The organism is Ahrensia marina, from assembly GCF_001293565.1.
Classification (GTDB): Bacteria; Pseudomonadota; Alphaproteobacteria; order Rhizobiales; family Rhizobiaceae; genus Ahrensia; species Ahrensia marina.
Window position 1 is genome coordinate 57,672 of the sequence record NZ_JXMU01000014.1, and the last position, 56,399, is coordinate 114,070.

61 protein-coding genes (2 of these 61 cut by a window edge) are annotated in these 56,399 nt (G+C 51.3%); 27 read left to right on the top strand and 34 right to left on the bottom strand.

Annotation, left to right across the window (positions count from 1 at the left end; genetic code table 11):
• Positions 1–854, bottom strand: the 5' portion of a protein-coding gene (locus SU32_RS10355) for a LysR family transcriptional regulator (protein WP_053999291.1). It extends 64 nt beyond the left edge of the window; the window shows 854 of its 918 coding nt (coding positions 1–854); the start codon lies at positions 852–854; the stop codon falls past the left edge of the window.
• Between the two features lie 126 nt (positions 855–980).
• Here SU32_RS10355 and SU32_RS10360 point away from each other — a divergent pair, with 126 nt between their 5' ends.
• A complete protein-coding gene (locus tag SU32_RS10360; RefSeq protein WP_053999292.1) occupies positions 981–1,388 on the top strand; it encodes a RidA family protein in 408 nt (135 codons plus the stop codon).
• Positions 1,389–1,593: 205 nt separating this feature from the next.
• Positions 1,594–2,502 (top strand): RNA polymerase sigma factor RpoH, encoded by a 909-nt coding sequence (gene rpoH / locus SU32_RS10365; RefSeq protein ID WP_082376635.1) that lies wholly within the window; start codon positions 1,594–1,596, stop codon positions 2,500–2,502.
• 81 nt (positions 2,503–2,583) lie between these two features.
• Here rpoH and SU32_RS10370 read toward each other — a convergent pair whose 3' ends face one another.
• Both SU32_RS10370 and SU32_RS10375 read right to left on the bottom strand, forming a co-directional pair.
• Positions 2,584–4,905 (bottom strand): hypothetical protein, encoded by a 2,322-nt coding sequence (locus SU32_RS10370; protein WP_053999293.1) that lies wholly within the window; start codon positions 4,903–4,905, stop codon positions 2,584–2,586.
• Between the two features lie 38 nt (positions 4,906–4,943).
• Complete coding sequence (locus SU32_RS10375) at positions 4,944–6,239, bottom strand: adenylosuccinate synthase (RefSeq protein WP_053999294.1); 1,296 nt, start codon at positions 6,237–6,239, stop codon at positions 4,944–4,946.
• Between the two features lie 179 nt (positions 6,240–6,418).
• Here SU32_RS10375 and SU32_RS10380 point away from each other — a divergent pair, with 179 nt between their 5' ends.
• Together SU32_RS10380 and SU32_RS10385 are read left to right on the top strand one after the other, a co-directional pair.
• Positions 6,419–7,336, top strand: coding sequence for a DMT family transporter (locus SU32_RS10380; protein WP_053999295.1), 918 nt, complete (start codon positions 6,419–6,421; stop codon positions 7,334–7,336).
• A gap of 64 nt (positions 7,337–7,400) precedes the next feature.
• Positions 7,401–7,778, top strand: a complete 378-nt coding sequence (locus SU32_RS10385) for a VOC family protein (protein ID WP_082376637.1) — start codon at positions 7,401–7,403, stop codon at positions 7,776–7,778.
• A gap of 200 nt (positions 7,779–7,978) precedes the next feature.
• On the opposite strand, the gene serA is transcribed toward SU32_RS10385, so the two are convergent.
• The 13 genes from serA to SU32_RS10450 all read right to left on the bottom strand — a co-directional run bounded on the left by serA (position 7,979) and on the right by SU32_RS10450 (position 22,893).
• Positions 7,979–9,574, bottom strand: coding sequence for a phosphoglycerate dehydrogenase (gene serA / locus SU32_RS10390; RefSeq protein WP_211097741.1), 1,596 nt, complete (start codon positions 9,572–9,574; stop codon positions 7,979–7,981).
• A 66-nt stretch (positions 9,575–9,640) separates the two neighbouring features.
• The gene (locus tag SU32_RS10395) at positions 9,641–10,816 is read right to left on the bottom strand and encodes a phosphoserine transaminase (RefSeq protein ID WP_053999298.1); all 1,176 of its coding nucleotides are present in this window, start codon (positions 10,814–10,816) and stop codon (positions 9,641–9,643) included.
• A 179-nt stretch (positions 10,817–10,995) separates the two neighbouring features.
• Positions 10,996–11,844, bottom strand: coding sequence for an outer membrane protein (locus SU32_RS10400; protein ID WP_053999299.1), 849 nt, complete (start codon positions 11,842–11,844; stop codon positions 10,996–10,998).
• A gap of 296 nt (positions 11,845–12,140) precedes the next feature.
• On the bottom strand, positions 12,141–13,493 hold the full coding sequence (gene glmM, locus SU32_RS10405) for a phosphoglucosamine mutase (protein ID WP_053999300.1): 1,353 nt from the start codon (positions 13,491–13,493) through the stop codon (positions 12,141–12,143).
• Positions 13,494–13,637: 144 nt separating this feature from the next.
• A complete protein-coding gene (gene ftsH / locus SU32_RS10410; RefSeq protein WP_053999301.1) occupies positions 13,638–15,566 on the bottom strand; it encodes an ATP-dependent zinc metalloprotease FtsH in 1,929 nt (642 codons plus the stop codon).
• Positions 15,567–15,708: 142 nt separating this feature from the next.
• The gene (gene tilS, locus SU32_RS10415; protein WP_053999302.1) at positions 15,709–16,779 is read right to left on the bottom strand and encodes a tRNA lysidine(34) synthetase TilS; all 1,071 of its coding nucleotides are present in this window, start codon (positions 16,777–16,779) and stop codon (positions 15,709–15,711) included.
• Positions 16,780–16,802: 23 nt separating this feature from the next.
• Complete coding sequence (ybgF, locus tag SU32_RS10420) at positions 16,803–17,678, bottom strand: tol-pal system protein YbgF (RefSeq protein WP_053999303.1); 876 nt, start codon at positions 17,676–17,678, stop codon at positions 16,803–16,805.
• A 138-nt stretch (positions 17,679–17,816) separates the two neighbouring features.
• Positions 17,817–18,302 (bottom strand): peptidoglycan-associated lipoprotein Pal, encoded by a 486-nt coding sequence (gene pal, locus SU32_RS10425; RefSeq protein WP_425394269.1) that lies wholly within the window; start codon positions 18,300–18,302, stop codon positions 17,817–17,819.
• 235 nt (positions 18,303–18,537) lie between these two features.
• A complete protein-coding gene (gene tolB / locus SU32_RS10430) occupies positions 18,538–19,818 on the bottom strand; it encodes a Tol-Pal system beta propeller repeat protein TolB (RefSeq protein ID WP_425394270.1) in 1,281 nt (426 codons plus the stop codon).
• 101 nt (positions 19,819–19,919) lie between these two features.
• Complete coding sequence (locus tag SU32_RS10435; protein ID WP_053999306.1) at positions 19,920–21,047, bottom strand: cell envelope integrity TolA family protein; 1,128 nt, start codon at positions 21,045–21,047, stop codon at positions 19,920–19,922.
• 5 nt (positions 21,048–21,052) lie between these two features.
• Positions 21,053–21,499: a protein TolR gene (tolR, locus tag SU32_RS10440; RefSeq protein WP_053999307.1), complete on the bottom strand. Its 447-nt coding sequence runs from the start codon at positions 21,497–21,499 to the stop codon at positions 21,053–21,055.
• A 5-nt stretch (positions 21,500–21,504) separates the two neighbouring features.
• A complete protein-coding gene (tolQ, locus tag SU32_RS10445) occupies positions 21,505–22,206 on the bottom strand; it encodes a protein TolQ (RefSeq protein WP_053999308.1) in 702 nt (233 codons plus the stop codon).
• Positions 22,207–22,410: 204 nt separating this feature from the next.
• Positions 22,411–22,893: a YbgC/FadM family acyl-CoA thioesterase gene (locus SU32_RS10450; RefSeq protein WP_053999309.1), complete on the bottom strand. Its 483-nt coding sequence runs from the start codon at positions 22,891–22,893 to the stop codon at positions 22,411–22,413.
• Between the two features lie 33 nt (positions 22,894–22,926).
• On the opposite strand from SU32_RS10450, the gene SU32_RS10455 reads away from it, so the two are divergent.
• Positions 22,927–24,198, top strand: coding sequence for a glycoside hydrolase family 5 protein (locus SU32_RS10455; protein ID WP_160316307.1), 1,272 nt, complete (start codon positions 22,927–22,929; stop codon positions 24,196–24,198).
• On the opposite strand, the gene SU32_RS10460 is transcribed toward SU32_RS10455, so the two are convergent.
• The 6 genes from SU32_RS10460 to ruvC form a co-directional block, all read right to left on the bottom strand.
• The gene (locus SU32_RS10460; RefSeq protein ID WP_053999311.1) at positions 24,195–24,749 is read right to left on the bottom strand and encodes a redoxin domain-containing protein; all 555 of its coding nucleotides are present in this window, start codon (positions 24,747–24,749) and stop codon (positions 24,195–24,197) included. The genes SU32_RS10455 and SU32_RS10460 overlap by 4 nt on opposite strands.
• Positions 24,750–24,841: 92 nt before the next feature.
• The gene (ruvB, locus tag SU32_RS10465) at positions 24,842–25,882 is read right to left on the bottom strand and encodes a Holliday junction branch migration DNA helicase RuvB (RefSeq protein WP_053999312.1); all 1,041 of its coding nucleotides are present in this window, start codon (positions 25,880–25,882) and stop codon (positions 24,842–24,844) included.
• Positions 25,882–26,274: a hypothetical protein gene (locus SU32_RS10470; protein ID WP_053999313.1), complete on the bottom strand. Its 393-nt coding sequence runs from the start codon at positions 26,272–26,274 to the stop codon at positions 25,882–25,884. The genes ruvB and SU32_RS10470 overlap by 1 nt, the downstream gene beginning before the upstream one ends.
• Positions 26,271–26,792, bottom strand: coding sequence for a hypothetical protein (locus SU32_RS10475; RefSeq protein WP_053999314.1), 522 nt, complete (start codon positions 26,790–26,792; stop codon positions 26,271–26,273). The genes SU32_RS10470 and SU32_RS10475 overlap by 4 nt, the downstream gene beginning before the upstream one ends.
• On the bottom strand, positions 26,789–27,403 hold the full coding sequence (ruvA, locus tag SU32_RS10480) for a Holliday junction branch migration protein RuvA (RefSeq protein ID WP_053999315.1): 615 nt from the start codon (positions 27,401–27,403) through the stop codon (positions 26,789–26,791). The genes SU32_RS10475 and ruvA overlap by 4 nt, the downstream gene beginning before the upstream one ends.
• A complete protein-coding gene (gene ruvC, locus SU32_RS10485; protein WP_053999316.1) occupies positions 27,400–27,912 on the bottom strand; it encodes a crossover junction endodeoxyribonuclease RuvC in 513 nt (170 codons plus the stop codon). Before ruvC ends, ruvA begins: the two co-directional genes overlap by 4 nt.
• 106 nt (positions 27,913–28,018) lie before the next feature.
• Between ruvC and SU32_RS10490 the strand changes: the two genes are divergently transcribed.
• Positions 28,019–28,933, top strand: coding sequence for an ornithine cyclodeaminase family protein (locus tag SU32_RS10490; RefSeq protein ID WP_053999317.1), 915 nt, complete (start codon positions 28,019–28,021; stop codon positions 28,931–28,933).
• Positions 28,930–29,694: a sulfite exporter TauE/SafE family protein gene (locus SU32_RS10495; protein ID WP_160316308.1), complete on the top strand. Its 765-nt coding sequence runs from the start codon at positions 28,930–28,932 to the stop codon at positions 29,692–29,694. Before SU32_RS10490 ends, SU32_RS10495 begins: the two co-directional genes overlap by 4 nt.
• Before the next feature lie 8 nt (positions 29,695–29,702).
• Here SU32_RS10495 and SU32_RS10500 read toward each other — a convergent pair whose 3' ends face one another.
• The gene (locus tag SU32_RS10500) at positions 29,703–31,208 is read right to left on the bottom strand and encodes a methyl-accepting chemotaxis protein (protein WP_053999319.1); all 1,506 of its coding nucleotides are present in this window, start codon (positions 31,206–31,208) and stop codon (positions 29,703–29,705) included.
• A 136-nt stretch (positions 31,209–31,344) separates the two neighbouring features.
• Positions 31,345–32,097 (bottom strand): YebC/PmpR family DNA-binding transcriptional regulator, encoded by a 753-nt coding sequence (locus tag SU32_RS10505; RefSeq protein WP_053999320.1) that lies wholly within the window; start codon positions 32,095–32,097, stop codon positions 31,345–31,347.
• An 88-nt stretch (positions 32,098–32,185) separates the two neighbouring features.
• On the opposite strand from SU32_RS10505, the gene SU32_RS10510 reads away from it, so the two are divergent.
• From SU32_RS10510 to SU32_RS10530, 5 genes are all read left to right on the top strand, one after another.
• Complete coding sequence (locus SU32_RS10510) at positions 32,186–32,632, top strand: GFA family protein (RefSeq protein ID WP_053999321.1); 447 nt, start codon at positions 32,186–32,188, stop codon at positions 32,630–32,632.
• A gap of 3 nt (positions 32,633–32,635) precedes the next feature.
• Positions 32,636–32,920 carry a hypothetical protein gene (locus SU32_RS10515; protein WP_053999322.1) on the top strand — a complete coding sequence of 95 codons (285 nt, stop codon included), beginning with the start codon at positions 32,636–32,638 and terminating at the stop codon, positions 32,918–32,920.
• A 115-nt stretch (positions 32,921–33,035) separates the two neighbouring features.
• Positions 33,036–33,872, top strand: coding sequence for an MBL fold metallo-hydrolase (locus tag SU32_RS10520; RefSeq protein WP_053999323.1), 837 nt, complete (start codon positions 33,036–33,038; stop codon positions 33,870–33,872).
• 2 nt (positions 33,873–33,874) lie between these two features.
• Entirely contained in the window at positions 33,875–34,201 is a 327-nt protein-coding gene (locus SU32_RS10525) for a hypothetical protein (RefSeq protein ID WP_201454925.1), read from the top strand.
• Between the two features lie 95 nt (positions 34,202–34,296).
• The gene (locus SU32_RS10530) at positions 34,297–35,091 is read left to right on the top strand and encodes a GGDEF domain-containing protein (protein ID WP_053999324.1); all 795 of its coding nucleotides are present in this window, start codon (positions 34,297–34,299) and stop codon (positions 35,089–35,091) included.
• A gap of 8 nt (positions 35,092–35,099) precedes the next feature.
• Here the strand turns inward: SU32_RS10530 and SU32_RS17230 are convergent, their stop codons facing one another.
• Entirely contained in the window at positions 35,100–35,921 is an 822-nt protein-coding gene (locus tag SU32_RS17230) for a TIGR00282 family metallophosphoesterase (RefSeq protein WP_053999325.1), read from the bottom strand.
• A 9-nt stretch (positions 35,922–35,930) separates the two neighbouring features.
• Entirely contained in the window at positions 35,931–36,521 is a 591-nt protein-coding gene (locus tag SU32_RS17235; RefSeq protein ID WP_053999362.1) for a 5-formyltetrahydrofolate cyclo-ligase, read from the bottom strand.
• A gap of 401 nt (positions 36,522–36,922) precedes the next feature.
• Between SU32_RS17235 and SU32_RS10550 the strand changes: the two genes are divergently transcribed.
• Complete coding sequence (locus SU32_RS10550; protein WP_053999327.1) at positions 36,923–37,561, top strand: Pr6Pr family membrane protein; 639 nt, start codon at positions 36,923–36,925, stop codon at positions 37,559–37,561.
• Here the strand turns inward: SU32_RS10550 and blaOXA are convergent.
• Together blaOXA and SU32_RS10560 are read right to left on the bottom strand one after the other, a co-directional pair.
• A complete protein-coding gene (gene blaOXA / locus SU32_RS10555) occupies positions 37,551–38,351 on the bottom strand; it encodes a class D beta-lactamase (protein ID WP_053999328.1) in 801 nt (266 codons plus the stop codon). The genes SU32_RS10550 and blaOXA overlap by 11 nt on opposite strands.
• Positions 38,348–38,734: a hypothetical protein gene (locus SU32_RS10560; protein WP_053999329.1), complete on the bottom strand. Its 387-nt coding sequence runs from the start codon at positions 38,732–38,734 to the stop codon at positions 38,348–38,350. The genes blaOXA and SU32_RS10560 overlap by 4 nt, the downstream gene beginning before the upstream one ends.
• Before the next feature lie 171 nt (positions 38,735–38,905).
• Here SU32_RS10560 and SU32_RS10565 point away from each other — a divergent pair, with 171 nt between their 5' ends.
• On the top strand, positions 38,906–40,879 hold the full coding sequence (locus SU32_RS10565; protein ID WP_053999330.1) for a bifunctional 2',3'-cyclic-nucleotide 2'-phosphodiesterase/3'-nucleotidase: 1,974 nt from the start codon (positions 38,906–38,908) through the stop codon (positions 40,877–40,879).
• Between the two features lie 59 nt (positions 40,880–40,938).
• On the opposite strand, the gene SU32_RS10570 is transcribed toward SU32_RS10565, so the two are convergent.
• Positions 40,939–41,334 (bottom strand): RidA family protein, encoded by a 396-nt coding sequence (locus SU32_RS10570; protein ID WP_053999331.1) that lies wholly within the window; start codon positions 41,332–41,334, stop codon positions 40,939–40,941.
• 86 nt (positions 41,335–41,420) lie between these two features.
• On the opposite strand from SU32_RS10570, the gene SU32_RS10575 reads away from it, so the two are divergent.
• Complete coding sequence (locus tag SU32_RS10575) at positions 41,421–42,140, top strand: helix-turn-helix transcriptional regulator (RefSeq protein WP_053999332.1); 720 nt, start codon at positions 41,421–41,423, stop codon at positions 42,138–42,140.
• 153 nt (positions 42,141–42,293) lie between these two features.
• Here the strand turns inward: SU32_RS10575 and SU32_RS10580 are convergent, their stop codons facing one another.
• Positions 42,294–43,187, bottom strand: a complete 894-nt coding sequence (locus tag SU32_RS10580; RefSeq protein WP_211097745.1) for an NAD-dependent epimerase/dehydratase family protein — start codon at positions 43,185–43,187, stop codon at positions 42,294–42,296.
• Between the two features lie 171 nt (positions 43,188–43,358).
• On the opposite strand from SU32_RS10580, the gene SU32_RS10585 reads away from it, so the two are divergent.
• Together SU32_RS10585 and SU32_RS10590 are read left to right on the top strand one after the other, a co-directional pair.
• Positions 43,359–43,940, top strand: coding sequence for a hemerythrin domain-containing protein (locus SU32_RS10585; RefSeq protein ID WP_082376640.1), 582 nt, complete (start codon positions 43,359–43,361; stop codon positions 43,938–43,940).
• Positions 43,941–44,373: 433 nt separating this feature from the next.
• The gene (locus SU32_RS10590; protein WP_053999335.1) at positions 44,374–45,270 is read left to right on the top strand and encodes a hypothetical protein; all 897 of its coding nucleotides are present in this window, start codon (positions 44,374–44,376) and stop codon (positions 45,268–45,270) included.
• 112 nt (positions 45,271–45,382) lie between these two features.
• On the opposite strand, the gene SU32_RS10595 is transcribed toward SU32_RS10590, so the two are convergent.
• Positions 45,383–45,736 carry a cell division protein ZapA gene (locus tag SU32_RS10595; protein ID WP_053999336.1) on the bottom strand — a complete coding sequence of 118 codons (354 nt, stop codon included), beginning with the start codon at positions 45,734–45,736 and terminating at the stop codon, positions 45,383–45,385.
• On the bottom strand, positions 45,736–46,008 hold the full coding sequence (locus SU32_RS10600; RefSeq protein ID WP_053999337.1) for a DUF4164 domain-containing protein: 273 nt from the start codon (positions 46,006–46,008) through the stop codon (positions 45,736–45,738). The genes SU32_RS10595 and SU32_RS10600 overlap by 1 nt, the downstream gene beginning before the upstream one ends.
• A gap of 322 nt (positions 46,009–46,330) precedes the next feature.
• Between SU32_RS10600 and tkt the strand changes: the two genes are divergently transcribed.
• The 8 genes from tkt to SU32_RS10640 all read left to right on the top strand — a co-directional run bounded on the left by tkt (position 46,331) and on the right by SU32_RS10640 (position 53,633).
• Positions 46,331–48,319: a transketolase gene (gene tkt / locus SU32_RS10605; RefSeq protein WP_053999338.1), complete on the top strand. Its 1,989-nt coding sequence runs from the start codon at positions 46,331–46,333 to the stop codon at positions 48,317–48,319.
• Positions 48,320–48,507: 188 nt separating this feature from the next.
• Complete coding sequence (gap, locus tag SU32_RS10610; RefSeq protein ID WP_053999339.1) at positions 48,508–49,521, top strand: type I glyceraldehyde-3-phosphate dehydrogenase; 1,014 nt, start codon at positions 48,508–48,510, stop codon at positions 49,519–49,521.
• A 189-nt stretch (positions 49,522–49,710) separates the two neighbouring features.
• A complete protein-coding gene (locus tag SU32_RS10615; RefSeq protein ID WP_053999340.1) occupies positions 49,711–50,370 on the top strand; it encodes a transglycosylase domain-containing protein in 660 nt (219 codons plus the stop codon).
• Positions 50,371–50,590: 220 nt separating this feature from the next.
• Complete coding sequence (locus tag SU32_RS10620; protein WP_053999363.1) at positions 50,591–50,986, top strand: GFA family protein; 396 nt, start codon at positions 50,591–50,593, stop codon at positions 50,984–50,986.
• A 119-nt stretch (positions 50,987–51,105) separates the two neighbouring features.
• Positions 51,106–51,597, top strand: a complete 492-nt coding sequence (locus SU32_RS10625; protein ID WP_053999341.1) for a hypothetical protein — start codon at positions 51,106–51,108, stop codon at positions 51,595–51,597.
• Positions 51,598–51,615: 18 nt separating this feature from the next.
• On the top strand, positions 51,616–51,798 hold the full coding sequence (locus tag SU32_RS10630) for a hypothetical protein (RefSeq protein WP_053999342.1): 183 nt from the start codon (positions 51,616–51,618) through the stop codon (positions 51,796–51,798).
• Complete coding sequence (locus tag SU32_RS10635; RefSeq protein ID WP_053999343.1) at positions 51,795–52,361, top strand: DUF924 family protein; 567 nt, start codon at positions 51,795–51,797, stop codon at positions 52,359–52,361. The genes SU32_RS10630 and SU32_RS10635 overlap by 4 nt, the downstream gene beginning before the upstream one ends.
• Before the next feature lie 69 nt (positions 52,362–52,430).
• On the top strand, positions 52,431–53,633 hold the full coding sequence (locus tag SU32_RS10640; protein ID WP_053999344.1) for a phosphoglycerate kinase: 1,203 nt from the start codon (positions 52,431–52,433) through the stop codon (positions 53,631–53,633).
• A 162-nt stretch (positions 53,634–53,795) separates the two neighbouring features.
• Here SU32_RS10640 and SU32_RS10645 read toward each other — a convergent pair whose 3' ends face one another.
• The gene (locus SU32_RS10645; RefSeq protein WP_053999345.1) at positions 53,796–54,275 is read right to left on the bottom strand and encodes an SRPBCC family protein; all 480 of its coding nucleotides are present in this window, start codon (positions 54,273–54,275) and stop codon (positions 53,796–53,798) included.
• Complete coding sequence (locus tag SU32_RS10650; RefSeq protein WP_053999346.1) at positions 54,268–54,606, bottom strand: ArsR/SmtB family transcription factor; 339 nt, start codon at positions 54,604–54,606, stop codon at positions 54,268–54,270. Before SU32_RS10650 ends, SU32_RS10645 begins: the two co-directional genes overlap by 8 nt.
• Positions 54,607–54,916: 310 nt before the next feature.
• Between SU32_RS10650 and SU32_RS10655 the strand changes: the two genes are divergently transcribed.
• Both SU32_RS10655 and SU32_RS10660 read left to right on the top strand, forming a co-directional pair.
• On the top strand, positions 54,917–55,810 hold the full coding sequence (locus tag SU32_RS10655) for a fructose bisphosphate aldolase (protein WP_053999347.1): 894 nt from the start codon (positions 54,917–54,919) through the stop codon (positions 55,808–55,810).
• A 59-nt stretch (positions 55,811–55,869) separates the two neighbouring features.
• Positions 55,870–56,399: the 5' portion of a LysE family translocator gene (locus SU32_RS10660; RefSeq protein WP_053999348.1), read on the top strand. The gene runs 109 nt beyond the window's last position; the window shows 530 of its 639 coding nt (coding positions 1–530); its start codon is at positions 55,870–55,872; its stop codon lies beyond the right edge, outside the window.

The following is a 56,399-nucleotide window of genomic DNA, read 5'->3' on the forward strand; positions in this document are numbered from 1 at the left end:
GCGGGCGACAAATCACGCGCCGGATAATATAGGTAAAATCCCGGCAAGGGCGAAAGCTGATCATCCAGAACAGCTTCCAGCCGTTTGGATCCAAGTTCGTCCCGCACCATGTGCCGCCAAAGATAGGCCAGCCCCAACCCTTCAACGGCGGCCTGCCTCACCAAAGCGCCGTCATTAAAAACCAGTTGCATGGCGTCCCTTTGCTCAACTCTGCCCGTCGCGCCTTGAAAGACCCACGGAAAAATCCGGCCAGCGCTGTGCATGCGGTAACCAATACAAAGATGGCTGCCAAGCACATCCGGCGTCTGCGGCCGCCCATATTGTTCGAAATAGGACGGTGCACCGACAACAACCGGCTGAACGTCACCTGTCAACTTGCGGGAAATCATGTCCTGCTCCAGCTTGCTACCAAGACGTATTCCGGCATCAAACCGCCCCTCAACCACATCTATCAGCGCATCACTGACTGAAATCTCAATCTGGACAGCAGGGTGCGCAAGACGAAATTCTGCCAGCATCGGCATGACCAGCAATTCTGCCGCATCGCGCCCCATCGTCAGGCGAACCGGTCCTGAAATTTGACCTTCCCCCGCCTCCAACTCATGCAGCGCCAGATCAATCTCATCAAATGCCGGACCGAGACGGCCAAGAAGCGCTGCACCTGCCGCTGTTGGCGAAACTGCGCGTGTGGTACGCGCCAACAACCTTTGGCCCAAACTCTTTTCAAGTTTACGGATTGAATGACTAAGCGCCGACTGGGTAATGCCCAGCTCTGCTGCCGCGCGCGTGAAGCTACCTTTGTCCACAATCAGCCGTAAAGCCGCCAACGCATCAAGTTGATTTCGCTTATTCATGAATTATGCTCATGGCACTGATCAATAAAATGATCTTCTATCACTTATCTACAATGTTATCTATCCGGCTGTCTTTGAAAAAGATGCAAAGCCAACAACGCCTGCCCTGCAAAAAGAGCAAAAAACATGACAGCACAAATGACACGCCTTAATCCGCCGGAACTCCCAGACGCCAGTTCAATCGGCTACAGCCAGATATCAATTGCAGAGGCCGGGAAAATGGCCTTTGTATCGGGACAGGTCGCCACAGCCGAGAACGGCTTGCCTACACCAAAGGATTTCGACGGTCAGGCTGCACAAGTCATGCGTAAGGCAGCAAACGCACTGGCAGCAATAGGCGCGGCCCCCGAAGACATTGCTATCGCGCGCGTATATGTAGTCGGCCTTAATGATGAACGTCTAGCAAGCACCGTGAACCATTTTAAAGCGTTCTGCGGCGATGCGGCACCTTCACTGACGGGCATCGGAGTTGGGGCGCTTGCCGGCGCCGACTTGCTGATAGAAATGGAGATGCAGGTGCGATTACCGGATTAAGGTAAGAGGCCACCACTGCCATTGATAACAAGCGGGAACAAAACAGTTCACAAAACATTGAATGAGTGTTCACGAGATATTACATCTCAAAATGAACATAATGTGCTAGTAAACATTTTGCCGGTTTAGCGGGCTTTGACAGACGCGATGACCGGTGCTTGCCGCAATCGGGCGGAAGCAAAAATAGAAGAAAAGGGGTGCTGCATTGACCCAACCAAACACTTTACCCAGCCTTTCAGGCGGCGCAGACGGCTTGGCCCGTTATATGGAGGAAATCCGCCGGTTTCCTATGCTACAGCCTGATGAAGAATATATGCTGGCAAAACGCTATCACGAACATGACGATACCGAGGCTGCGCACCGCATGGTGACAAGCCATTTGCGCTTGGTGGCCAAGATTGCGATGGGATATCGCGGCTATGGCCTGCCGATTGGCGAAGTTGTGTCCGAAGGCAATGTCGGCCTGATGCAGGCTGTTAAAAAATTCGACCCGGAACGGGGTTTCAGATTGGCAACCTATGCCATGTGGTGGATTAAAGCCTCCATACAGGAATATGTATTGCGCTCTTGGAGCCTTGTGAAAATGGGCACAACTGCCAACCAAAAGCGGCTGTTCTTTAATCTTCGCAAAGCCAAGAACCGTATTCAGGCCCTTGGCGAACACGATCTGAACGAAGAACAGGTCCAGAAAATCGCGACTGATCTGAAAGTGACAGAAGAAGAAGTGCTGTCTATGAACCAGCGCCTCTCCGGCGATGCATCGCTTAATGCGCCACTGCGTAATGCAGAAGGTGAAAGCGGTCAGTGGCAGGACTGGCTGGTTGATGAATCAGACAGTGCAGAGGAAATGCTCGTTGAAGAAGACGAACTGGATCACCGCCGTTCAATGCTGAACGATTCGATCGAGGTTCTGAACGAACGCGAGCAGCGGATTTTCCGCGCGCGCCGCTTGTCCGAAGACCCTGTTACGCTTGAAGATTTGAGCCAAGAGTTCAACATTTCGCGTGAACGCGTACGCCAGATTGAAGTACGCGCATTCGAAAAAGTTCAGGAAGCAATGGTCGCTGCCGCAGCAGAATTGGCCGCGCCGCAAAAACAGATCGAAGCGCAGTAAAACAATAACTGCCTCATAACAAATCAAAGCCCCGCTGATTTTCATCATGCGGGGCTTTTTATATCAGTTTGTAATTAAGCCTTAATTCTCGATCGGGGCAGCTTCCCAAGCGGCAAAGACCTCGTTGAAAACCCGCTCGCCCGGAATACCTTTTTCCAAAGTAATCAGCGCGCGCCGGCCATTCGTGTACTGCATCGGAATATCAATCCAGTTTTCACGTGTCATCAATTGCACATTGGTTTCAACTGCCGTTGTCGCATCGGTCAGCGCAATCAGGAAGATATTCTGATCAAGCGGTGCAGGCACAGCAATCAAGGCGTTGCCCGGATCCTGCTCATTGGTTTTGAACGTCACACGCTGAACATCGGCAATGCCGCGTCCGGCAAAATTCTCCGGCACACGGAAGAACAATTCAATGATATGACTTGCCGGAAATGTGCTGTCCCCATTGCGGCGGATCGTCATTTCCATCTTCAAGCCAAGCTCAGGAATGGACGTTTCAGCACGGATCGCAGGTTCGACTGGCAGTTCTCCGCCAGGCGATTCATTGACAACAGTCCACACAGTTGCACCGGCAAGCGCGGTACCGTCCTGCGAGCCTGTGCGCTCTTCATAAAAAATTGCCCGCTGGCCAATCGGCGTTGCCGGCGTTTCAGCCGTTGCATCGGGCGCATTTGCATCGTCCGTAGCGTCTGCGCTCTGCGGATCATTGTTTGCTGTACCGGCTGTTTGAGACGCGACGGAACTGCCTTCGTTGGAACTGTCGTCAGCGACACCTTCAATCGGGCCTTCGTCGATCTCCGTTCCATCCTCTGTCAGACGCTGGGTGAATTTGGTTGTCGTTTCGTCCGCTTCGCTCACGTCCTCAACCAGCGGAGGCGTTACCTCGTTTTCTGCGGCTGCGACTTCCTCTTGGCTCGCTTGCTCACCGTTTTCTACCGGTGTGCTCGTGACCGTGCGAACCGGAACACCGCCCTCTTCGCCTGTCGTTGCCGCATCACCAATATCTGTACCAGCCTCACCGCCGGTTAGATCCTGCCACCATGGCAAAGCCGACTCATTATAGAAGGCAGTAAGCTGGTCTCTCTTCTCATAAGCGGCATATGCGCCGCCAGCCAGCAGCGCCAAAACGACAATCGCGATTGCCGCTTTCTTGGTACCGCCACCTTTTTTCTCTTCTTGATCAGAAGGAACCAAAGGCGGAATACCAGCAGCGCTTTCGCGGCGCTCGCCTTCAACCGTACCCGGATCATCACTACCGGTTTCCACCACCGGCTCAAAGCTGGCGGTAACATCATCGGTTTGTGAATCCACCGAAACGGCAAAATCCTGCGTATCGTTGCTGTAGTCAGCTTCCTGCTCTTTTAAAAACTCGGCCCGCGGATCACTGTCTGCCACCGGCATTGATTTTTCAGACTCGGGTTCCGGTTCCGGTGTAGTACCGGCAAACAATTCGCCAATGGTTTTGTTGATTTCGTCAACGCTGGCGCCTGCATCATCGACGCTATCATCGGTTTCTGCATTGGCACTTTCAACGAAATCTGAGAACGGAGTCTCGGCCGGAGCAGATGAGACATCGTCAATTGCCTTATCCGCGCTGATAGCGCCATCGGCAATAATATTGCCTTCGGAAACATCATCAACAGCTTCGACAGTGTCTTCCGGCTGATCAGCATCAGGGTATTCCGGTGAAACAGTATCAGCAGGCAGAGCTTCGTCATTTTGTTCTTCTGCAAGTTCAGGGATATCTGTAACCTGATCCTGCGCCACCACATGATCTGTTTCATTGACTTCCAAACGCGAAGGAAGTGGCGCATCAGTTTCTGATTCTGAACTTGTATCCGGCACCTCCGGCTGCGGATCATATGACGGCGTTATGACGGGCTCCGGCTCAGTCGGAGTTGGCTCAGGTTCGACGGGAAACTCCGGCTCAGGCTCTGCGGGCGCGGGCTCCGGTTCGGCGGGAACTTCAGGCTCTGGCTCGGCAGGTGTTGGCTCTGGTTCAGTCGGCACCTCCGGTTCAGGCTCGGCAGGTGTCGGCTCTGGCTCGGTTGGTACTTCCGGCTCAGGCACCACGGGCGCCGGTTCCGGCTCGACCGGAACTTCAGGCGGAGCGGTAGGCGCAGGTTCTTCCGGCTGCGGAACGCTGGGCGCTGCAGTTACCGGTTCCGGCGCAATTTCCTGCTCTGCGGGCGCACTATAGTCTGCCTCTACCGCACGGATTGCATCTTCAAGCTTGGCAAACTGACGGTCAATCGCTGCCTGTGGAGGTGTTTTCTCCAGTGCATCGATCTGTTTTCTTACAGTTGCCCGCGCCTTGTCATAGACTTTTGCACGCAATTCAGGTGTTGTCTCACTCATATTACCGAGTGTTTTTCTGATTACTGCTGCGAAATCTGCCATAAATTCAATCCGGTAAGGTTCTCGTTCGTAGGGTAAACCTAATCCTGAAACGGGTCCGTAACAAGTATCGTGTCGTCACGTTCAGGACTAGTTGACAACAAAGCGACCGGCGCACCGATTAATTCTTCAATATGGCGCACATATTTAACGGCCTGAGCGGGCAGATCGTTCCATGAGCGCGCACCGGCGGTCGTACCGCTCCAACCTTCCAGTGTTTCATAAATCGGCACAACACGCGCCTGCGCGCCCTGACTGGCCGGAAGATAATCAATCCGCTCACCATCAAGTTCATAACCGACACAGACCTTGATTTCGTCCATACCGTCAAGCACATCAAGCTTGGTCAGCGCGATACCTGTAATGCCATTGACGGCACATGACTGACGCACAAGCACCGCATCAAACCAGCCGCAACGGCGCTTGCGCGATGTCACCGTACCCCACTCATGCCCCTTGGTGCCAAGGTGTTCGCCAACATCGTTAAGCTGCTCAGTCGGAAACGGTCCTTCGCCCACGCGAGTTGTATAAGCCTTTGTAATGCCGAGCACATAATCAATGGCGTTCGGCCCCATGCCGGAACCGGCCGCCGCCTGCCCCGCCACCACGTTCGAGGACGTCACGAACGGATATGTGCCATGATCGACATCAAGCAGTGTGCCCTGCGCGCCTTCAAACAGAATACGGTTACCGGCGCGGCGCTTGTCGTCGAGCACTTTCCAGACTTTATCCATATAAGGCAAAATCTCGTCGGCAATCGACATCAATTCTTCCATGATCGTCTCATGCGTGACTTCTGGATGGCCAAGCCCACGGCGCAGCGCATTATGGTGGGTCAAAAGACGGTCCACCTTGGCAGGTAGCGTATCCTGATTGGCAAGGTCCATCACGCGCACGGCACGGCGGCCTACTTTGTCCTCATAGGCAGGGCCAATACCACGGCGGGTTGTGCCGATCTTCGTGCCCGAATTGGACGCGGCGTCTTCGCGGAAGCCATCCAATTCGCGGTGCAAAGACAAAATCAGTGGTGTGTTTTCGGCAATTTTCAAAACATCGGACGTTATCTTAACGCCCTGCTCTGCCAGACGGTTTACTTCGGCCACAAAAGCGTGCGGGTCAAAAACCACACCGTTACCGATCACCGACAGTTTTCCGCGCACCACGCCGGAAGGCAGGAGCGAGAGCTTATAGACATTGCCGCCTACAACCAAGGTATGACCGGCATTGTGACCGCCCTGAAAACGTACGACAACATCAGCGCGTTCCGAAAGCCAATCGACAATCTTGCCTTTACCTTCATCACCCCATTGGGAGCCAACCACCACAACATTTGCCATCAAAAACTCCGGCGTAAAAATTCATTAAAAAGACTTAACGCGCGGTCTATAGCTTTCATTAAAGCAAAGCGTAAGTCCAATGCGCTTGTTCAGGCACTTTCAACACTGTTTTTTCTGGCATAAACAGGCATAAATGTCATTTAGAGCATATTTCCTCCTGCCAGACGCAAGGCCACTCCGTGCAAAACAACAAAAACGCTTACATCTTCCTGCTGCTGACAACCTTGTTCTGGGGCGGTAATGCCGTTGCTGGAAAGCTGGCTGTCGGACATATCTCACCGATGGTTCTTACCACGGTGCGGTGGGGCGTGGCCGTATCGTTGCTGCTCTTAATCGGCGGCAAGCAATTCTGGCAGGACCGTCATATTATCAGGCCGCATTTGCCGCTGCTGTTCACTTATGGCGCATTGGGGTTTACCGTTTTCAACGTCAGCCTTTATTCAGCGCTCAATCATACGTCAGTCATTAATGTGGCCATCGAACAGGCTGCCGTACCGGCGGTTATTTTCATCGGCAATTTTATCCTGTTCCGAATGCGCGTCAGCGCACTGCAGATCTTCGGTTTCACACTGTCTTTGATCGGCGTTGCTATAGTGGCTTCAAACGGCAGCTTGGAACGTCTGGCTGCACTTGAGATCAACAAGGGCGATATGTTCATGGGGATCGGCGTTCTTGCCTATGCCGCCTATTCGGTGATCTTGCGCTACAAACCGGATTTACATTGGAAATCCCTGATGACCACGATGGCGATTGCCGCCTTTATCGTATCCCTGCCCTTTGCCTATTTCGAATTGCAAAGCCCTATCGGCATCCTGCCCGATGCACAAGGATGGGCAATCGGCTTTTACACCGCGATTTTCCCCGCCATTATTGCACAGGTGCTCTGGATTAAAGGAATTGACCTTATTGGTGCCAACCGTGCGGGCATATTTATCAATCTGGTGCCGATCATCGGCACCGTACTGGCTGTCGTTTTGCTTGGCGAGGTTTTTGGTCTTTATCACGCCATCGCCATGGCGCTGGTGATTGGCGGTATTTGGATCGCTGAAACCAGCGGGCGCAAAGCACATAGAAATGCACCCGATGTACCGCGTTAATGCATTAGAACAAGCGCGGTACCGCGTTCATTCTTGAGATCGGGCATCAATGGGAAGATTAGTGATGAACCGGGCATTCACCAATATCTTAAGTTCTGACGTCAACGCGTCTGCAAACTTCTATCAGGAGCTTCTTGGCATGAAACGCCATTTTGACTCCGACTGGTTCGTAATTCTGACCCACGCCAATTTGCCAAATCTGGAATTTGGTATTCTTGACCGCGACAACGCCATCGTTCCAACGTCAGTCGCCGCCGCGCCCCAAGGTGTCATCATCACGTTCGTGGTGGAAGATGTCGAAGCGATATTTGCAAAAGCCCAAAGCCTTGGCGCACCAATCATCGAACCGCCTGCAGACACCCCTTATGGGCAGCGAAGAATGCTGGTCAAAGACCCGGACGGAACAATAATCGATGTGAGTTCGCTCATGAAAAGCCAATAAAGCGCGCGGCGCAAAAGCTATACTGATGCAATGAAATAAGCTTGGCGGCTGACGTCAGACCGCAAACTGAGGTAGTATAATTATGCCCATTTTATTTTGCGTCCGGGCAACCACCAAGCACAAATTTCATAGCATAAAAAAGGCGCCCCTGACATAGGAGCGCCGATCACTTTTTTTGTGCATCGCAATATCAGATGCAGTCAAACATCAAATTTCAATGCCTTCGCAGAGATGATTTGTTTATGCGCACGCACTTCATCCAGCACTGATTCCGGCACCGGCCCATCGACATAAAGGAGAGCGATTGCATCACCGCCCTGATCCTTACGGCCAAGCTGGAAGTTCGCGATATTGACGTTGTTGTTACCGAAAATAGTACCCAGCAAACCGATAATGCCCGGCGTGTCATTGTTGGTCATGTAGATCATGTGCTGGCCGATTTCTGCCTCAAGGTTGATATCCTTGATCTGGATAAAGCGAGGCTTGCCATCGGTAAAACATGTACCCGCGATAGACCGCGTCTGGTTGGCGGTTTTAACAGTCAGCTTGATATAGCCGTCGAAAACGCCGGACTTGTCACGCTTGACTTCCGAAACCTGAATACCGCGTTCTTTGACCATGATAGGTGCGGAAACCATGTTCACATCAGAAACCTGCGGACGGATAAGTCCGGCAAGCGCAGCACTGATCAGCGCCTTCGTGTTCATTGTGGACACAGAACCGTCAAACAGGATTTCAACTTCCTGAATGGCGCTTTCGGTTGCCTGACCAACAAACGAGCCGAGCACTTCTGCCAGCTTGACGAATGGTTTGAGAACCGGTGCTTCTTCAGCCGTAATGGAAGGCATGTTGATCGCGTTGGAAACAGCGCCTTTGAGCAGATAATCAGACATTTGTTCGGCAACCTGCAAAGCAACATTTTCCTGTGCTTCAGATGTGGACGCACCCAAATGCGGTGTACACACAACATTCGGCAAGTCGAATAGCGGGTTTTCCGTTGCCGGTTCCGTTTCAAAAACATCAATACCGGCGCCGGCTACTTTACCCGATTTCAGCGCTTCGGCCAGATCGGCTTCAACAATCAGACCACCTCGCGCACAGTTTACAATGCGAACACCGTCTTTCATTTTTGCAAATGCGTCAGCATTGATGATGCCGCGCGTTTTGTCCGTCATCGGTGTGTGCAACGTGATGAAATCGGCACGCGCAAGCAGCTCATCCAGCTCCACTTTTTCAACGCCAAGCTTCACGGCACGTTCTTCTGAAAGGAACGGGTCAAACGCAACGACGTTCATTTTCAAACCGATAGCGCGGCTCGCAACCACAGCACCAATATTACCGCAACCAACAACGCCGAGCGTTTTGCCGGTAATCTCGACACCCATAAATTTGGATTTTTCCCACTTGCCTGCGCGCGTCGACGTATCGGCGGCTGGCAATTGGCGGGCAACGGCAAAGATCAACGCAATCGCGTGTTCGGCCGTCGTGATTGAGTTGCCGAAAGGCGTATTCATCACGATGATACCTTTGCGCGATGCCGCTGGAATATCGACATTATCGACACCGATACCAGCGCGGCCGATAACTTTCAGTTTGCTTGCCGCTTCAATCAGCTTTTCCGTTGCTTTTGTCGCCGAGCGGATAGCAAGACCGTCATACTGGTCGATAATGCTCAAAAGCTTTTCTTTGTCTTTGCCAACATCAGGCATAAAATCGACATCAATGCCGCGATCACGGAAGATCTGGACAGCGGTTTCAGACAGTTTGTCAGATACAAGTACTTTAGGTGCAGCCATTGTTTTGGCCTCCATTACAAAATTTATCTTGGGAGAAGAGCGGCGGCCAAGAGGCCACCGGTAAAATTAGGCAGCTTGCGAAAGCTGTGCTTTTTGAGCTTCGAACGCATAGCCGATCCACGGCATCAGCGCTTTAAGATCGGATGTTTCCACCGTGGCACCCGCCCAGATACGAAGACCCGACGGCGCATCGCGGTAGGCACCGATGTCATAGGCTACGCCTTCTTTATCGAGCGCCGACACAATCGCCTTGGCAAATGCGGCCTGCTCGTAATCCGGCAAAGCCTGAACAGCAGGATCGGTGATTTTCAAACATACTGATGTGTTCGACCGTGTGGCCGGATCAACGGCAAGGTTTTCCAACCAGTCAACACTGTCGACATAATTCTGGATGGCCGCAAAATTGGCATCCGCACGATCCATCATGCCTTTAAGGCCGCCAACGGATTTTGCCCATTCAAGCGCATCAATGGCGTCTTCAACAGCCAGCATTGACGGTGTGTTGATGGTTTCGCCTTTGAAGATACCCTCGATCAGCTTGCCGCCTTTTGTCAGGCGGAAGATTTTCGGCAACGGCCATGCCGGTGTGTAGTTTTCAAGCCGCTCAACAGCGCGCGGTGACAGGATCAGAACGCCATGCGCACCCTCGCCGCCCAGCGCTTTTTGCCAGGAAAATGTCACAACATCGAGTTTGTCAAATGCCAGATCCTGTGCAAATGCAGCAGAAGTCGCATCGCAAATTGTCAGACCTTTGCGGTCAGCGGGAATGAAATCGCCGTTGGGAACCCGTACGCCGGAGGTCGTTCCGTTCCAAGTAAACACCACGTCATTGTCGAAATTGATCTGGTTCAAATCCGGCAAATCGCCGTAACCGGCTTCGATCTTGCGGCAATTATCGAGCTTGAGCTGTTTGACCGCATCGGTCACCCAGCCTGCGCCGAAGCTTTCCCATGCAACCATGTCAACGCCGCGCTCACCAAGCAATGACCACATGGCCATTTCCACGGCACCAGTATCCGATGCCGGAACAATGCCAATGCGGTAATCATCAGGCACCTGCAAAACGTCGCGCGTCAGATCGATCGCCTGCGCGAGTTTTGACTTGCCGATTTTGGAGCGGTGGGATCTTCCAAGGGCCTGCGCATCAAGTTTAGCGGCTGACCAGCCAGGACGCTTTGAGCATGGTCCTGAAGAAAAATTAGGGTTCGCCGGACGGTTGTCCGGTGTAGTCGTCTTTGTCATCTGTCTATCCTTCCAGATAGTAAGCCTCTCGTTAGGGAGAGGTGGCCTGCCCTCCCGATACTGCGAAAGCACAAGCGCCGTCAAGATGACTTTTGAACTTATTCATAAAAGAGCGTTTCATCTGCCAGAAACGAAAAAAGCCGGTTCAAAGAACCGGCTTTTGGATCACCTAAGTGATATTATTTGTAAACGGCCGGCTCAGGCTGATACACCGGAACTGGTTCCTGATAGCTGGTGCCGCCGAATTTATAGCGAAGACCCGCACGAATCTGATGCTGTTCAAAGCCGTAGTCGTAGCCAGGGCCGGTACCGCTGGCGAAACCAAACTGGCCGCCGCCTTCAATTTTCTTATAACGGTAACCAAGATCAACAGCGAGCTTATGGGAAATGTCATAGGAGAAGCCAGCCATCAACGCATAGGCAAAGCGCCATTCAGCTTCACCGTCATGGATAACGGTAGGATCACAGTTTGCTGCATTTGTCGCATCACACGCTGTGTTGCTCAAATTATTCCACTTTACATGAGCACCACCGATACCGGCACCCACATAAGGCGTAAAGCCTGCATATGTGCCAAGGTCGATATAGGCATTGGCCATAACTGTCAGGGCAGAGAAGCTTGAGATGTCGGTTGATACACAAGCACCACCGCCAGCAGCACCACATGTGCCACGCGTGTAACCGTTAAAGTCTGACTCGAAATCATAATCGAGTGTCAAATCCGTGCGCAGATAGCTGTTGATCTGATAACCGACACCACCGCCAAGAAAGAAGGATTCGTCGACTTCGCCGTACAGTCTGTTTGTACCGCCTGGCGTACCATAAATGGCACCGCGATACTCGCTCCATGAATAGCCGACATCACCGCGGATGTACCAGCCGGAGACACTTGCCGGCAGGCTTTCAGGCACTTCATATACGGGCGTTTCGACAACCGGCGGCTCATAGATATCCGCTGCAAATGCAGAAGCGGTCATGACCATTGCAATGGCTGAACCAGCGGTCAGTAATTTAACTGCGTTTTTCATAATCAATTCCTCAAAAGCCCTAAACTTTACAAACGGGCAAATAGCTGCGCTTGAGGACATCATGATGGGGAATGGTTAAAACGCACTTAACCGTGTTTTTTTACTGTAATTCTTCACCATGTTTCTTATGCATTTATAACCTATAATGGTTTTTGATGTTTAATTACATATAGTTGCAGAAAATCACGCACGCGTGTGACTGTCACAATAAATGACAGAATTAAACGAAGCGGCATGGGAAATCTGCTCCGCGCAGCATTTAACGAAGCAATTATCCCGTTTTAGAACAGGCAATCTTACGCAGGAGCTTTAACCGTTCCGATCAAATCAGCAAGCGATGTGACGACATTATTGACCAGCGTGCGGTCATCACCTTCCGCCATAACGCGGATTAGAGGTTCGGTACCCGATGCCCTGATAACCAAACGACCGGTGTCGCCAAGTTCGGCTTCCGCGGTTTCAATAGCATCTTTAACCAGCTTGTCTTCAAGCGGTGTACCACCGTCAAAACGCACATTCTTTAACAGTTGCGGTACCGGTTCAAATTTGCGGAACGCTTCACTTGCCGGCTTGTCCGAGTTTTTAAGACAAGCGAGCATCTGCAAAGCAGAAATCAAACCATCGCCGGTTGTTGCGTAATCAGACAAAACAATATGGCCGGATTGCTCTCCGCCGACATTATAGCCGTTTTCGCGCATATGGCTGACCACGAAACGGTCACCGACTTTCGTGCGCGCAAGGTTAATGCCTTCATCTTTTAAGAAGCGCTCGAGCCCGAGATTGGACATCACCGTGGCAACAATTCCCCCGCCCTGAAGACGGTCATCCTTGTGCCAGCTCTGTCCGATAGTTGCCATGACCTGATCGCCATCGACAACAGTGCCCTTTTCATCAACCAGCACCAGGCGATCCGCATCGCCGTCCAGCGCGATACCAAGGTCGGCGCGCACTTCCTGCACTTTGCGTGAAAGAGCGCCGGGTTTTGTTGATCCGCAATCTTCGTTGATGTTGATACCATTGGGCTTGTCGCCGATGGTCACGACTTCCGCACCCAGTTCCCAAAGAGCAGCAGGCGCGGCTTTATAAGCGGCACCATTGGCACAGTCGATAACAACACGCATCCCTGACAATGTCATTTTGCGCGGGAATGTGCGCTTGGCAAATTCGATATAGCGGTAAAGATCGCCTTCAACACGCTGCGCCTTGCCAATATCGCCGAACTCTCTCAAATAGCCGGACAAATCTTCATCTAGCAATCGTTCAATCTTTAGCTCCAGCTCATCAGAAAGCTTATAGCCGTCAGGGCCAAAGAGCTTGATACCATTGTCTTCAAACGAATTATGGGAAGCGGAAATCATCACACCGATGTCCGCACGCAGGCTTCGTGTCAGCATGGCCACGGCCGGCGTAGGCACCGGACCAAGCAGGAAGACGTCCATACCTGCAGCGGTAAAACCTGCAACCATTGCGTTTTCGAGCATATAGCCTGAACGGCGCGTATCCTTGCCAATTACAACACGGTGGCGATATTTACCGCGTTGAAACGCAACACCGGCCGCCATACCGACCTTCATCGCAATTTCAGGTGTCATAGGGAAAGTATTAGCCTTGCCACGAATGCCATCCGTACCAAAATATTTCCGTGTCATTTATTTCCCCGAGATGTTGCCGGTTTCCCGCTATACAAAAGATCGAATCTAAAAATCAAGTTTTGCCAATATATACGAAAAAGGCCGCTTTCGCGGCCTAATTCATCCAATACGGTAAATATCAATCACGAAATGTGACGATTGTTAATTTTGCGGCTGCGGTTCCATGCCTGCATCCGGCTCATCGCCCTTACGGCGGCCTTTACCGGCCTTGGGAACAGCAGAGCCGCGTGATGGCGGCGAATCATCGCCCTGATCACGGGAAGGTTTCTCACCGGCCATGATCTGTTGGATTTCCGCGCCTGTCAGCGTTTCATATTCCAGCAGACCTTCAGCAATCGCAATCCACTCATCTTTATACTCTGTCAGAATGCGCCGCGCTTCGGCGTAAGCGTCATCCACCAGACGGCGCACTTCACTGTCGATAATCTGCGCTGTTGATTCAGACACGTTTTTGGACTGCGCCACCGAATGGCCAAGGAACACTTCCTGCTGGTTTTCACCATAGGCAACCTGACCGAGCTTGTCGGAAAAGCCCCATTGCGTGACCATAGCGCGTGCAAGCTTTGTCGCCTGCTCGATATCCGATGATGCGCCTGATGTAATATTCTCCTTGCCGAATTTGATTTCCTCGGCAACACGGCCACCCATCATAATGATCAGACGCGAGATCATATATTTGTAGCTCATTGAATATTTATCGCCCTCAGGCAATTGCATCACCATACCCAGCGCACGGCCGCGCGGAATGATTGTTGCTTTGTGCAAAGGATCGGCAGATGGCACTTTAACAGCGGTAATCGCATGACCCGCCTCATGATAAGCTGTCAGCGTTTTTTCTTCCTCTGTCATCGCGTTGGAGCGGCGTTCCGCGCCCATCATGATCTTGTCTTTTGCGTCCTCGAATTCCTGCATGGTCACAAGACGCTTGTTACGGCGTGCGGCCAGCAAAGCAGATTCGTTGACAAGGTTCATCAGATCGGCACCGGAAAAGCCCGGCGTTCCGCGTGCAATCACCTTCAGATCGACATTCGGCGCAAGCGGCACATTGCGCACATGCACTTTCAGGATTTTCTCGCGGCCATCAACATCCGGGTTCGGCACAACCACCTGACGGTCAAAACGGCCAGGACGCATAAGCGCAGGGTCAAGCACGTCCGGACGGTTGGTCGCGGCAATCAGAATAACAGATTCATTGGCTTCAAAGCCGTCCATCTCCACCAGCAACTGGTTGAGCGTTTGCTCGCGCTCGTCATTGCCGCCGCCAAGGCCCGCACCACGATGGCGGCCAACAGCGTCGATCTCGTCGATAAAGATAATACAAGGCGAGTTCTTTTTGGCCTGTTCAAACATATCGCGCACGCGGCTCGCGCCAACGCCGACAAACATTTCAACAAAGTCAGAACCGGAAATTGTGAAGAACGGCACTTCAGCTTCACCGGCCACCGAACGCGCAAGCAAGGTTTTACCTGTACCTGGAGGGCCGACAAGCAGACAGCCGCGCGGAATCTTGCCGCCAAGGCGCTGGAATTTTTGAGGGTCGCGCAAGAACTCGACGATCTCTTCAAGATCCTGCTTGGCTTCATCAACACCGGCAACATCGGCAAATGTCACGCGGCCATGCGCTTCGGTCAAAAGCTTGGCCTTGGATTTGCCAAAGCCCATTGCCTTGGAACCTCCGCCCTGCATTTGGCGCATGAAGAAAATCCAGACACCAAGAATGATGATCATCGGCAGCCATGACAATAAAATTGCCGTGAAAGAGCCGGAGCCGTCATTTTCAGGCCGCGCACGGATTTCCACGCCCCGGTCTTCGAGGCGCTGAACAAGACCGGTATCGCCCGGCGAATATGTCTGGAAAGTCACATTGGTATCACCATATGTGCCAACAATACGTTCGCCTGTAATCGTCACAGATTTCACACGGCCAGATGAAACATCTTCCAGAAATTGAGTGTACGAAACGTCACGTGTCGCAGTCGTCTCACTGGGCGATTGAAACATGTTAAACAGGGCGATCAGCATAATTGCGATTACGGCCCATAAGGCAAAATTACGGTAATTGGGGTTCATTTCTTTTCCAGACTTGCACGCACAGGCGCACTTGAACTTCATTGTTTAGACAAAGATAGGAGCCAGAAGCCGCTTTGCCAAGCGCTTAGGCCACAAAATACACCATATTGGTCAACGCGTCGCACACAAATGAATATAATGGTTAGCGCATCGGCAAAGGGGGCAAGCGCGATAGTCCGCGCCGCTCGCGCAAAACCAAGGCAATTTCGTAATAGCGGCTCGTTAAAATGTGATCAAAACCAAATTGGCCATCACGTCGGTTTCGTGCTTCGCATTGCAGCGCAATTCCGCCCCTGTCTTTTGTCATTAAGCATCCATTTAAGGTGAATTTACGGCCATTATCCGAAAATTGAAAAAGAGTGGCCACCGCTTCACGCACAGCGTTTTGAGAAGGCAGATAGGCCGTTGCACCCACCAATGACAACAAAATACGCAACGCTTCATAATGTACCGCATTATCGGCGCTGAAATTCTGAACAACAACGCGGCGATCCCCATCGTGAAAGTCAACATTGTCTGCATCAGCCATAAAGGCGCAGAGCTCTTTCTCAGGATAAACATCAGACGTCTGCAAATGATCGCCGGATGCGGTTTCGCCCATATCCTGCCGTGTGCGTACCCGTTCAAAGCGGCGGTCCTTGTTAGATGGATCTTCAATCCACGTCACATTATTCGCCCGCAAAAAATCCTGAAGCTGTGCCTTTTCCAGATTTAAAAAAGGCCGCACAAACCATGTTTCACAACGGTAAAGCGTGGCTTCGCTGATGCCGTGTGCAACCTCGTTTTTATTTTGTCTTTGAGCGCGCATCGCTCTGGTTTCAAGATCATCGCCCCTATTATGGGCAATGAGCACGAGCGCTGTGTTGTGCCGCTGTGCTGCGGCACTGAGCAACCGGTAACGGGCTTCACGGGCTTTTTGCTGAATACCGGACTTAGGCTTCTCGCCCTCCCACGGTGCAATCTCGTGATGGATATCATGCGCTTGGCAAATTTGGCCGACTTTAACCGCCTCCGCGCGGGCCTCCTCACGCAAACCATGATCAACCGTCACTGCGATCAATTCACACGACGGATGTTTTTCAGCCAGATAGGAATTTGCCGCAAGCGTGAGCGCGAGGCTGTCGCTACCACCGGAAAGTCCGACAATAACTTTGCTGAATTTTGCAAAGTCATACCGGTCCAGTTGATGATAAAAGACGTCCCAATGTTCCATATCCCGATGCCGGACGCGCGGATCTAGCACTTGGCCTTCGCACGTTCCTCATCGATCTTTTTACGCAATGGCTGGGACATATTGGTATGGGTTTGAACCGCATCGGCGAAGGTCACACAGGCAACTTCGCGATTACCAAGGGCAGCCATAATCGTGCCGATCTTATACATCGTTTCAGGCGCTTTGTCCGCATTGGGATATTGTGTACGCACGTCGATAAACTCGTCCACCGCATCTTCATATTTGCCTTGCGCCAGCAGACTTTCACCAAGCCAGAAGCGCGCATCGGCAATCAGAGGATCGTCCGGATATGTACTTGAAAATGTGGAGAATACGCCCTCTGCAAGCTTGTAGTCTCCCGACAGGATATAGCCATATCCGGCCTTGTAGAGTTCTTCGGCATTCATCTCGCCCGAAACGCTTGCAACCTGCGCTCCGTCCACTGATCTTTCGACACTTTGTGCCGAAAAATCAATGGACGTATCAACAATGTTGCCGTTTTCATCAAGTGTGATCGCACCTAAATTGCGCGGCGGCGCACCGGCTTCAGCCGCCTGGGAACCGCCTAGGCGCGGTTCTGTTGTCGTGGTAAGCGCCGGACTGTTATCCGGCTGCGCCTCTGCGACATTACGTGTCTTTTCATCAGTGGACGGCTCTACAGCGCCCTGCTTTTGATCTTCAAGTTCCTGAATGCGGTATTCCATGTCTTCCTGCTGCTTGCGGATGTTTTCCTGCATTTGCAATAGCTGGAAATTCAGCTCTTCGATCTGTCCGTTGAGCTGACGGATTTGCTCCTGAAGTTCGGTCACGCGTGGATCGCCCACCTGCGCGTGGGTCACCCCCGTTAACAGCAACGCCGTAAACACTGCCAGTTTTAAAGTTACAATAACGCGATACATAAAATATTAGCCCTCAATCTTTGCCCCTACAGACGTCATAAAGTGAACGCTGCTTCCACGGCAAAACTATGTCATTTTTCCCATCAGCTTAAATAAAAAAAGCGGCCTAAGCCGCTTTTTTCCGAAAAGTTCTGAAAATCAGGTGCCGCTTGGGCCGCCCAGATTGGTAACTGCGCGTCTGTTTTGTGACCAGCAGGAAATGTCATCACATACGGCAACCGGACGCTCTTTACCGAATGATAAAGTCTTGATGCGGTTGCGCGGAACACCTTGCGAAACAAGATAGTCGCGTGTTGCGGCTGCGCGGCGGGCACCAAGTGCCAAGTTGTATTCGCGTGTACCGCGTTCGTCCGCATGACCTTCAACAGTGATCTGGTAATTCGGATAACGGTTAAGCCACTGTGCCTGACGCGCCAATGTCTGCTGTGCATCGCTGCGGATAGAAGATGAATCCGTGTCAAAGAAAATGCGGTCACCGACATTGACTGTAAAGTCCTGTGTCGTACCGGGCTGTGCACCATTGGCACCAAGGCCAAGATCGTTTGCATTGTTAGGCAAAGTGTTCTTCTTTGCACAGCCTGCAACAGCAAGCGTTGTCATAAGAACCAATGCGAGTGAACGCATCGCAGAAAAAGTAGAAAAATGTTGTGTCTGGGTCAGGCGCATGGCCTTTTCCTCTTCAATCTTATCGGTTTTGGTTATCTTTTGATAACCTTATTTGCATTAACGGCCACTCAACAGAGATGGTTAGCAAGACCTTAATCAGATCGGCTAAAACCTCATGGGCCAAGAAACAGTGGTGCCGCATCGCCCTGTGCGAGAAATGCGGCAAATTAACGGCACACGGCAAATTTGCGCCTTAATCGAGCAATGGCGACCATGCCGGATCAGAGCCAAAGTTTGGCGTTTCGACTTTCTGTTCATTGCGGCCCGTCAAATCAATTGAATAGAGCTGCGGACCGGATGAACCCGAACCCTGACGGAAGAACATCAGGACACGGCCATTGGGTGCCCATGTCGGTCCTTCATTGTGAAAGCCTGTTGTCAAAATACGTTCGCCGGAGCCATCAGGGCGCATTACGCCGATGGAAAACTGGCCGCCGGACTGTTTTGTAAAGGCGATCAGATCACCGCGCGGCGACCAAACCGGCGTTGAATAGGAGCCATTGCCGAAAGAGATACGCGTTGCACCGCCGCCATTTGCGCCCATGACATAAAGTTGCTGACGTCCGCCACGGTCGGATTCAAATACAATCTGGCTACCGTCCGGTGAATAGGAAGGCGACGTATCAATGGATGATGAATTGGTCAGACGCGTTGTGTTGCGCGAGCCCAAATCCATTGAGTAAATATTCGCATTACCGTCCTCCTGCTGCAGGCTCATAATGACCTTTGAACCGTCAGGCGAAAAGCGCGGGCTAAACGTCATGCCAGGGAAATCCCCGACAAGCTCGCGCTGTCCGGTTTCAAGCTGCAAGAGATAAACTTTCGGCTGCCCGCCGGCAAAATCCATATAGGTAATTTCCTGGCGTGTCGGCGAGAAGCGCGGTGTAAGCACCAGATCACCGCCATTGGTCAGATTGCGCACATTCGCACCGTCCTGATCCATGATCGCCAGTTTTTTGACACGGTTGTTTTTCGGACCCGATTCATTGACGAAAACAACACGGGTATCAAAATAACCTTTTTCACCTGTCAAACGCTCATAGATGGCATCGGCAATAATATGCGCGACACGGCGCCAGTTTTCACGCGTGGTGAAAAACTGCTCACCGGCCATTTGTTCACCGACAAATGTATCCCAAAGCCGGAATTCCGCTTTAAGGCGACCACCTTCATCGGTCACACGGCCGGTAACAAGCGCCTGCGCATTGATAACTTTCCAGTCTTCAAAACGCGGTGACGCATCAGGATTGCTGACCTTTTCAATAAAGGCTGCTTTATCAATCGGAGCAAACAGTCCTGAGCGGCGAAGATCGGCTTCGACGACCTGACTGATTTTTGCACCAATCCCGTCACCGGAAATAAAATCGGTAATCGCAATCGGCAACGGTTCGATATTACCCTTATTGATGTCGATTTCGACCAGCGCGCGCGCCGGGAGCGTAAGCATAATGATCGCTGCGATGGTCATAACCATCGGACGTAGCAAACGTATCGATGCTGTTTTCAACATTAAACTATTCCTCTTTAGACCAAGCGTTTTATCACGCATTCTATTTTGTGTAGCGGTCAATTGTGTCATCTAAACATCTCGGACGGGTCAAAGTTCACGACCACATCACGCCAGCTGTCATATTTATCGGCTGGCAATTGGAAGCCTTGGCTGCCGCAGCGTGCCACAGCACGCACTGCACTGTCATCAAGCTGGCGATTGCCTGATGATGACGTCACGCGCGGCTTGCCTTCCAGTTGCGCTGATTGGTTAAGTTGGAACTGAACGGAAACTTTCAAGCCCACTTCGCCTTGCGCGCTGGCCGGAATACTCCAACAGGCTTGAATCTGGCCACGCAGCGAATCCATTTCGCTCTGTGTTAGTGTATTGCCCGTTGTCGTTCTGCTTCCGCCCGCAGATGCCTGCTGGTTATTGGCCTTGGAGCCACCACCCGAACCTTGTTCACGGTTCAAAAGCGATGCAACCTCATCAGACTTTTCTTCGGTCTCTTCTTGCGTTGCGGATGACTGGGCCTGCTGGGTTTCTTCCTTCTTGCGCTCCGGCGTTTTGGCCGTTTGTGCCTGCGGTCTTTCCGGACGCGCCTGCGGTGTCGGCAACTGATCAGGCAATTGCACATTCTTAGGCGTTTCTTCAGGTGCCGGTTCCGGCTCAGCTTCCGGTGCAGGTTCTTCAGTCACCTCTTCAGGCACCGACGCTGTTTCCGGCTCGGCTTCTGTTATCAGTTCTTCAACCGGATCTTCAACAACCTCTTCTTTCGGCTCTGGCTCTGGCGCGATTTCGGTCGCAGGTGTTGCTTCCGGCTCCGGTGTATCTTCTACAACCGGTGTTGGCTCTTCGCGCGGTGCAGGACGTGGCAACGGCACATCTGTCGGGTCCGGCAAACGTGCTTCTTCCACTTCAACCGCTTTTTGTGTTTCGGTTTCCGGCGTTGACTGGTCTTTTTCCTGATTACCGATATTGACCGCATCCGGATCAGGTTCAGGCGGTTCGGTCGGCGCAACAGATGAAGGCCCGTCCTTGGGCGCATCCTTCGCGCCTTCCTGTATTTGGGTCAGTTCGGCTGCTGTCACCAGTTCAACCGGCAATGCCTCAACATCATCCACTTCAAAGGATGCAGGCGCACTAATATTGACCAGTCCCCAACCCAGAACCAGTACGTGTAGTGTAACCGATGTGGCTAAACCCGCGCGCATGTGTTTTATCCGTCGCTTTCCTGAAGCGTTACAAGACCGATATTTCTGTATCCGGCCTGATTGATACGGCCCATGACCTTCATGATCGTGCCGTAGTCGGCAGTCTGGTCGCCGCGAATATAAATCCGCTCGTCATAACCGGTCTCGGCAATTGCTTCGAGTTTCGGTACAACTTCCTCGATCGGAATGGCGGTTTCCTGCAAAAAGATTTCGCCTTCCTGATTGACCGAAATTGTAATCGGCTGTGTGTCGGAATTAAGCGCTTTTGCCTGCGTTTCAGGCAGATCAATCGGCACACCAACCGTTAAAAGCGGCGCGGCTACCATAAAGATAATAAGCAGCACCAGCATAACATCGACGAACGGTGTTACGTTGATTTCCGCAATCGGACGCGCACCGGCAGGGCGGCGGTTGCGTTTGCGGCGTGATACATATCCGGCAGAACCAGCCATAAAGATTACTCCGCAGCTGTGCGCTGTTGCTGTGAGGCACGCTCATCGATCTGGCGTGAGAGTATGCCCGAAAATTCATCGGCAAAGGCTTCAAGGCGCGAGCCGATTTTGCCCGCATCCGTTGTCAGCTTGTTATAGGCAAGCAGTGCCGGAATAGCGGCAAGCAGACCAATTGCTGTCGCCAGAAGCGCTTCGGCAATACCCGGCGCGACAACTGCAAGGTTGGTTGAATCAGAACCGGCAATCGCCTGAAACGACGTCATGATACCGATAACCGTTCCGAACAGGCCGACATAAACGGCAATCGAACCGACCGACGCCAGAAAGCCAAGCCGCGATTCAAGACGGTCCATTTCACGGACAAGCGCGACATCCATCGCGCGGTCAATGCGGCTTTGCAGGCTGATCGGTGAACGCGCGCCGCGCTCATAGGATTTTTTCCACTCGCGCATGGCAGCAACAAAAAGCGATCCCATGCCGGATGTTTTGCGGTCAGACAAGGTGCGGTAAAGCTCCTCCAATGACTGGCCGGACCAAAAAGTCTCCTCAAAGCGGTTGAGCTGCGAGCGTATACGCTTGAAGGCAATTGTTTTATCAACAATGATCGCCCACGTCCAAATAGAGGCGGCCAACAACCCGATCATCACCATTTTCACGATCAAACCGGCCTGTAGGAAAAGGCCTAGAATCGAGACATCGTGTTCCATTTCAAAGTCCTTCGAATCGAAACGCCCGGCGTTACGTCACCGGGCGGCAAATTGCGCGCTGTGTGAAGTCAATACGCCAAGCTTTATTATGAGCAGGCACTTCGAGCACAAATTAGGTGAAACAATGGCACAAGCGTGACACAGCCTCATTCAGGTGCATTAATAACTCATTATCCTTAAAAGAGTCTTAGGATTCTTGTTTATTCAGGCAGAATCACTGACCACAAGCGCGCCGAATGCCTGTTTCCAGTCTTCCGGAAAACGTCTTGGTTTGCTTTCACTGTTGATCAATGCCGCCGTGATTTCCGCTTCGATCAGCACATCGTCAGCGCGCACAATCTTCTGCGCCATCATGCAGCGGGCACCGCCAACAAATGTAAGTTGCGTCTCGATCTGCAATATATCGTCAATCGCAGCGCTGGCTTTAAAATCAATCTCCATGCGCCGCACCACCCAGAAGAGCGGCCCTTCCGGTGTTTTCAGCAGATCAGTATGATGCACGCCGATACAGCGCAGAAAGTCCGACCGTCCCCGTTCAAGAAACTCAAGATAGCGTCCATGATAAACCGCACCTGAAAAATCGGTGTCGGCAAAATATACCCGCGCGGTCAGAAAATGTGTTTTCTCATCAATTTGTCCGGCAAGCGCGACAGTTTCTCCGCGTTCACCATTTTGAGAGTTTGTCATGTCGCAGTCCGGTTTTAGATGATATTTAAACCCATGATTGAAAGTAAACCGACATCAATTGCAAGAATTATTGCCGCCGCTTTGGTGATTGCGGTCGGTTTTTACAGTCTACCGGCCCATGCCGCCACTTTCAAAACCGGACGTGGTATCTCCATGGATCAATGGGTCACATGGCCCGATGAAAGCCAATGGAATGATCCGGATGTGCTGAACAATTTTCCCGAATGGCAAAAATTTGTCGATGATGACGCTATAAAATCTTTGCGTGAAAACGGCATGGAAACCGTGCGTATTCCCGTCGATACAGCGATCTTCCTTTTTGATGATGATCAGCAACGCCGACAGACTTTACTGCAAAGTCTGCATAACGCGATCGGGCGTATCATGGATGCCGACCTTAAAGTTATCGTCGATCTTCACACTATATCTTATAGCGCAGACAGGAAGGTCATCGGCATTGACCAAATTCTCAATGATGATCTGGCATTTATAAAATACAAAACCTTTGTCGCCGATATGGCGCGCTCATTGTCCCAATATGATGCGTCCGCTCTTGCGCTGGAAATTATCAACGAGCCTCAATATGATTGCGGCAGAGCGGATGAAATGAAGATCTGGCAGGCGCAGGCGACACAGCTTCACAGCGCCGCGCGCAAGGCGAATGAGAATATCACGCTGATTGTTCCCGGCGCTTGCTATGCGTCCGCAAAGGGGCTGACACAGCTTGATCCGGCTGCATTTGCCGATGAGAACATCATCTGGACATTTCATTCCTATGAGCCGTTCATCATAACCCATCAGAGCGCAAATTGGATCGGCAAACCAGTCAGCGCATTTCAGAACCTGCCCTACCCGCCATCGCAGCTTGCCCCTTCCGTTATTCGCGATTTGCCAAAAAACAATGATCGCTACATCGACGACACGCTTGGCGGCTTAACGCGAAGCAATGCAGGCTGGTATATCCGCAACGAGCTGGAAGATTGGGGTGACGCCGATAATCTGGCCGACATGCTCGAAGCGCCCTTTAAAAGAGTGGCGAAATGGGCCGCCCGCCATAACATTACACCCGATGAAATATATCTGGGCGAGTTTGGCTTCATCGCGCAGGAATATGGCAAGGACTTCAAAATACCTGAAGCATGGCGCATTGCCTACTTAAAAGACATGATTGCTATTGCCGACAAATATCAGTTCGGCTGGTCCATCTGGTCCTTTGGCGGGGCATTCGGCATGGCCCAAACTTTTGGTGGTGAGACCATGCCGGGCGAGCTTTTGAAAAAGCTCGATTTGCCTAGCGGCAATTAATCCAGCGTGACGATCTCGCCGCGTGCCGGATAGTTCTTATCAACAATAAAGTCGATTGTGTTCAAGAATGGCTCAAGCGCCGGCCTCCCCCACGGAGCGCTCTGCACACTGGAATAGAATAGGGTATTGTCCGGCTTGATGAGAAAGAACCCCGGCTCGGCGAATTTGATCGGCTCTTCTACATTAACAGATGTCAGGCCGCGACTTGTCGAAATGAACAAACCCCACTCGCGCGCCTGCTCCAAGGTCAATCCATAGGCCAGCTTCAATTTATCGAGCTTGGCGGATTCATGCATTTCCTTAGCGCGGTCTTCGCCGTCCACGGAAATAGCCGTCAGCATGGCACCTTTCTGCTCAAATTTTTCAACCAGCGCTTCGGCTTCTTCAAGCTGTTTGCGGCAAACAGGACAATGCCAGCCACGATAAAATATCAGGATTGAAAATGTGTCAGGCGCTTCGTTGGTCAGGCTCCACTCACCGCCGCCGACAAGCGGTAATGTCAGCTCTGGCACCGGTTGGCGCGGGATAAGAGTTTGAATGTCGTTTTGCATGGTGTCTCCTTTGCACAGACAACATTCATTGACTAATTTTGTTCACAAGAGCCAGTCACAAAAATTTGTGCGGAAAAGAGAAAAGACGCACCTTACGCCTCGTCATCAAAAAGGCCCGATTGCACCGCCGCCATGTCAGACGGTGCCTTTAATCCCATATGATCCCAGGCACGCGGCGTCATGATGCGCCCGCGTGGTGTGCGCTGAATAAACCCCTGCTGGATAAGATAAGGCTCGATAATATCTTCAATCGCATCGCGCGGTTCGGACAGCGCGGCAGCGATGGTCTCAATCCCAACCGGCCCGCCGCCAAAATTACGGGCAATCTGGTTAAGATAACGCCGGTCAAGCGAATCCAGTCCAATGGAATCCACCTCCAGCCGCGAAAGCGCCTTGTCCGCAATCTCCTTGGTCACAAGATCGGATTTGGCCACATCGGCAAAATCACGCACACGGCGCAGCAAACGTCCGGCAATACGCGGCGTGCCGCGCGAACGGCGGGCAATTTCCATCGCGCCTTCATCATTGATGTTCAGGCCCATAATGCGTGCACCGCGCCGCACGATTTGTTCAAGCTCCTCTGCTGTATAAAATTCCAGTCGCACAGGTATGCCGAAACGGTCACGCAGGGGCGTCGTCAAAAGCCCCAGACGCGTTGTCGCCGCAACGAGCGTAAATTTCGATAAATCAATTTTGACAGAACGCGCCGCCGGCCCCTCACCGATAATCAGATCAAGCTGATAATCTTCCATCGCCGGATAAAGGATTTCTTCTACTGCCGGATTAAGCCGGTGTATCTCGTCGATAAACAGCACATCGCGCTCTTCCAGATTGGTCAAAAGCGCGGCCAGATCGCCCGCTTTGGCAATCACGGGACCGGATGTCGAACGGAAATTAACGCCCAGCTCCTTGGCCATAATTTGCGCTAAGGTCGTTTTACCCAGCCCCGGCGGCCCGACAAAAAGCACATGGTCCAATGCCTCGCCGCGGCTCTTGGCCGCTTCGATAAACACTTTTAGATTTTCCCGCGCAGCTTTCTGGCCGGTAAAATCATCAAGTGTTTGCGGGCGCAGCGAAGTGTCAAAATCTTCGCCTTTTTTTTCAGCATCAATTATCCGGTCAGCGTCGTTCATCAAAGTCCCTTTAGTCCGAATAGTCCACGGCTACACCATAGGATAAATGCTGTCACGGCGCCCAAGCTACTAATCAAAAGTGTCCCCATCAATAAAGACTCGGGCAAAAGCAATCCCAACATAATAATGGCCGGGATTAGCCCGCCTAAAAATCCGCTGAAAACCGCCCGCGGCATATCCATTGAACCGGAGCGCCTTCGCCACTCAACCATAATAAAACCGCCAAGCAAGCCGCATGGCACAAAGCACAATACCAAATAGATAAATGCGCCCCAAAACATAAAATCATACGCAAAAAAGCCAACATAAATGGCATGATAGATAGTTGTGCCGATCAGCGATCCGACAAAACCCGAAACCAGCACACATCTGACTTTTTGTGAGAATGTCATTGTCTTAATTTGCCGGATGGAGCAATTGTCAGGAACCGGCCAAACAGGCGAACAAGGCAATAGGCTGAAATCCAGCCTAATGCCACAAACACAGCGAACATTGTCAAGCTTTCTGCGCCCACGTCCCATTCGTCACCGACGAACAGGTAACATGCCCAAAAAAATGACGTTAAAAAAACGAAGCCACAAATAACGCTAAAATGAAGTTTCCTGAAATAAACAGCATAGATCCACGTCAGCAACCCTGAAAAAAAGGCAGGCACTGCACCCAAGAAATGAGATGTTGCCGCAAATAAAAATGGAACCAGAAGAAAACCACGCACGTCTTCAAGGCTTGGCTGTGATCGATTGTCCATGCTCAACATTTCAAGCAATGCACGGCCCAGCATAAGAACATCAAAACCTATACCCAGAATGAAACCGCCGATGGGAGGACCGATAATTGTTGCACCAAGAACAATAATAAAAAAATCACGCCAGTGAATTTTCTCTATTCCAGCACGCTTGAAAGCGTTCATTTAGCCAATTCCTTCAAGCCAAGCCTTATCAGCTTTGCACTGTCGGCATTGTCTCCGGCTTCGCGCATGGCCGCGCCAACAGCATTGGCCGCCTGCTCGCGCGAATATCCCAGATTGGCAAGCGCGGACACCGCATCGGTTACCGCACTGGAGGCAACCCCTTCGCCAAGCTCCTGCTTCAGGCCCATTGAACCTGCCGCCTCGCCGGAAAATGCCGGTGCCTTGTTTTTAAGCTCCGTGACAATGCGCTGCGCCACCTTCGGGCCGATACCGGGCGCGCGCGCCACCATCGCTTTGTCCTGAAGCGCAATCGCGTTGGCCAGATCAGATGGCGTTAAAGTGGAGAGTATTGCCAGCGCAACTTTCGCGCCCACGCCTTGCACGCTTTGCAACAGGCGAAACCAGTCGCGCTCAAGCAGCGTGGAAAAACCAAACAGTTTGAGCTGGTCTTCACGCACATAGGTTTCGATGTGCAAAACAGCCGCCTCACCCGCTGTCATTTTCGACAATGTCCGCGCCGAACAGAATGCGACATAGCCCACACCATGCACATCCAGAACAATGTGGTCCTCTTCAATGTCATCCACCGTGCCTTTGAGTTTTCCGATCATGCCGATGCAAACCTTTTTTCCAACCGTCGCGATTTGCGCATATGTGCATGACAAATGGCAATCGCCAATGCGTCGGCCGCATCTTCGGTGGAAAACTGCGCGCGCGGCATCAAAACTTTCACCATCATGGCTATCTGTTTTTTATCACCGTGCCCCACACCGATGACCGATTTTTTGACTTGGTTGGGCGCATATTCCTCAACCGGCAATCCGGATAAAGCCGGTACGAGCATCGCAACGCCCCGCGCCTGTCCCAGCTTCAGCGTCGAGGCCGGATTAACGTTTGAAAACGTGTTCTCCACAGCAGCTTCATGTGGCATGTTGGTGTGAATAACATCCGCCAGACCATCGTGTAATTCGCGCAGACGCGAAGCCAGATCCAGTTTCGATGTCGATGTTACCGTGCCCGAAGCAATAAATTTCAGTGAATTACCCATGGTTTCAATGATCCCCCAGCCGGTACGCTGAAGTCCTGGGTCAATGCCGATAATGCGAATCGCTTCTGTCATGGTCCAACCTGTTTTATTCCCCTTAACCCAATAAAGCGCAAAAGTGAACAAACCAGAAACATTTTAACGGCTTTACATTTCAAACGCCAAATGCATTCTCGCTCGCATGGACATACAATTTATCAAATCGACCGATGCGGACCACCTCCTTAATTGGCAGATGATCTGTAATGCAATTATCGAAGGCCATAAGCTGCCCAAAGCGCAACTGGGCGACCAGTTCTTAGAATGCGGTGACAAGACGGTCCTTTCACGTGCCGCTGCTATTCCCGGTCTTGGCCAAGGGGTAAAAACGGTAACGGTGACCCCTGACAACCCGCAGCGCAATCTGCCGACGGTGCAAGGTGCGATGCTGATCTTTGATGATGAGACCGGCACGCCAAAAGCCATGATTGAAAGCGATATTGTCACCAAATGGAAAACCGCCGGTGACAGCGTATTGGGCGCAAAATTATTGGCAAATCCGGAGCCGGAAAACCTGCTTGTCGTTGGCGCGGGAACCGTGGGCGACAATCTGATCGATGCCTATCGCGCGGTTTTTCCATCCATCAAAAATGTGTCCATCTGGAACCGCACTTTTAAAAACGCTGAAAAACTGGCCGCTCAAAAAGATGCTGTCGCCGTTGAGAATTTGGCAGAGGCTTGCGGCCGCAATGATATCGTTTCGGCTGCGACTTATTGCTTGGAACCACTTATCAAAGGCGCGTGGATTAAGCCCGGCACCCATGTTGATCTGATCGGTGCATTCAAAGCCGATATGCGCGAGGCGGATGATGCTCTGCTGCAAAAATCACGCCTTTTTGTCGACAGTTTCGAAACGACACTCGAGCATATCGGCGAATTAATGATACCGCTCGCCTCCGGCGCCATCGAACGCAGCGCTGTGTTGGGAGATTTTTACGATCTGGTACCAAACAAAGCCGGAAGACAGTCTAAAGATGAGATCACAGTTTTTAAGAATGGCGGCGGCGCTCATCTTGATCTGATGGTCGCCGACAGGATTTGGAAAGCGGTGAATTGATTGAACTCATCTATGAACATCTGGCAAACCCGGCAAGCCAGATCGTTTTATGCGTCGTGTTCGTAACGGGCATTGTGCGCGGCTTTTCCGGTTTCGGTAGCGGTATGCTTATTGGTCCGACAACCGCCGCATTGTTCACCCCTAAGGTCGCGCTTATTGTTCTTGCCTTTGTCGACAGCCTGCCGTCGATGGCACTGGCCTGGACCACACGCAAACAAACACAGTGGCGCGAAGTATTGCCCATGGTTTTGGGTTATCTCATATTGGTACCGCTAGGCATCTATGTGCTTAAAACCGCAGACCCCTCAGCCCTGCGCTGGTTCATCAGCCTCTCGATCCTAATAGCGGTCACACTATTATGGGGCGGCTATAAATATCGCGGGCCGCGAAGCTCTGCGGTATCTTTAAGCGTTGGCGCAGGCGGCGGCTTTATGGGCGCTGCCGCCGGACTGCCCGGACCGCCCGCGCTGCTATATTGGATGGCCGGAGACAGTAAGGCAGCGCAAGTACGCGCCAATATGATTTTTTATCTGTTCCTGACCGACATTATCATTATCACAGGTTACTTTCTGGGTGATATTTTCACAGTCAGCGCTTCAGCGCTCGGCCTTTTGGCCATGCTTCCATATCTTGTTGGCATTTTTATCGGCTCGAAATGTTTTTCCGGCGCCAGCGAACGATTGTACCGCAATGTTGCATTTTCGATGATTTTGGCGGCGGCCATTCTAGCGTTGCCGCTGCTGGACACGGCACTGCGCTAATTTAGGGCTTAACCGGCAATTTTACAGCCAACGCGGAACCCGCCCCAGTGCTTTCCGCGCACAAATATCGGTGCGGACAGATCTTTCATCAGCGAGAAGACACCGCCGCCCATGTCACGGCGATAGGTTTGCATCAAAAACGGTTTCGTATTGCGCCCTGCAGCCAGTCCTGTCCGGTCATTGAAGATACGCCGGTTTCTGCAATTGGCCGCATTCCAGATCGGATCCCTTGATTGCGGCTTTGAATAAATATGGTTGTGTGTCGGCAAATATCCGTTCCGGTCGATTGCCGCACAAAACACAATTCGCTTATCCAATTCCAAAAATGCTTCTTGAATATCCGGCATCACGCGGTCGGTAAATTCGGTGAATTGTGTCAGCACCTGCTGCGGATCACTGCCCGCAATCGGCTGGTAGTTTTCGTCAAACAAAGCGGACATGCCAATTTTGCCGTCGGTCAATGCCTGCTCGAAAATCGCCGCTGTCCGGTTTGCCGCATCCACACAATGGCGGATGATGTGCGAGTCCTCTGTCTCAACACCGCTCTGCTCGATCAACAGGATCATTTCTTCGGTAAAGCTAACCAGCGTATCAAACTTGTTCGACGTATCGCTTAACGCAGATGTGTTGACCTTTACTTCATTATTGAGCGTACCCATAGTCTCGATGATCTGGCCGCATAGCTCCGAATTGCGCTTCACAGGACCAACGATTTGCCCGATAGAAGCCGTGAGCGTATCAACCTGATCGCCGAACTCACGAAACCGGCCAAACTCTTCGTCAATTTTTTCAGAACGGACAACCGCTTCGGCAGCCAGCTTGCTGCTCATCTCGCCATGTTTAAGAAGCTCGGTCACCGTCGCCTCAAGTGCGTTTAGACGGGCTGTAATGTTTTTTGACACTTCCGATGTCTGAACGGCCAATTCGCGCACCGAACCGGCAATGATTGAAAATCCTTTACCGGCCTCACCGGCCCGTGTCGCAATAATACCGGCATTGATCGCCAGCATCTGCGTCTCACTGGCGATTTTCTGAATGGATTCTGAATAGTCGTAAACTTCCGATAACTTCTCTTTGACACCGGCAAACTCGCTATTGACCGTATCGGCGGATTTCGCCATCGCCGTAATATCGCTGGAAGCAGCGGTAAAGATGTCTTCAACAGATGCCGTTGTTGATTTCAAACCTTGCTGAACACCATCTGCAATGTTTGTTGCCTGGCTTAAAACATCGGTTAATTGAACATTGGCGACCGCAATTTCTTCAGCAGAAGAATAAACCTCGGCAAACGCATCCGATTGTTTTGCCATCGCGCCGGCCACATCGCCAACCGTACCGGATGTGTCAGCAATATTGACCGCCAAGGTGCTGATCTGTCCGCCGACATGTGCAATCACATCGGCCATGCCATCTGTATTTAGATTGCCTGCGGCATTCAAATTTTCTGTAGATAGCGCAACATCCGGTGCAAGGCAGGCATCTGCCTCCTCGTCCTTCAGCATAGGTTCAATCATTGCTATCGCCTCCCCGCAATGCCGCATATGTCATGAGAATATATGCGGACGATTGCGCGGAGCTTGTCACCTTACGCTGCGAAACATAATACTATAGTCGTATCTCGCGCGCGCGATGATTGAACGAAGTTGTGGCCTATGCGTCCAGCTTGGCCATAATCTCGTCAGATATATCTTCGTTCGAGAAGACATTCTGCACATCATCATCTTCATCAAGCGCATCAAGCAGACGCATCAATGTCGCTGCTTTTTCCTCGTCAACCGGTGTCAGGTTTTGAGGTTTCCAGATAATATTGACCGAGTCTGCCTCGCCAAGCGTTTCTTCCAAAGCTTTGGACACGGATCCCAGATCTTCAAACGCACATGTAATGGTATGGCCTTCCTCTTCGGACACAACATCCTCAGCGCCCGCTTCAATAGCTGCTTCCATCACAGCATCCGCATCACCGGCGTCAGGCTTGTAGGTGATTTCGCCGACACGGTCGAACATAAAGGAAACCGAACCGGTTTCGCCAAGCGCGCCGCCGTTTTTGGAAAAACAGGCGCGGATGTTGGAAGCAGAGCGATTGATATTGTCGGTGAGCGCCTCAACAACAATAGCAACGCCGCCTGGGCCATAGCCCTCATAGCGCATTTCTTTATAGTCCTCGGCATCACCGCCAGAACCCTTGTTAATGGCGCGCGCGATATTGTCCTTCGGCATGGATTGGCCTTTGGCGTTCTGGATAGCCAGACGCAGGCGCGGGTTCATATCCGGATCGGTTGTGCCGCCACCCATTTTAACAGCAACCGTGATTTCTTTGGAGAGGCGCGAGAATATCTTCGAGCGCAGTTTGTCCTGACGGCCCTTGCGGTGTTGAATATTCTTGAATTTCGAATGACCAGCCATAAAAGTCTCTTATTTTAGCGATTGGTTATAATGGCTGCTTGTAGAAAAGAACGGGCGAAACGTCCAGCGTCCAAACGAGGATTTTAAATTGGGTGATTTTAAACAGTCAGGTGGCTGCCAGTGCGGTGCTGTGCGCTATACATTGAATAAAAAGCCGGAAGTCATTTACACCTGTCATTGTACAGAATGTCAAAAACAGTCTTCCAGCGCCTTTGGTATTTCCGTTCGCGTTGAAAAAGCATCCGTTGAAATAAAGGGCAAAACCGCCACTTTTACAAAATCATCCGGCGATAAACTCACTGAATGCGAATATTGCCCGTCCTGTGGATCGCGGCTTTTTCACAAACGTCCCGCCTATGAGCAGATGATGAATATTAAAGGCGGCAGTTTTGATGATGCAGCTTGGATAAAACCTGCCGGTCATATATGGATCGGCTCCAAGCAGGATTGGGTTGTACTGCCACAAGGCGATTTAACCTATGATGGCCAGCCTGATAATTATGATGCTCTTACTCAAGCCTACCAGCGGAATTGACATATGCTCTCGAAAATCGTCCTAACAACACTTGTTATCGGCATATGTATCTGGTGGTTTTTGAAAGAAAATACGCGCCGTGGTCATCTGACCGTGCGCGGCTACATCTTCCTGACCGCGCTGGATAGCGGTAAAACCAAAGAAGAAGCCAACCATGCCGCCAGTGCGCCCTTCGACCAGATTCCGCCGGCGATCATTCATGGAACAATGAAATTTCTCGATGAGAACTACAATGGCAAGCAGATGAAGCTTGTCGCCGCCGCACGCAAGAAAGGCATGAAACACTAGAGCAAGTCCATCGGCGATTACGCCGGTCTATGCCCGCAGCGCATCTGCGCACCAATATGTTACTTCGGTAATCGTCCATTGTGCGCTACACTTTTAAAAGCAAGTGAGGTGCGCCATGAAACCATCGATAGCTTTTGCCCTAACTGCCTTGGCAGCTTTTACACTTCTGCCAACACCTGTGATCGCGCAATCTGACGATACGCCGGTGTCGCAATGTCTGGCAATTGCCCAAAAAATGCCCAATGTGATCTTTGCATCCGCATCGGCCAGCCCGCTCGCCATTGATGATGATGTCACTATCACATTTTCGGGCCATTCAACTTACCGCATTGAAACGCCGAAAGGTGTTGTCGCTGCAACTGATTTCGGCGGGTTTTACGGATCGCAACCTACCCCGCCGCGCATTGCGACCATGAACAATGCCCATTCAAGCCATTTTACCATGAACCCTGATCCGGCTATCGAGTATGTGCTGACCGGCTGGAATTTGGGGGCGCCAACGCCGATTGATCACGATCTTATTGTGGAAGATGTTTATGTGCGCAATGTCACCACGGACGTTCGCAGCTTTGGCGACGGGATGATTGCGGATGGCAATTCAATTTTTATCTTTGAAGTTGCCGGTCTTTGTATCGGTCATTTGGGGCATCTGCATCATCCTTTGACCGAAGAGCATTATGCAGACATTGGCCGCCTGGACATCGTAATGGTGCCAGTCGACGGCGGGTTGACCCTCTCGCATGAACGCATGGCGGAACTGACAACGCGGCTACGCTCTTCCATCGTTTTGCCAATGCACCTGCGCGGCAATGCCATTTCGTCTTTCACCAACCTAATGGGTGACGAGTGGAAGATCGAATATCTGAAAGACGACACAATTACAGTTAATATACGCAGCCTGCCCAAACGCCCGACCGTTATGATTCCATACAGTTTACGTTCCAGAGGTTGAAAATGAAAATTTACTCAGGCCGCACCGCACTTACATTTATGATGGCATTTTCTGTAACCGTGCCGGCATTTGCCATTGAGCGCATCAACACACCTCAAACAAGTTGCGCCGCAATTCAGAGCGTCATTCAGCGTGATGGCGCGGCCATCCTGCGTTATCCGTCAGAGCGCGTTGCAAACTATACGCTGTATGACCGCTATGTTGCTGGTGACCGGTTTTGCCGCAGAGATGAAAGAGCCGAGCCCGCCTCCGTACCATCGGCAGATGGCGCCAGTTGCCGCGTCCTGCTGTGCGAGCCTTACGAGCCAATCATAGAACTCTTTGATTGATAAGCATTTTATCCAAAAAGTAAGAAATAATTTACCTTACAGCTTAAACTAACGTTCAAGACCTTACGTTACGTTCACTCTAAAGAGGGTGAGTAATGTTCAATATGTTAAAGCAAATGCTTCTCGTCATGGGATGGGCAGTTGTAGGCACGCAAGTCGTCACCTACGCTATCCTTCAGGCATTCATACCCGAGATACTTGATCGTGCGATTGCGGTGTCTCCGATTGTCGCTGCAATCGTCTCCGCACCCGTTGGATATGCTTTTTTCCGGCAGAATTTACATCTTACCAAAACAAACCAGCAATTACTTGAAACCAATGATGCATTAGAGCGTGAAACCGCCATTGCACGCTATGAAGCATCCATTGATCCGATGACCCGCGTGCTGAACCGTGTGCATTTCGTTCGCAATGTGGAAACCAGCCGCCAGAAAGAAATACAAGAAGGCTACTTCCTGATGCTGGACGCCGATAATTTCAAGAAAATCAATGATACATTCGGCCATGATATCGGCGATGCGGCATTGATGACCATTACCAGCGTGATCCGCGAAACCATCAGGGAAGACGATCTGGTCGGGCGCTTGGGTGGCGAAGAATTTGGTATTTATCTGCGCCAGCTGAACAAAGATCAGGCGTATGAAATTGCAGAACGCATCCGCCAGCGGGTTGCCCGTTCTCCAATCGATGTCGGCTTGGAAAAACCTTTGACCTTCACAGTTTCAATAGGCGCGGTATTTGCTGCGAAAGAAGATAATGTATCAGAAATCATGAAGCAGGCGGACAGAAACCTTTACCGCGCCAAAAATGAGGGCCGCAACCGCGTAATCTTTGGTGCCGCTGCAAGATCACGAAGAAGAGCAAGCGACCCGCTTCCGCTCACTGCCTGATATCGATTTTACCACCAGTCAGGCATTGTCTCACTTAAAATCGGCCCGATGCGCAGCGGCGCAATTTTTTCCGCAAGCCCCGTGCGGTCCGATGTTTCCACACATACACCGCAAATTGTTGCCGGTCCTTCGGCGGCTTCAAACCGGCCTTTGGGCACTTTTGTCAAAAAACGGTTGAGCGGCTCTTCCTTATCCATACCCAGCGACGAATTATAATCGCCGCACATTCCCGCATCACTCATATAGGCGGTGCCGCCTTCCATAATATGATGGTCTGCCGTTGGCATATGGGTGTGCGTGCCGACAACAAGGCTGGCCTGCCCGTCTACAAAATGGCCAAAACACATTTTTTCAGAGGTCGCTTCCGCGTGAAAGTCAAACACGACCGCGTCAAAAGCTGAACCGAGCGCACCGCCTTCAAGCTGCGCGGCGGCACAGGCAAACGGATCGTCAAGATCAGGGTGCATGAACACGCGGCCCATAATATTGGAAACCATAACGCGGGCGCCATTGCGTGCTTCATAAACGCCCATGCCGCGACCGGCCGTGCCGGACGGATAATTGCCGGGCCGCAAAAAACGGTCCTCGCGCGCGGCAACGCTCAAAGCTTCCTTTTGATCCCAGACATGATTGCCCGTGGTCACCACATCGGCACCGGCATCTATCGTGGCCTGAAAAATAGCGGCGGTAATACCAAATCCCGCAGCGGCATTTTCACCGTTCACAATCACAAAATCGAGCTTGTGATCAGATATCAAGCCCGGAAGCTGGTCAAACACCGCAGTACGGCCACAGCGGCCAACCATATCGCCTAAAAATAAAATACGCATTGCGGGGTTCTACTTGTCAGAGCCAACAAGTTGCAACCCATTTTCTGTCAGCACGGCGTGGAGCGCAATGTCATGGGCCTCGGCATTGATATGTTTCACGCGCTGGGCTTCAAATGCAACGCCGATCAACCGCGGGCTTTTGCCTTTAAGATGCAGCTTTTCGATAGCACGGTCATAATAGCCGCCGCCATAGCCGATACGGTTACCGGCAGGATCAATAGCGGCAAGCGGTATTAATAAAATATCCGGGTCGAGAATTTCCGCATCACCGCCAGGCCCATATGTGCCAAATCCGGTTGGCACCAGTTCGCCGCCGCGTTCAAGATGGCGAAATTCAATTGTTTGTCTGTCGACAACAACCGGCAAACAAAGCCTGGCGTTGAACCGTGCAGCCAGTTCAAACATCAGGGGCCGGATATCAATCTCGGACCGGATGGGAAAAAAGCCGGACACAATTTGCCCCGCCATAACATCCAGCGCACCGGCGTAATCTGTCAGCGAAAGTCCTGCTTCAATGCGTTCGATTTCGCTCATCGCATCGCGCGCTGCCAATGCTGTCTTGCGCATGTCGTTTTTGCTGAGCGGTTGACTGGCAGCCATGAAAAGCATCCGGAATTGCAGTGACATTGGCACAGGAAACCAGTGCCTGAAAGATGCCAACCACGACAATCGGTGAAGAGCTGCATCCCGGTGAACCTAACTATGTAGGTGGGTGCCAGTTGAAAAAGCCCACGAGCCTAATCAGCGCCAGCTCCCTGAAGATGCGTAAGGTCCCGAGAATTTTGTCTTCTGCCGCAGAGCGCAGTCAGCTTGGCAGATATAGGTGCATATGGTTCATGATGAAAGGGGAAACCGGTATGAAATTTCCATGAAGGCAATTCCAGTTTATCCGATGTGAACATAATAAAATCCACCAAGAAAGCTCTGGCCTCAAGAACGCCATCCGACGTAAGATACACGAAGAAGAACGTGAAGCGGACATTAATCAAGGTTGATTGTTAATGCGGATGCCATTGCAAAAATCAATACCGGCCATGACAGCGCTTGTTGTCTGGTTTTGCCTTGGCTTGCAGCTGGTGCTGACTGTCGACCGGATGACAGGCGAAGGCGCAACAATTGTTGAAGCTGTCTGGCGTTTTTTCGGATTTTTCACGATCCTGACCAATATCGCCGTTGGCGTGGTTTCCACCGCAATGCTGCTCCCGAAACCGACTATTTTTAACGGCGCCCGCGCCAGATTATATACGGCAGCATCAATTGCTCTGGTTGGTTTCGTTTATTCGGTTGCACTGCGCGCCATCTGGTCACCGACCGGTTGGCAATTGGTCGCTGACCGTGGCCTGCACGATGTTTCACCGATCATGTTTTTGCTGGCATGGTTCATCGCTGATCATGGAAAGCTTGTCTGGCGCGATGCTTTATGGGCCGTCGCCGCGCCGGTGGCCTATCTTTTATACGCCGTCATACGTGGCGCGTTTGACGGCTGGTACGCCTATTGGTTTCTGGATTTGAACCAGTTGTCAGGGTTTGAATTCATCCGCAACACAATTGTGATCGCAATTGTATTTTGCCTTTTCGCCCTCGCGCTCATTGCCCTGGACAAATGGCTGGCGCGCCGCCGGTCAGCCGCTACCGTGTAAGGCCGTCCAGATCTTTCAGAAGGCTGGCTTTTGCGCGGGTTGACGGCGTTGTTTTCTGGCGTTTTTCGTCCTGGATAAGCCTTGCAAAAACGACCTGCCGCCCGCCTTTTTCAGCCCAGCCCACATACCAGCCAAAGCCGCGCGAGCGGTTAAAACTGCGGTCTGCATTGCGCGGGAAGGCAAGTCCCGTCTTGCCGTGAACGGTCCAGCCGCCTTGCCCCTGATCGATCTGCACAATGCTTTTTGTCAGATCAACGGCCTCGGCGCTAACCGGTAATTCATAGCGCAGCATACGCGATAAATAGACGACCTGCTCGCGCGGTGAAATTTCCAGCGATGAAGCAATCCACGCGCGCTCCAATCCATTATTGTAACCCTTGTCACCTGAAATATCGGCATTACCGAAACCGATTTTCTGCAAATCGCCGGAAATGCGCTGCGCCCCCAAGGCTTTGGCAATCTGCTGCGAATACCAGACAACCGAATAACGCATCCAGCGCGCAGGCGTGGTGTCTTGCCGCCATTCTTTTCCCGCCCAATCCACATAGCCTTCCTTAAAGGGCAGCACTGGCGATTGCGCGTCTTTTAAATAGCCCGCATCAAAACCGATCAAGGCAAGCGCGACTTTAAATGTTGAAGCAGGCGTTGCCCGCCTGTCGCACTCACCTTTTTCGTGAAGCACGTCCGAAGAACCGGCATCCAGCACAATCGTACAAATTGTTTTTGCACCCGCTGCCTGCGGAAGAGCCGCGAAAATCAATACGGTGAAAAGAAGCGCTATCCGGCTCATTGATCGCCCTTATAGTTGGGAAGTTCTTTGTTCTCGTCGCGGCAGGTAAATGGCGGAAAGGTGCTTGCCGTGCCCGCATTCATCGAGGCGACAACCATAGCGTTGGCGACCTCCAGATCATAATCACTGACCGGGCAGACGTGAATATCATGATCACATTTTGTTTCAATGAAACGCTCATGCGCGTTGACGAAATCCGCAGTCATCTGACTTTTATCAAACAGCGTCAGCGCCTCATCCCATGCCGCGCTATAGCGCACACATTTTTCCTGCTTCCAGGAAATTGCTTTTTCCTGCCCGTAAACAGTTTCCGGTAAAAGCAATGTCAGGAAAACAATTCCCGACAAATATCGCAAAGATTTTAAAGATGATAAAACACGCATGAAGCTGCGCTAGAGACGAGTTGTGGCGGAATTATGTGACCGTTCCAATATAGCCGCATGATACCTCTTCATGTGTAATACACCTGTCACACAACCGGCTTAGGCGATTGACAAAACCGATCATCCGGTGCCCAATTTGCTTACCGCAAAAACAATAATCAGGAGAACAATATGTCCGACATCATGCTCATAAAACGCCGCCAGTTTTTGGGTGGTGCTGCTGCCGTAACCGCACTCGCCGTTTTACATCCGTTCTCTGCCAATGCGTCCGCAAATCAGGTGCATTTGCGCTTTATGGAAACAACCGATCTGCACGTGCACGTGTTCCCATATGACTATTACAGCGATAAGCCGACCGATACTGTAGGTCTTGCGCGCACGGCTTCCATCATCAAAGAAATCCGCGCTGAATCCACCAATTCGATACTCGTCGACAATGGTGATTTTCTTCAGGGCAACCCGATGGGCGATTACATCGCCTATGAGCGCGGCATGAAAGAGGGTGACATGCACCCGATCATCCAAGCCATGAACACACTTGGCTATGAAGCATCAACACTCGGCAACCACGAATTTAACTATGGCCTCGACTTTCTGATGAAGGCGCTGGCCGGCGCCAATTTCCCGGTTGTGTCCGCCAATATTGCCAAGGAAATGGGTGCCAATCCGCGCGCCGACAAAACGCTGCTCAAGCCTTATGTTATCCTTGCTAAAAAGGTCAAAGACGGGGCCGGTAATGAGCACGACATCAAGATCGGCCTGATTGGTTTTGTACCGCCGCAAGTGATGAACTGGGACCGAAAACATCTGGAAGGCAAGGTTCAGGCCCGCGATATTGTGGAATCAGCTAAAGCCTATGTGCCGGAAATGAAAGAAGCGGGCGCCGACATCATTATCGCACTTTCGCATTCGGGTATTGGCGAGGCAAAACACACAGACGGCATGGAAAATGCTTCTGTGCCACTGGCACAAGTCAATGGTATTGACGCGCTGATGACAGGCCATAACCACCTTGTTTTCCCAAGCGAAAAATTTAGCGGTTTTGCCGGTGTCGACATTGCCAAGGGCACAATCCACGGCAAACCGGCGGCGATGGGCGGCTTCTGGGGCTCCCACCTTGGCTTGATTGACCTGATGTTGGAGAAAGACGGCAATGAATGGAAAGTCGTCACCAGCACCACAGAAGCGCGTCCGATCTCCAAGCGCGGCGATGACCGCAAGGTGACAGCGCTTGTTGAAAGCCAGGAAGATGTACTCGCCAGTGTTCAAAAAGAACATGATGAAACGCTCGCCTATGTGCGCCGTTCCGTTGGTAAAACCGATGCACCGCTGCATTCCTATTTCGCGCTTGTCGCCGATGATCCATCGGTGCAGATCGTCAGTCAGGCGCAGCAATGGTATATTGCGGAAATGATGCAGGGCACGAAATGGGAAGGCCTGCCAATTCTGTCGGCGGCAGCGCCGTTTAAAGCAGGTGGCCGCGGTGGTCCGGATTATTATACCGATGTTGCCAAGGGCGATGTCGCCATCAAAAATGTGGCCGATCTTTACCTCTATCCAAACACGGTGCGCGCGGTGGAAATTTCCGGTGCTCAGGTCAAAGACTGGCTGGAGCGTTCGGCGGGCATGTTCAATCAGGTGGACCCGGGCCAGGCCGACCAGCCGCTGCTCAACCCTGAATTCCCGTCCTATAATTTTGATGTGATGGACGGCGTGACCTACAAGATTGACCTGTCGCAACCATCCAAATTTGACAGCGACGGCAATGTGATCAACGAAGATGCCAACCGCATTGTCGATTTGCAATTTGACGGCAAGCCGATTGATCCCGAAGCGCGTTTTGTTGTGGCAACCAACAATTACCGCGCCAGTGGCGGCGGCAGTTTCCCCGGCGCATTGGGCGACACGATCATCTTTGAAGGACCGGACACCAACCGCGATGTGATCGTGCGTTACATTGTGGACCAAGGCACAATCAGCCCGAGCGCGGACGGTAATTGGACGTTCAAGGAACTGGAAGGCACGTCGGTTGTGTTCGATACGGGACCAAACGCCAAGCAATATGCCGGTGATGTAAAGGGCGTTACAATTGAAGAAGCCGGTGAAGGCGATGACGGTTTCGCCCGCTTCCGTATCAATCTTTAAAACTGAACATCGGGGCCGGAAAGACGGCCCCGCTTTTTGCTATGTGATTTCATTCCACCTTACGCAGCAGCAGTCGCTTCAATTTCAAACAACAATCCGGGAATGGCTAGGCGTGTCACACCTAGCAATGTCATTGGCGGCGCACATTCAATCGGTCCGAAACGCATGCCGAGCAGATCAAAGTTTTTCAGCGCCTCATCAACATCGGTGGCATAAACACCAAGCTTGATAATGTTGCGCAAACTCATATCCGCGTCTGATAAAACTGCTTCCAGATTATTGAGCGCCAAATCCATCTGTGCGCGCATATCGCCAGCATGTTGCGGATTACCATTTGCATCAACGGCGGTTTGCCCCGCACAAATCAACTGGCGTGATGCGCCTTCAATAATTTCCGCTTGATTATAGCCAAGCTTTAAAGACCAGTTCCAAGGGTTAACAGGGGTGCGTTGCATCGTCATCATCTCCTATTGACATTGATGCAAACCGTGTAAATTTAATTAGTGCCATTTATTGTCACCAAAAACGCTTAAGGTGAATTATGGATATTCGAACACGTCAGGACAGCATCGTTCGCACCTTGCGACGTAATGGAACATCGACAGTCGATGCGCTGGCTGAGGATGTTGGCACCTCAAGGAGAACCGTGCTTCGCGATATTGTTGCTTTGCGCGATCAGGGCTTTGTCATTCATTCAGAAACAGGGCGCGGCGGCGGGCTGCAACTTGACCCACAGTCGGTGCAGACAAGCGCGCGCCTGTCAGTCGCAGAAGTGTTCGCGCTCTTGATAAGCGTAACAGCGATGCGGATCGCGCAAGACCTGCCATTTTCCGATCTGGCCGATGCGGGACTGGCAAAGATCGAAAAATCATTGTCACCGGACAAAGTACGTGATTTGCGCCGCCTGCTCGATTGCCTGCACATTGGTCAATTGTCGCCGCAGCAAGATATTTCAGGGCGCGGCCCGATGGACGCAGCATTGCTGCCAGCTTTCGAAACCGCTTTTCTGGAGAAGCAAGAGCTGCACTTTGATTACACAGACGCAAAGGGCTGCGTGACAAAGCGTAAAGTCGAGCCGCAAGCCATGCTGATTTTACCGCCCTTGTGGTATTTGGTGGCTTGGGACCCGGAGCGCGCTGGTTTCCGGCATTTCCGAATGGACCGGATCAGCAACCCGCACCCGATAAGCGGCACTTCATTCCGGCGAAAACACGTTCCGTTTGCAGATGATGTCTGCCCTTACAATGATTTGCCGAAATAGCTTCAGGGCATACGAAGAAGCCGGTGAAGGCGACGACGGTTTCGCCCGCTTCCGTATTGCGCTTTAAAATTAAAAACGGGGTCAAAATGGCCCCGTTTTCTTTTCCTTGACCGCTATTGAATTTGCTTGCCCCACGCCAATCCGTACAGCGTCCTATCCATCCACATACATGCGCCAATGATGCGCCGGCTTGAAGCCCACAAGCTTTTTGGCTTTTTTGTTGGCATAGAATGTCTCATTCTCGCCCATGTCACTTACTGGCACATCTTGATAGAATTTCTCGATCAATTCAGCCGTGCTGTCAGCAACAGAATGGTCGTCATTCGATACATTGAAAATTTCAAAGCCAAGCCCGTCTGTTTTCAGGCAGCGGTCAACCATTTGCCCCAGATCGCGCGCATCAATATAGGCAAAAATATTCCGGCGGCGCAAAGAAGGATCTGCGATATAAGCGGGGAAGTTTTGCGCATATTCATGTGGCTCAATCACATTGTTGATACGCAGGCCGTAAATGTCAAAACCGGAGCGGCGTTGAAAACTGCGTGCGGTCACCTCATTGGCAACCTTGGACATGGCGTAACTATCTTCAGGGATAACCGGATGTTCTTCATCGATGGGCAAATATTCCGGCTTGCGCTCGCCATCGGCAAAACAAACACCATAGGTGGTTTCTGATGAGGCAAAGATAATTTTCTTCACGCCGAATTTCACCGCAGCATCGATAACATTATACGTGCCAATCGTATTGACGCGGTAACATTCATTGTCTGACGTCATCAGCAAACGCGGCACGGCTGCAAAATGCACAACAGCGTCAAATTTCGGCACGCCGGTGCCGGGTTCCAGTTCGTCAAATCCGGCATAGCTTGCCATAACGTCAAACATCTGTCCGGCATCGGTGATATCCGCGATACGGTTTTCAACACCGGGCAAATCAAGCGCAACCTTGTCAACATTCAGTACCGTGTGACCCTTTTCGATCAGATATTCGACAGCATGGCGGCCCGCTTTGCCCGACCCGCCAGTAAACAAAACCCGCATAATAATCCCCTTTGGTTTTAGCTAAGAAGTACTTAGGGGTTCGGCTTAAGAAAGCAATGGCATTAGGGTGCCGCTATTTCATGCACCGCTTGATCAGCATTGTCTCAAACATAAGGGCCACGTTAAGCCGGGAGCGAACCTTCTTGACTTGGACTACGTTCGCCCAATATCTGCGCCATGACAGATTTTTCGACCCGATCGCTGGATGAACTGAGCGTTGATGAGGCCGGGCGGCCCAAAGCCCCACCAGTGCCGGAGGCCACAGACATACATCGTCGCCAAGGTCGGCAACTTGCCGCAATCCATCGTCATTATTTAAGAGAGATGGCTCAAATCGGCGCGGTGCTCGCCAGGATCGAAGCGCGGGATGCGCCGCCTGAGCACTTGAAGCAGCTTGTCCTTTCACTCGATATGGCCGAGAATTTTCGGGCGTTCGGATCGCTTTGCGGCCGTGAATGCCAAGTGCTCAAATTTCATCATGATATTGAAAGCGCGGACATGTTCCCGCGGATAGAGGCAGCAGGTGGCGGCATGTTCCGCGCGGTTGTCGCAAAGCTGAAAGCCGAGCACGAAGTCGTCCATGAATTGATTATCCGCCTTGCCAGTGCGGCGGATACATTGGCGCAAGACCCCTCGGAAGAAAATTTCGCTCAAGCCGCCAACATATTCAGAAAACTGGAAGAAGTTGTACGCTCCCATTTCGGCTATGAGGAAACCGAACTGGCAGAGGCCATCGGGTATTATCTCGGATCGATCTGACACCGCACCATTCAAAGTGCAAAATTATAATTACTTATAGCGTCTGTCATTGATGGAGCAGGCAGGCGGCACTTCATTACCGCGAAAGCACGTGCCGTTTGAAGATGATATCTGCCCATATAAGGATCTACCAAACGCACTGAATCAATAGCATTTATTGTCCATCGCACCAAACATTGCGCTCAACTTGGCACAAGGTCACACGTCATCTAGGCAATTCATATTCAGCATTGTCAAAATTTAACACGTCATGACTTTCAACGAAAAGATGTGAAAGTGCATGCGGCCATTTTTGACCTAAGAAGCTTGCAACATAATCGAATGAATATAATTCCGGATATTGCACTGTAAATACTTGAGTTGATATGAAAAGACATGATCGAAATCTAAACCATACAGAGTATTTCAGAGGTCCAACGGTGAGGAGTTTTCTTTGACTGATGTCGCAGATTTTTTGAAACAAAAGTATCCTGATAACAACAAAGTTTGTGAAGGTCTGATAAGTCTATATAACGACTTTTCTAGTTGGGGTGTTAAAGATAGCACATTTGATCAAAGTTTAACTGATAATGATCCTAACCGCTTTCATTCTCGCGTTTGGGAAATGGTACTTGCACGGCACCTAAAAAATTTAGGCTTTGATATTAAATCAGAGGATGCGGGACCGGATTTCCTCTTTGAGCAGGACGGACAACGTATCTGGGTTGAAGCTGTTTGCCCCACACCAGTAGGTTTATCTCAACAGTGGTTAAATCCATTTGAGTTGGATGATGGACCACACGTCTCAAGCATCCCGCATGAGCAAATGCTATTGCGTTGGACCTCTGTTCTCAAAGAGAAAAACGATAAGCTCATAGGCACCAACAGCAAAGCCGGCTACATTCAAAAAGGCATAGTTAAGGAAAATGACGCTTATGTGGTAGCTATTAGCTCATCCCAACTAGGCATGGGGTTGCTAACCTACTTAGGTATTTCCCAATTTCCTATGGCTGTTGAAGCAGTGTTCCCCATCGGTCCAAACCAGGTCGTGATCGACCGTGAAACAATGGAGGTATCTGATATTAATCACCAACATCGACCGGCAATTATTAAACCATCGACAGGAGCCGAAATAAACACGGGTAATTTTCTCGATCAAAACTATAATAGAGTTAGCGCCATAATAGGTACAAACGCTGGCCTCGATGCCGCTTGTGGTTGTGAATGGCCGATATGTGTTGTCCATAACCCCAATGCAAGTAGTTCAGCACCTAAAGAAGTTTGGGGAGCGCGTGATGAATATTTTGCAACCGATATGGGAGATTTCTTTAGACTTGATCGTTATACTTAAGGCGAACTATTGAGATCTATCGAAATGCTGCATTTGCGTTTATTAAACCTAAAGAACACGTTGGCAATTGATCCGCTAAATAGAAATTAACGGTCAGAGTAAAAACTCCCCCCTACCCCAGCTTTCCCGCGATATCGTCGATCTTGTCGGCAGCCTGTGTCAATCGGTCCACGAGCGTTTCATCGCGCTTGTCGGCTTTGCTTAAAGCATCGTCGCGGGTGCGGCGCAGCGATTCCATTTCGGTCTCGATGCCTTTGACGCGCTTTTGCAGTTCGGTGAGTTCATCCATCACCATAATACCGGCCATAACAGTCAGGCGCTGGTCGCCAATTTCGCCGAAGGATGATTTCAAATGGCCGACATATTTATCGAACTTGGCCGCCAGCGCTTCCAGATGTTCTTCCTGCCCCGGATCGCAGGCCATACGGTAGCTTTTGCCATCAATTGTTACGTTGACCTGTGCCATTACTTATCCAATACCGCACGGATGGTTTCCATCGCCGTCACCAGACGCCGCGAAACTTCCTTGTTGACTTCCTCAAGCCGTTCAGCGCGCCCTTCTGACGTATCAAGCTCACCGGCAAGCCGTGCGCGGTCAGAGTTCAGGCGCTGCACTTCTTCTTCGGCGTCTTTGAATTCGGCGCGCACTTCGACAGTGCGGTCCACCGCATCTTCCAGTTTTGCCAAAGCTTTGTCCAAGCGGTTGAGTGCCTGGGTTAATGTTTGAGGCGCAGCCATTGTCGAACGATCATATCCTTTCGCCGTAAATCCGGCAGATAGTCGGCTCTGGGCACCGATGTTTGTTGAATGGCAATAAGGCCTTAGCATGGTCCCATAACACAGAACTTCAACTAGCCTTTGATTGGCGACGATTTCAAGCAATCATTGGCTTGATCAACAATTTTTGTGGCTCTACAACGACAAGCCGACAATAAGTCTTCACAGCCAAAATGATGCGTTGCAACACGCATTTGTTGACTCAAACCGCCCACCTGCTATGTCACGCAGGAATTTTTAAGGCACATCAGAATTGCCGTCCCAGTGAAAATGGATCTAAAATATGACACGTGAAAAACATGATCGGATGGCCAACGCAATCCGCTTTTTGTCTATGGATGCTGTACAGGCAGCCAATTCCGGACACCCGGGATTACCGATGGGCGCAGCCGATATTGCAACCGTCCTGTTTTCAAAGTTTTTGAAATTTGATCCGACAACGCCGAAATGGGCCGATCGCGACCGTTTCGTGCTTTCTGCCGGTCACGGCTCGATGCTGCTTTATTCCCTGCTCTATCTGACAGGCTATGAAGACATCACGATTGACGAAATCAAGAACTTCCGTCAACTCGGCGCGAAAACAGCCGGTCACCCGGAATATGGCCACGCTGCCGGTATCGAAACTACAACCGGCCCGCTGGGTCAGGGCGTTGCCAATGCCGTGGGCATGGCAATGGCAGAACGCAAGCTTGCCGACGAGTTTACCGGCGATCTTGTCGATCATTACACCTATGCGCTGGTTGGCGATGGCTGCCTTATGGAAGGTATCAGCCAGGAAGCCATTTCGCTGGCCGGTCACCTCAAGCTCAACAAATTGATTGTGCTGTGGGACGATAACAAAATCACCATCGACGGCGCGGTTTCACTATCAGATTCAACCGACCAGCGTGCCCGCTTTGAGGCATCCGGCTGGGCAACTGACGCAGTAGACGGCCACGATCCGGACGCGATTGCCGCGGCGATTGAAAAAGCAAAATCATCCGACAAGCCGACCATGATCGCCTGCTCGACAACAATCGGCTTTGGTGCACCGACGAAAGCCGGCACAAACAGCGCTCACGGCTCGCCTCTCGGACCGGAAGAAATTGCAGGCACACGCGCAGCTTTGGGCTGGTCAGCCGAGCCGTTTGAAGTTCCTTCGGAAATTCTGGATGACTGGCGTCTGGTCGGTCTTAACGCTGCCAAAGAGCGTATCAATTGGAAAAAGCGTCTTGAGGAATCCAGCCAAAAGGCCGAGTTTGAACGCCGTATGCGCGGTGAATTGCCAACCGGTTTTGTCTCGGCAATTGCCGACTATAAAAAGCAGCTTGTCAAAGATTTGCCAAAAGTGGCCACCCGCAAAGCTTCTGAAATGGCGCTTAATGTCATTAACGCCGCCTTGCCTGAAACCATTGGCGGTTCGGCTGATTTGACAGGGTCAAACAATACCAAGACTGACCAAATGGCCCCGATCACGCCGGACGATTTTTCCGGTCGTTATGTCTATTACGGCATCCGTGAACACGGCATGGCCGCTGCAATGAACGGCATGGCGCTGCATGGCGGCATCATTCCTTATGGCGGCGCGTTTTTGATCTTCTCCGATTATTGCCGTCCATCCATGCGTCTCGCATCGCTGATGGAAATCCGCAATATTTTCGTCATGACACACGACTCCATTGGCCTTGGCGAAGATGGTCCGACCCACCAGCCGGTTGAACAATTGGCGTCGCTGCGCGCTATCCCGAACCACAATGTGTTCCGCCCTGCTGATGTGACAGAAACAGCAGAATGCTGGCAGCTTGCACTGGAAAGCGAAAAAACACCGTCCACACTGGCGCTCACCCGCCAGGGCCTGCCTGCGGTTCGCAAGGAATACAGTCAGGAAAACATGTGCGCCTATGGCGCTTATGAACTGGCAACAGCGTCCGATGATGCGGTCGTCACGCTCTTTGCCTCAGGCTCTGAAGTCGAAATCGCTCTGGCGGCACGTGAAAAGCTTGAAGCAAACGGCCACCCGACACGGGTCATTTCCGTGCCGTGTATGGAACTGTTTGAAAAGCAGTCACCGGATTATCAAAAAGCGATTCTGGGTGAAGCACAGGTCCGTATTGCGGTTGAAGCGGCTGTCCGCATGAGCTGGGACCGCTTTATCGGTTGGGATGGCGATTTTATCGGTATGGACAGCTTTGGTGCATCCGCGCCAATCAAGGATCTGTACCAACATTTCGGCATTACAGCAGAAGCGGTCGTCGCTGCGGCAGAAGCAAAACTGCACAAAGACGAAGCCTGATAACTGACTTTGCAGCCGGAGCATCCCTGAATGTTCCGGTTGCCTTTGCCTCCCCCAAAAATTGATTTGAAGACAAGATTATTGCCGCGTGGCAGTTGGCTTTTCTTGCGACTAAGTATACTAATCGATTGAATTCCTGAAATGGTGGTGTCGCCACCATACGTGACTCCCACACTTATGGAGGCTTTATGTCCAAGAAACTTCGAATTGCCATCAATGGTTTTGGTCGCATCGGACGCAATGTTGCGCGCGCGATCTATGAATCCGGCCGCACAGACATTGATATTGTTGCCATTAATGATCTTGGCCCTGTCGAGACCAATGCGCATTTGATGCGCTATGACTCTGTTCATGGCCGTTTTCCGGGTGAAATCATTGTCGAAGGCGACACAATCAAAGTCGGCAATGAAAGCTTTAAAGTTCTGGCCGAACGCGATCCGAAAAACCTTCCTTGGAAGGATTTGGATATCGATGTCGTTATGGAATGTACCGGCATTTTCACATCAAAAGAAAAAGCCTCCATGCACCTTGATGCCGGCGCAAAGCGGGTTCTAGTTTCAGCGCCTGCTTCCGGTGCCGACAAAACCATCGTTTACGGCGTCAACCATGACGCGCTGACAAAAGACGACCTGATCGTTTCCAACGCTTCATGCACAACCAACTGCCTGTCACCGGTCGCCTATGTTCTCAACAATGAGATCGGCATCGAAAAAGGCATGATGACGACCATCCACTCCTATACAGGCGATCAGCCGACGCTTGATACGATGCACAAGGATCTTTACCGCGGCCGTGCGGCGGCATTGTCCATGATCCCGACATCCACCGGCGCCGCAAAAGCTGTCGGCCTTGTTTTGCCGGAATTGAACGGCAAGCTGGACGGCATTTCCGTACGTGTGCCAACACCGAATGTATCGCTGGTTGATTTGAAGTTCTTGGCAAAGCGCGACACCAGCGTTGAAGAGGTAAACGCGGTCATCAAGAAAGCTTCCGAAGGCGCGCTAAAAGGCATCTTGGGTTACACCGAAGAACAGCTTGTGTCTTCCGACTTCAACCATGACCCGCATTCATCGATTTTCCATGCGGAAAAAACATCCGTGATGGATGGCAACATGGTGTCTATCCTGACTTGGTATGACAATGAATGGGGCTTCTCCAACCGCATGGGCGACACAGCCATTGCAATGGGTAAGCTGATCTAATCCAACCTATATCTGAATTTTTAAAGCCGCTTGAGCAATCAGGCGGCTTTTTTGTTATCGAATAAATGCGTAGTTTCCCTGTATTTATGTGCTCTGTAAAGTGCCTCAATTCGCCGTTGTTTGGCCCCTAAAAGGTCTATCTGTCATTCTAAGCCTTCCTCTCCCGTATTAATTTGGAATATTTGACTAATGAAAATAGCGCTTAAACTCACGGCAACTTTCGTTACTTTGCTTATTGTTGCAGCTTTGAGTTATGCCGCCGTTGGCTATTTTGATGCTGTTCGCGATGCTGACAATTTACAACAGCGGGCAAACAGCTTGATAAGTAAAGGCAGCGGTGGCGACGCATTGGGCAATGTTAGATATCGCCAAATTCTCATGGTTCAGGATCCAAAGTTTGAACAGCACAGCGGTGTTGATATGATGACGCCGGGAGCCGGTATTACAACCATAACCCAGTCGCTCGCCAAGCGTGTCGGCTTTGAAAAATTCAAGCCCGGTATCGGCAAAATCAGACAGACCGGATACGCACTTGGCCTTGAGAGCCAGTTAAGCAAAGATCAAATATTGGCGCTTTGGCTAGACACGGTCGAGATGGGAAAAGGGCCCAACGGCTGGATGACGGGCTTTCATAAAGCAAGCCAGACAATTTATGGACAGCAACCGCATGAGGTTGAGGATGAGCAATTTCTCAGCCTCGTTGCAGTGCTGATCGCGCCGGCAAAATATAACCTCGGCAAGGATGATGCGGCGCTTCAACAACGCATTGACAGAATAAGCAAACTGCTTTCGGGGGAATGTTCGCCCAAAGATAATTCAGATGTTTGGCTTGAATCTTGCGCAAAGTAACAAAGCGGCTCGAGGCTGTATAGCCTCGATGGCGTTCTGGCATATGAGCGGCTTTTTATTTTTATGAATATCGCGCCCAAGCTCGAGTAAACTTCAAGTCAAAAATCAACTGAAACCCTCACCAACCCGAAACTGGCTAAGGCCAGAGCAGAATTGCATTATACCCTTTGTTCACGTATTGTTCTTTTTAAGAATCACATTCAAGAACCGGGATTATCCGATGATCAAAGGAAGTTGCTGCTGCGGAACAGTGAAGTTCGAATTGTTGAAACAGCCGTCAATGATGGGCACATGCCATTGTTCAAGATGCCGGAAAGTCGGTGCGAGCACGATCGTATTTGTCAAAAAAGAAGATTTGAAATGGGTTGAGGGAAAGGAACATGTAAAAATGTTTCAGCCAGAAGAACCCTACAAATATGAAAGGAGCTTTTGCACGATATGCGGCACATCTCTTGGCGAGATTTTATCAGATATGGACAGTTTCCCTATCGCCGCCAATACGCTTGATAGCGGGCTGGAGATTAAAAACAGCTTTCATGAATTTGTTGATGAAAAGCCTGACTGGTACGAAATTTGCGATGATGCAAAACAGTCAAAGGGCCATCCTGACACCTGACCACTGATCTAAATAAAGACGCCGCTCACGACAGATGAGCGGCTTTTATTAACCCTACCCGTGAACGAAAAATCAAAAATCTTGCGCTAGAACCCACGCCATCAAGAGCGGGGAAAGCCATGAAACATCTACTAAACAGACCTATCATCACCGTTATCGCCGGTTATTGGGCCATGTTCTGGATGATGAATGCACTGGACAAGATCTTTGCCCGTCAGGATCTCGGATTTATTGTCTGGTATGGCAACCACCGTGTAGAAAAGTTCACCATGTATTTCGACCGTCTGGGCTATGGACCGGACAGTGTCTGGGCAACCCTCATGTTTGCAGGGATCGTTGAGGCAGCCGTTGCATGCATGTTCCTATGGGCACTTTACAAGATCGCCAAGAACCAACCCGGCGCCATCCGCTTGAATGACCGCGCAATCGCCGCATCTATTATCGTGTTCTTCGGTTTTGCGGTTTTCGATGTCGTCGTGGGAGACCGCGCGGAACTGCTTGAACACTCAACCTATGTTGGCGTGTTGCTGGTTTCATATCTGGCTGGCGCGATAGAAGGCGTGTTCATGCACCTGCGCAACACGCAGTCTACAGTTGAGCCTGCCGAATAAACTATCTATGAATAGGCCATGCAAAATGGCCCTCTCCTTTTTATCATCATTGCGGTCGCTCTGGCGCTTGCAATGCTGCTTGTCTCGTGGCTAGTGCGTAGAGCAGCACAGCGCCAAATGCCCGGCTCGCGCGAGCGCGGCACCCACTGGATTGGCGGTGCAAACCGCCGCGATGATGATTTTGATGGAGATGACTTATGAAGCCCGAAGACATTGCAATTAATTCGGATGCACAAGCCCTTCTCGATTTCTGGTTTAAAGAACATGACGGCAAGGACTGGTTTGGCGGCAAGGCGGAATTTGATGCAAAAGTCTCCAGCCGGTTTATGCTGACCTTGAAAAAAGCCGAGCGCTGCGAATTGTTTGAATGGCGCGACACACCGCAAGGGCGTCTGGCGGAAATTATCGTCCTCGACCAGTTTTCGCGCCAACTTTATCGCGGTCACGCCGATGCTTTCAAAAACGATCCTTTGGCATTGGCGCTTGCGCAGGAAACTGTCTCGCAAGGTCTCGATATGAAGCTTAACCAGCAGGAACAGCAATTCCTCTATATGCCTTATATGCATGCTGAAAGTTTGGTAATCCAGAACGAAGGGCTCAACCTCTTCCGCAAGCTGGGCGATGAGGCCTATGAATATCAGGTAGGCCACACCAAGGTGATTGAGCGCTTTGGCCGCTTTCCCAAGCGCAATGCCGCCCTTGGCCGTGCCTCAACACCCGATGAAGTAGCCTATATCAACGAACGTGGCGACTCGATGTTCTGATGCCATTGCCGGAAAGGCATTGCATGATTATAGCTGGCACAACCCACTCAAACAGATGACGGACAGGAAATGACCTTCAAAACACTCGACGATCTTCCAGAAGATATTGCCGGAAAACGCGCGCTCGTTCGCGTCGATTTGAATGTGCCGATTGTCGACGGTGCCGTATCGGATAAAACGCGCCTTCAACGCGTCGCGCCGACCATTGAAGAACTGTCCGGCAAGGGCGTAAAAGTTGTTCTGCTTGCCCACTTTGGCCGTCCAAAAGGGCAAGTCGTCGAGGAAATGAGCCTGCGCCCGATTGCACAGGCATTGGAAGAAGTGCTGGATCACCGTGTTGATTTTGCCGACGATTGCATTGGCGAGGAAGCCGCCAAAGAAGTCGCCGAAATGACCAGCGGCGACATTGTGCTGCTTGAGAACACGCGCTTTCACGCCGGTGAAGAAAAGAACGATCCCGATTTTGCCAAGGCGCTGGCTGAAAACGGCGATATTTACATCAATGATGCTTTTTCGGCCGCTCACCGCGCCCATGCGTCAACCGAAGGGCTTGCCCATTTGCTGCCTGCTTATGCCGGCCGCACGATGGAAGCCGAATTGAACGCGCTGGATAAAGCGCTTGGCGATCCAAAGCGCCCATTGGGTGCCGTGGTTGGCGGGGCGAAGGTATCCACCAAAATCGACCTGCTGGAAAACCTTGTCGGTAAGCTTGATGTGCTGATTATCGGCGGCGGCATGGCCAACACATTCATCGCGGCCAATGGCGCTGAAATGGGTGCCTCCCTTCAGGAAGCCGAAATGCACGACAAGGCAAAGGCAATTATGGCTGCGGCTGAAAAAAGCGGGTGCCGGATCGTGTTGCCCGTTGATGGCCGCGTGACAACAGAATTTGCCGCCAATGTGCCAACCGAAAGCATCGCTCTCAACAGCGAAACCAAACTGCGCGATGACCAGATGTCGCTTGATGCCGGTGACGAAGCGATAAAAAATGTCATTGCCGAGTTTGACAAGCTGAACACCCTGATCTGGAACGGCCCGTTCGGTGTGTTTGAAATGCCGCCATTTGACACTGCGACTATGACCACGGCCAAAGCGGCAGCAGAGCTGACCAAATCCGGCCGTCTGATATCTGTAGCCGGTGGCGGTGATACGGTTTCCGCGCTGAATCAGGCGGGTGTCGCAAACGATTTTTCTTATATTTCGACAGCCGGCGGCGCATTTCTTGAATGGATGGAGGGCAAGGAACTGCCCGGCGTTAAAGCGCTGGGCTAAGCTTTTGGTTCTATCGTCAACCGGCTTAAAACTCTTAATCCCTGTCGCGGCCAATTGAAAAACTGGCCACGAAAGGCAGATGATCGGAAACTTCAGCGCGGTATTTGGCTTGCCCTATCTCCATGTTCCAGTGCATGGGAAAGAGCCGCAAGGTAAGCTTTCCTACGTAGTCACAAGTTCTGCCAATTTATCAAACGCCTGATTCCAACCGCCTTCCCCAGCTGTTCCCACAGGAACACCAATGTGGACCATAGTCATAGCGGTTTTGCCATTGGCTTCACTGAGCTCAACGATGACTTCAGTAATATCAGGATGCCCCTCCGGCATTCCCATTGCTTGTGGAGGTATGATTGTACCATCCTCTTCACACATGCTTTCGGTATAAACAAGGCGGCTTGGTTTTTCGATTTCCTTATAAACGCCGATAAACCACATGGACATTGTGCGATCAGGTGTGACCATCTCCATGCATACTTTCCTAGTCCCGCCGACAACCAAATCCATGTCTGCAACGGGCACTGTCATTCCTTTCGGACCATACCATTTTTTGAAAAGCTCCGGATCAGTCCACATGCTCCAAACATCTTCTATGGATGCATCAAGAACACGGGTTATTTTCACCCATTGCTGCTGTTCACTCATCCTTATTTCCTTTCATTGATCCAAGAATATTGTCCATCGCATCAAAGCGGGCTTCCCATATGTAGCGATATTGGTCAGTCCAATTGGCTACTGTTTCAAGTGTTTGCGCATTCAGCGTGCAGGGTCTGAACTGTGCGTCCTTGCCACGCGAAATCAGGCCAGCGTTTTCCAAAACACGGATATGTTTGGAAACCGCCGGCAAACTCATATCAAGCGGCTCGGCAAGAACGTTAACCGTCGCGGCTCCCTGCGCCAACCGTGCGAGAATGGCGCGGCGCGCAGGATGCGCCAAAGCAGAAAACGCAGCGTCAAGTTTTGTGTCTTCATTCATACCTCTTTATTTAACCATTTGGTTATTTAGTCAAGCAGTTAAATAGTTAAGACCCATGTGAATGGCTGAAGCTGTTCGCGTAATGCGCGTTCTGGCACCTGAAAATGGAGACAAAACGCGCATTCATTGTGGACAGTTTACTCTGGCCTTAACCTTACTTGAAAAAATCTAACCACTTAAAACGATTGAATAAAATTTAATCGTTTTAAGAATTTTAAAGCCTGTTTAAATTTTTGAAATGCACTGTTATGGCGTTCCAACAGCTCGATTTGAGCACACATAATGTTGACGCCACGATAGGGAAAATCGCATGTCTGATAATTTGATGGCCCAGAAAATCGCCAAAAACGATGGTTTTATCGCCGCGCTTGACCAGTCCGGCGGCTCCACCCCCAAAGCACTCAAGCTCTACGGCATTGAGGAAACGGCTTACAAGAATGAAGACGAAATGTTTTCGCTCATTCACCAGATGCGCAGCCGCATCGTTAAGTCTCCGGCTTTTAACGGCAACAAAGTCATCGGCGCTATTTTGTTCGAGCGCACAATGGACGGCGATGTCGATGGCAAACCAACCGCCGATTACCTTTGGCAGGACTGTGATGTTGTCCCGTTTCTGAAAGTCGACAAAGGCTTGATGGCAGAAGAAAACGGCGCTCAATTGATGAAGCCGATGGACGGCTTGAGCGACCTCCTCAAACGCGCCAAAACCAAGAATGTTTTCGGCACCAAAATGCGCTCTGTCATCAATGCGGCCAATGAAACCGGCATCGCGGCCAATGTCGCCCAGCAATTTGAAATCGGACGTCAGATTCTTGATCATGGTCTGGTTCCGATCATTGAGCCGGAAATCACAATCTCGATTGCCGATAAAGCCGAAGCTGAAGACATTCTCCTTGAGCAGATTAGCAAGCAGCTTGATAGCGTGCCGCTTGGCCAGCAGGTCATGCTCAAGCTTTCATTGCCGACCAAAGCAAATATCTATCGCCCGCTGATCAGTGATCCGCGTGTCATGCGCGTTGTCGCTCTTTCAGGCGGTTATTCGCGCAGCGAGGCAAACAGCTTGCTGAGCCTTAACGTCGGTATGATTGCGAGCTTCTCGCGCGCATTGACAGAAGGCCTGTCGGCGCAGCAAGCCGATGCTGATTTTGACGGCGCATTGGCTGAAACAATCGACAGCATTTATTCGGCTTCCAAAGCAGCCTGATTCTACGCTAGGGTTGAGAGCACCGATGCTTCGGTGTTCTCAAACAGACAGGCGTATCAATGGACTGGTTTCTTCCCTTTTTGCCCGGCTTTATCGCCGCTTTTTCAATTCAGGCCGTGGCAGTCGCATCCCCCGGCCCAAGCGTCGCCCTTATTTTGGGGCTCGCATTATCGCAGGGGCGGCTTGCGGCAATAATTGCTTCGCTTGGCATCGCGCTCGGCTCCAGCATGATCGCAACCGCCACCATTTTGGGCCTCGGCTTGGTGATGGAACAGGTGGCGTGGCTGTCCACAGTGCTGCGCTTTATCGGCGCTGCCTATCTGCTGTGGCTGGCATATCAGGCGTGGCGAAAAGCAATTGCGCCGCCGCAGGTAAAAGTGGCTGATGTCAGCAGCAAAACCAATTTATACGCTGCCTTTATCAAAGGGTTCTCGATACAGATCACCAATCCAAAGGCGATTGTCTTCTGGATGGCGATCGCAACAGTCGGCGCAACCAATGGCGCGCCTGTACCGGTCATTATGCTGTTTGTCGCAACGGCTTTCACAGTCTCACTTGGCGGCCACGGCCTTTACGCCTTGCTGCTGTC

What these genes read in the sequence shown, in the direction of transcription:
- tolQ (WP_053999308.1), bottom strand. Translation starts at nt 22,206, where the DNA reads ATGGAACACGATGTCTCGATTCTAGGCCTTTTCCTACAGGCCGGTTTG.
- gap (WP_053999339.1), top strand. Translation starts at nt 48,508, where the DNA reads ATGTCCAAGAAACTTCGAATTGCCATCAATGGTTTTGGTCGCATCGGA.
- SU32_RS10645 (WP_053999345.1), bottom strand. Translation starts at nt 54,275, where the DNA reads ATGAGTGAACAGCAGCAATGGGTGAAAATAACCCGTGTTCTTGATGCA.
- ruvA (WP_053999315.1), bottom strand. Translation starts at nt 27,403, where the DNA reads ATGATCGGAAAACTCAAAGGCACGGTGGATGACATTGAAGAGGACCAC.
- SU32_RS10585 (WP_082376640.1), top strand. Translation starts at nt 43,359, where the DNA reads ATGACAGATTTTTCGACCCGATCGCTGGATGAACTGAGCGTTGATGAG.
- SU32_RS10475 (WP_053999314.1), bottom strand. Translation starts at nt 26,792, where the DNA reads ATGAACGCTTTCAAGCGTGCTGGAATAGAGAAAATTCACTGGCGTGAT.
- SU32_RS10435 (WP_053999306.1), bottom strand. Translation starts at nt 21,047, where the DNA reads ATGCGCGCGGGTTTAGCCACATCGGTTACACTACACGTACTGGTTCTG.
- ftsH (WP_053999301.1), bottom strand. Translation starts at nt 15,566, where the DNA reads ATGAACCCCAATTACCGTAATTTTGCCTTATGGGCCGTAATCGCAATT.
- SU32_RS10525 (WP_201454925.1), top strand. Translation starts at nt 33,875, where the DNA reads ATGAAAATTTACTCAGGCCGCACCGCACTTACATTTATGATGGCATTT.
- SU32_RS10460 (WP_053999311.1), bottom strand. Translation starts at nt 24,749, where the DNA reads ATGCAAAACGACATTCAAACTCTTATCCCGCGCCAACCGGTGCCAGAG.
- SU32_RS10530 (WP_053999324.1), top strand. Translation starts at nt 34,297, where the DNA reads ATGTTCAATATGTTAAAGCAAATGCTTCTCGTCATGGGATGGGCAGTT.
- SU32_RS10395 (WP_053999298.1), bottom strand. Translation starts at nt 10,816, where the DNA reads ATGACAAAGACGACTACACCGGACAACCGTCCGGCGAACCCTAATTTT.
- SU32_RS10635 (WP_053999343.1), top strand. Translation starts at nt 51,795, where the DNA reads ATGAAGCCCGAAGACATTGCAATTAATTCGGATGCACAAGCCCTTCTC.
- SU32_RS10455 (WP_160316307.1), top strand. Translation starts at nt 22,927, where the DNA reads ATGATTGAAAGTAAACCGACATCAATTGCAAGAATTATTGCCGCCGCT.
- SU32_RS10625 (WP_053999341.1), top strand. Translation starts at nt 51,106, where the DNA reads ATGAAACATCTACTAAACAGACCTATCATCACCGTTATCGCCGGTTAT.
- SU32_RS10520 (WP_053999323.1), top strand. Translation starts at nt 33,036, where the DNA reads ATGAAACCATCGATAGCTTTTGCCCTAACTGCCTTGGCAGCTTTTACA.
- SU32_RS10560 (WP_053999329.1), bottom strand. Translation starts at nt 38,734, where the DNA reads ATGCGTGTTTTATCATCTTTAAAATCTTTGCGATATTTGTCGGGAATT.
- tkt (WP_053999338.1), top strand. Translation starts at nt 46,331, where the DNA reads ATGACACGTGAAAAACATGATCGGATGGCCAACGCAATCCGCTTTTTG.
- SU32_RS10620 (WP_053999363.1), top strand. Translation starts at nt 50,591, where the DNA reads ATGATCAAAGGAAGTTGCTGCTGCGGAACAGTGAAGTTCGAATTGTTG.
- ybgF (WP_053999303.1), bottom strand. Translation starts at nt 17,678, where the DNA reads ATGTATCGCGTTATTGTAACTTTAAAACTGGCAGTGTTTACGGCGTTG.
- pal (WP_425394269.1), bottom strand. Translation starts at nt 18,302, where the DNA reads ATGCGTTCACTCGCATTGGTTCTTATGACAACGCTTGCTGTTGCAGGC.
- SU32_RS10385 (WP_082376637.1), top strand. Translation starts at nt 7,401, where the DNA reads ATGAACCGGGCATTCACCAATATCTTAAGTTCTGACGTCAACGCGTCT.
- SU32_RS10470 (WP_053999313.1), bottom strand. Translation starts at nt 26,274, where the DNA reads ATGACATTCTCACAAAAAGTCAGATGTGTGCTGGTTTCGGGTTTTGTC.
- SU32_RS10490 (WP_053999317.1), top strand. Translation starts at nt 28,019, where the DNA reads ATGGACATACAATTTATCAAATCGACCGATGCGGACCACCTCCTTAAT.
- serA (WP_211097741.1), bottom strand. Translation starts at nt 9,574, where the DNA reads ATGGCTGCACCTAAAGTACTTGTATCTGACAAACTGTCTGAAACCGCT.
- SU32_RS17235 (WP_053999362.1), bottom strand. Translation starts at nt 36,521, where the DNA reads ATGGCTGCCAGTCAACCGCTCAGCAAAAACGACATGCGCAAGACAGCA.
- tolB (WP_425394270.1), bottom strand. Translation starts at nt 19,818, where the DNA reads ATGGTTATGACCATCGCAGCGATCATTATGCTTACGCTCCCGGCGCGC.
- tilS (WP_053999302.1), bottom strand. Translation starts at nt 16,779, where the DNA reads ATGGAACATTGGGACGTCTTTTATCATCAACTGGACCGGTATGACTTT.
- glmM (WP_053999300.1), bottom strand. Translation starts at nt 13,493, where the DNA reads ATGACACGGAAATATTTTGGTACGGATGGCATTCGTGGCAAGGCTAAT.
- blaOXA (WP_053999328.1), bottom strand. Translation starts at nt 38,351, where the DNA reads ATGAGCCGGATAGCGCTTCTTTTCACCGTATTGATTTTCGCGGCTCTT.
- SU32_RS10375 (WP_053999294.1), bottom strand. Translation starts at nt 6,239, where the DNA reads ATGGCAAATGTTGTGGTGGTTGGCTCCCAATGGGGTGATGAAGGTAAA.
- SU32_RS10450 (WP_053999309.1), bottom strand. Translation starts at nt 22,893, where the DNA reads ATGACAAACTCTCAAAATGGTGAACGCGGAGAAACTGTCGCGCTTGCC.
- SU32_RS10650 (WP_053999346.1), bottom strand. Translation starts at nt 54,606, where the DNA reads ATGAATGAAGACACAAAACTTGACGCTGCGTTTTCTGCTTTGGCGCAT.
- SU32_RS10595 (WP_053999336.1), bottom strand. Translation starts at nt 45,736, where the DNA reads ATGGCACAGGTCAACGTAACAATTGATGGCAAAAGCTACCGTATGGCC.
- SU32_RS10615 (WP_053999340.1), top strand. Translation starts at nt 49,711, where the DNA reads ATGAAAATAGCGCTTAAACTCACGGCAACTTTCGTTACTTTGCTTATT.
- SU32_RS10515 (WP_053999322.1), top strand. Translation starts at nt 32,636, where the DNA reads ATGCTCTCGAAAATCGTCCTAACAACACTTGTTATCGGCATATGTATC.
- SU32_RS10640 (WP_053999344.1), top strand. Translation starts at nt 52,431, where the DNA reads ATGACCTTCAAAACACTCGACGATCTTCCAGAAGATATTGCCGGAAAA.
- SU32_RS10370 (WP_053999293.1), bottom strand. Translation starts at nt 4,905, where the DNA reads ATGGCAGATTTCGCAGCAGTAATCAGAAAAACACTCGGTAATATGAGT.
- SU32_RS10565 (WP_053999330.1), top strand. Translation starts at nt 38,906, where the DNA reads ATGTCCGACATCATGCTCATAAAACGCCGCCAGTTTTTGGGTGGTGCT.
- SU32_RS10505 (WP_053999320.1), bottom strand. Translation starts at nt 32,097, where the DNA reads ATGGCTGGTCATTCGAAATTCAAGAATATTCAACACCGCAAGGGCCGT.
- SU32_RS10600 (WP_053999337.1), bottom strand. Translation starts at nt 46,008, where the DNA reads ATGGCTGCGCCTCAAACATTAACCCAGGCACTCAACCGCTTGGACAAA.
- SU32_RS10655 (WP_053999347.1), top strand. Translation starts at nt 54,917, where the DNA reads ATGTCTGATAATTTGATGGCCCAGAAAATCGCCAAAAACGATGGTTTT.
- tolR (WP_053999307.1), bottom strand. Translation starts at nt 21,499, where the DNA reads ATGGCTGGTTCTGCCGGATATGTATCACGCCGCAAACGCAACCGCCGC.
- ruvC (WP_053999316.1), bottom strand. Translation starts at nt 27,912, where the DNA reads ATGACAGAAGCGATTCGCATTATCGGCATTGACCCAGGACTTCAGCGT.
- SU32_RS10575 (WP_053999332.1), top strand. Translation starts at nt 41,421, where the DNA reads ATGGATATTCGAACACGTCAGGACAGCATCGTTCGCACCTTGCGACGT.
- SU32_RS10360 (WP_053999292.1), top strand. Translation starts at nt 981, where the DNA reads ATGACAGCACAAATGACACGCCTTAATCCGCCGGAACTCCCAGACGCC.
- SU32_RS10570 (WP_053999331.1), bottom strand. Translation starts at nt 41,334, where the DNA reads ATGCAACGCACCCCTGTTAACCCTTGGAACTGGTCTTTAAAGCTTGGC.
- ruvB (WP_053999312.1), bottom strand. Translation starts at nt 25,882, where the DNA reads ATGAACGACGCTGACCGGATAATTGATGCTGAAAAAAAAGGCGAAGAT.
- SU32_RS10630 (WP_053999342.1), top strand. Translation starts at nt 51,616, where the DNA reads ATGCAAAATGGCCCTCTCCTTTTTATCATCATTGCGGTCGCTCTGGCG.
- SU32_RS10400 (WP_053999299.1), bottom strand. Translation starts at nt 11,844, where the DNA reads ATGAAAAACGCAGTTAAATTACTGACCGCTGGTTCAGCCATTGCAATG.
- SU32_RS10500 (WP_053999319.1), bottom strand. Translation starts at nt 31,208, where the DNA reads ATGATTGAACCTATGCTGAAGGACGAGGAGGCAGATGCCTGCCTTGCA.
- SU32_RS17230 (WP_053999325.1), bottom strand. Translation starts at nt 35,921, where the DNA reads ATGCGTATTTTATTTTTAGGCGATATGGTTGGCCGCTGTGGCCGTACT.
- SU32_RS10550 (WP_053999327.1), top strand. Translation starts at nt 36,923, where the DNA reads ATGCGGATGCCATTGCAAAAATCAATACCGGCCATGACAGCGCTTGTT.